Genomic DNA, 57,671 nt, shown 5'->3' on the forward strand with positions numbered 1-57,671 from the left:
TGGAATACCCTCTTCAGCGTAGCGCCAAAAAGCAGTATACAAATAGGGTAGAAGCTGATAACGTAATTCGATGAACTTTCGAACCACATTTGTAATATTTTCCCCAAAGGCCCAAGGCTCCTGATCACCGTGATCTCCGGAAGAATGGGTTCTACAAAAAGGATGGAATACACCTAATTGAATCCAACGGGCATAAAGTTCGCCATTAGGTTGTTCGGCAAAGCCACCAATATCAGACCCTATAAATGAAAACCCAGACATACACATGCGTTGTGCTTGCAGGTTGGCAATACTAAGGTGTTCCCAAGTTGCCACATTATCGCCAGTCCAGCTGGAGGTATAGCGTTGAGTTCCAGAATAAGCAGCGCGCGTAATAACGAAAGGTCGTTTTGGATATGAGAACTTTTTTAAGCCCTGATAAGTAGCGCGGGCCATTTGCATCCCGTAAATGTTATGGGCCTTTCGGTGACTACATGGGTTACCTTCATAATCGTGACGAACATCATTAGGAAAGGTCTTTCCGGGCACTTCCATTACGGCAGGCTCGTTCATGTCGTTCCAAACACCTTTAACACCAATTTCTTCCACTAATTCTCTGAAAAGATCGGACCACCAATCACGCACTTCCGGATTTGTAAAATCCGGGAAATAACATTCTCCGGGCCAAACTTTACCTTTCATGTAAGGGCCGTCAGCACGTTTGCAGAAATAATCGTTTTCTAAAGCCTCTTTGAACACCTCGTAATCGTGATCAATTTTGATTCCGGGATCAATAATAACAATGGTTTTAAAGCCATCTTCTCTAAGCTCTTTTACCATGCGTTTAGGATCCGGAAAGTATTCCTTGTTCCAGGTAAAACAACGGAACCCTTCCATATAATCAATATCCAGATAAATAGCGTCACACGGGATTTTTAAGTCCCTAAATTTTTTGGCAATATCTTTAACCTTGGATTCTGGATAGTAACTCCATTTACACTGGTGGTATCCTAGCGTCCAAAGGGCCGGTAACTCATGTGGTTTTCCAGTTAAATCGGTATAATTTGCAACCACTTCAGACATTTCTGGACCGTAAATAAAATAGTAGTTCATTTCACCACCTTGCGCCCAAAAACTTGTGATATTCCGACGTTCCTGACAAAAGTCGAAAAAGCTTCTAAAAGTATTATCGAAAAATATACCGTAAGCTTTTTTGTGATGCAGCGCCGTGTAGAATGGGATGGCTTTATAGATCGGGTCGGTATCTTTTCCGTAGGCATAGGAATCTGTTACCCAGTTTTCAAAACGTTTGCCCTTAAGGTTGTTATCAACGGGTTTATCGCCAAGGCCATAATAACTTTCGCCCTCCTGAGCAACCTTAGACATTTTCACAATATCGCCACCAAACTCATAACTTTCTTCCCAGTGAAAACCTAATTCATCTTGGCAAATAAGTGAATTGTCTTTAGCATCGTATATGGCGTTTCGAAGATCAGCCTTAAAAACGTGACAAATTAATTTTGAGGTGGTAATAACATATTTATCTTCTTCTTCGGCTACTTCAAGGTGGTTATAACCTCTACTCGCATATTTTGTAATGGCATAGGAAAAATCATTTTCAAAAATCCCTGTAGTTGTATATCTAAAACGTAGTACGCTGTCTCGGATAATGGTAATGTGAAGAATCACACCATTTTCTGTGGTAAAGGAAAGAACATCCAAATCTTTTTGATAAGAGGAGACTTGGGATGGAAACATGTTTCCTTTGTATTCTAACTCCGTGTTTATAATCATAATTCTAGCAATTAAATAATTTACGAAAGTACTAAAACAATTAAATTTTAAACGTAGTTATTTTACAAAAAAAGCATGATTTCGTTACATAAAATCAAAATATTAAGGGGGTTAGTTAAATTTAATGCAAGGGTGTTATTTATTGTACTTAAAAATTGTAACCGAAAGAGGCGGAATGGTTATTTTTGCCGAAAATGGTTTTCCATTCCAATCTTTTTTTGATGCCGAGATCATTTTTTTGTTGGAAACACCGCTACCACCGTATTTTTTAAGATCACTATTAAAGATCTCTTTGAGTTTTCCGTCTTGCGGAAGTCCTATAGCGTATTTCTCGTGCATAGAAGGCGTAAAGTTACAAACCACAACCACGTCATTTTCGGGGTCATTTCCTTTACGGATGTAGGCCATCACTGAATTTTCCTGATCGCCAAAGCTGATCCACTCAAAACCTTCATTAGTAAAGCCTTTTTCAAACAAGGCAGGGTGTGAGGTATAGAATTTGTTGAGGTCTTTAAAAAAGGTTTGCAGGTCTTTATGTGGCTTAAAGTCGAGGAGGTTCCAATCTAAACTACCCTGAAAGTTCCATTCATTATATTGCCCGATTTCACCACCCATGAATAGTAATTTTGTTCCGGGATGGGTAAACATATAGGCGTATAGTGCTCTGGCGTTGGCAAAGCGTTGCCAATCGTCGCCTGGCATTCGTCCTAAAATAGAATTTTTCCCGTATACGACTTCGTCATGAGACAGTGGCAGCATAAAGTTTTCTGAGAAGGCATAGGCCAAACTAAACGTAATATCGTTTTGATGGTATTTGCGGTATACAGGATCTTTCTGAAAATATTCCAATGTATCGTGCATCCAACCCATCATCCATTTCATTCCAAAACCTAAACCACCTAAAAACACGGGCTTAGAAACACCTGGAAAAGCTGTAGATTCTTCAGCAATGGTTTGCACATCTGGATATTCTCCGTAAACCGCTTCGTTCATTTCTTTTAAAAAGGCAATGGCATCCAGATTTTCGCGACCCCCATATTCATTAGGCTCCCATTGGCCGTCTTCGCGGGAATAATCAAGGAATAGCATGGAGGCTACGGCATCTACCCGAAGTCCGTCAGCATGATATTGATCCAACCAGAACAAAGCGTTACTAATGAGAAAAGATTTTACTTCATTTCTACCGTAATTAAAGATCAAACTTTTCCAATCTTGATGATACCCTTTTCTTGGGTCGGGGTGCTCGTATAAATTCGATCCGTCAAAAAACCCTAAACCATGGGCATCTTCAGGAAAATGGGAGGGAACCCAATCTAAAATAATCCCAATATCATTTTGGTGTAATTTATCAACAAGTTCTTTAAATTCTTCCGGATAACCGAAGCGTGAGGTTGGTGCAAAATAGCCCGTTATTTGATAACCCCATGAAGGATCATATGGAAACTCCATAATGGGCATTAATTCCACGTGAGTGAAATTCATTTCTTTAAGATAACTCACCAATTCATCAGCTAATTCATGATAGGATAGAAAGCGGTTTTCCTCTACCTGTTTCTTCCAGGATCCTAAATGTACTTCGTAAACGGAATAAGGTGCATCCAGTGCATTATGTTTTTTTCGTTTTTTCATCCAAGCACTATCTTCCCATTTATAAGTATCATCCCAAACAATAGAAGCTGTACTTGGTGGGTGTTCACAACGACGCGCATAAGGATCGGCCTTTTCGGTTTTGATATCATTATTATGACTCTGGATCTTATACTTATAGAGGTTTCCTTTCCCAACACCCGGAATAAAACCTTCCCAGATCCCGCTGGCATCCCAACGCACCATGAGCTGATGTTCTCCTTCAATCCAGTAATTGAAATCCCCAACAACAGAAACCGACTTCGCACTAGGCGCCCAAACGGCAAAATAGGTGCCTTTTTCCCCGTCTAGGGTCGTAATATGCGACCCAAACTTTTCGTAAAGCCGGTAATGTTTACCACTTTTGAAAAGGTTGATATCGAAATCTGTGAATAAGCTATGAGGTTTAACTTGTGCCATACTAATGATTTAAAATGTTAGAAATTCCTTTTAAAGGAATAATAGCCCATTTCGGGCGTGAATTAAGCTCGTAACCTAATTCGTAAACTGCTTTTTCAAGCAAACAATATTTTAATAAAAACAATCGCTCCTGGTTATAACCAATATTTAAATTGGCATTCTGTGTCTCGGTAACATAGGTTCCTAAAAATAGACCTGTAATATAGCTATATAAAATTTCACCGGCATCAAATAACTCATCTAATGGATAAGGATAAGAATCTTGGTTATTGAAAATAGTGGCGTAAATAGCATAATGAAATGAGCGAAACAAACCGGCAACATCCTTTAGTGGAGGTTGTTTTACCTTACGATCTCTAATGGTGCTTTCGGGCTCCCCTTCAAAATCTAAAATAAAGAAATCGTTGTCCTTCACCAGAATTTGGCCTAAGTGATAATCGCCGTGAATACGAAGGCGCTCGCCCTTCAATTTGGTCCAGTCAAAATCCACAAAGCGCTCACGAATGGTATTCTTCTTATTCAAAAACTCCTTGGCTAGATCTAAGGCCATGCCCTCCAGTTTGTGCAAATTATTCTCGATTAAGTTGAGTCGGTTTTGAAACTGATAAAGCATTTTATTTTTTAACCATACTGTATAATCACCATTGTAATGTGTTGGGGTGAACGCGGTTTCCTCAAATTCTGAGCCTAAAGCGATATGCATCTCTGCCGTGCGTTTTGCCAGGGTTTGAACTTGTAGAAATAAATGCAGCCCTACCCAATCAATGATCTGCGGCGGGATATCAGCAATATTAAGCTGCTGGTATAGCGCTGTGCGCGGCAATTGGGCAACATTTAAATTCTTGTATTCTAAATTACTGAACACCTTGTGTAATTCTTTGAGCATGTAATCCCAGGCGTCACCTTCATTTGGGATCATTTCCTGCATTAAAGCAATGGTAATGGTCACTTGTTTAGCATCCACAAGGTTGATACTTCCCAAATACGATGGGGTATTTTTAAACTCCTTTTTCTCGGACAAAAACCGGCTCATTTCATAGTCGGGATTCTTATCGGCAAAAATGCGTCTAAAGAATTTCAGAACGTATTTATCATTATAAATGATAGACGTATTACTTTGTTCCAGACCCATAAAACGCGAACTTTCATAGGCTTTTGCTTTTAAGGCTAAACTTTTATGATAGCGCACCTTGGTTGTATCTTTTGGTAAAGCGGTTAAAATACGCTCAAAGACGAGCTGACGGAACGCTTCTAAATTGATAGCGTCAATGATAAAGCCATCTTGGTTCTTTATACTTATGGGTAAAATCCGATCCTTTTGAGCAAAATCTTCGTCGGTTACAAATGCAATAGGTAAAAAATAATGCTGGTAAAAGGCTTCTTCAAAATTTACCTCCAGGATCAAACCAAAATACACTTCTCCGTTCTGTTGAATTTTAAAATATTCAGCTAGCTCGATGTATTTTAATTTGCTGGCTTTTCCGCCATACCAGCGTTGTTTGGTAATATAATCGCTAAGGACATCCGACAAGAAACTTTTAACAAACCCTGTATTTTCCAACAAGAGTTCCCAATCATCATCAAAATGAAGATCGGTTTTAAGTGTTATTTTCTCATCGCTTTTCGACATCTTATTTAATTATTTTAAAGATATGAAATGGCAGTGTAGGATGTAATTCTACGAAATTCCATTCGCCCCTCCAACTGTAGCGATTATTTGTTATAAGGTCTTGTACCTCAAAGGTCTGGTCGTGCTTGATGCCCATTTGATTTAGAGGTACTTGAACAGTTCCCTGTTGCATACTGAAATCATCTAAACTAATCACAATTAAAAGCTGATTGCTTTTACTGTCATTCCACTTGTAAAAGGCTAAGAGGTTGTTATTTTCAACATAACAAAAGTTGATATTATTGGTTTGCTGTAGGGCTTCATTGTCCCTGCGGATGTGATTGACCTTAGTGATCACAGTGCTCACTTTATTTTCTTTGGACCAGTCGTATTTGGTGAATTGAAATTTTTCTGAATTCATATATTCTTCACGACCCAATAAGGCCTCCGAGATCATGTATTCGTATACCGGACCATAGATACCGATCGAAGAACTGAGCGTTGCTGCTAGAACGTAACGCTGAATATGTTTAGCCTCATTAGCGCCTTGCAAATGAAACGGATTAATATCGGGCGTATTGGGCCAGAAATTAGGTTGCATATATTCGCGTAATTCTGTTTTGGTCAGTTCCTCAACATATTCTGTAAGCTCATGTTTATTATTTCGCCAGGTAAAATAGGTGTACGATTGGGTATAACCCTGTTTAGCGAGTTGCTGCATCACTTTTGGTGCTGTAAATGCTTCCGCGAGAAAGATCACATCGGGATGTTTTGCTTTTACTTGTGTTATGATCCAATTCCAAAAATAGAAGGGTTTGGTGTGTGGATTATCGACGCGGAATATTTTAATACCACAATCGATCCAGAACATAAGAATGTCTAGACATTCCTTCCATAGATTTTCGTAATCGGTACTTTCCCAGTAAATGGGTAAAATATCCTGGTATTTTTTCGGTGGGTTTTCGGCGTATTGTACTGTACCATCGGGGCGCCATTTAAACCAAGCCGGATGGTCTTTTACCCACGGATGATCGGGCGCGGCCTGTAAGGCATAATCCATAGCGATCTCCATACCGTGTTCCTTGGTTTTTTCTATGAGGTTTTTGAAATCTTCCAATGACCCCAATTGCGGGTGTATGGCCTTATGACCACCGTATTGTGAACCAATGCCCCAGGGCGAACCTACATCGCCTTCTTTGGCCTCAGTAGTATTATTTTTACCTTTCCGATTAACTTCTCCGATAGGGTGAACTGGGGGCAAATATACCGTATCAAATCCCATTTTTTGTATCCGTGGCAATAAGCGTTCACAATCTTTAAAGGTGCCATGCACGCCTTCTTGTTCTCCCGCTGAACGCGGAAAAAACTCATACCAGGTACTAAACCTTGCTTTCTTTCGATCTACATAAACCTGGTATTCGATAGAGTTGTTGGCCAGGTCCTTCTCAGGAAACTCAAAGAACAAATGATGTAAACGAGTGCTCATAGCTTCTTTAACAGCCTCATCGTAATGCTGTTCATCCTGAAAAATATTGATCAAATGGTCGAGATAGAACCCGTCGTTTTCCTGACACTGTGTTTTTATAGCCTGTAAAAAGGCAACCCCTTCCAAAAGCTCTGATTTAACATACTGACCGTCTTCAATTTTACGTTCTATACCATGCTGCCAATTCAGGGCATGGTCTACCCAGGCTTCTACTTTATAGTTATAATAACCTTGCTTTTCCACGGTAAAGGCAGCGATCCATTCGTCATTAACATCCAGTGTCATTCGCGTTTCTCGCCATTTTTTTTCTTTTTCGTGTTTGAATAATACCGACGCGCCCAGAACATCATGGCCATCGGCCAAAATAAAAGCACGAACATTAACGATTTCATTAACAACACGCTTAATAAAGAATAAGCCATTGTTAACACTGGGAGATACGTAATCTATAACAACCCTTTTTTGATTCATTTTTGGTTTAGTTAGTAAGAGGTAATAAAATGAGTTTAATCGTTTGCAGTTTCCTTATTCAATAACAAATCCTTTAGGGATCACCGCATCCTTTTTGATCACGACGATACCATCCTTAACAAAATAAGTATCTGTTTCGGTGTTTTCCAAATGCGGACCGCCATTAATGCGCACATCGTCGCCAATGCGAACATTCTTATCAATGATCGCATTTTTAATAAAGCAGCGTTCGCCAATACCAATAAGAATTTCGATGTGGTTACTATTAATTTCCTCTAAAGACTCGTAATAATCGCTACCCATCACATAGGTGTTTATAATGGTGCTTTCCGCTCCAATACGTGAGCGTATACCAATAACGGAACGTTCAATTTTAGCAGCACTGATGATACAACCTTCAGCAATTACGGCATGATCCAGATTGGTGCCCGCCATCTTTGTGGTTGGCAGGATACGCGCTCTGGTATAGATGCGTTTCTTTTTATCGTAGAGATCAAAACGCGGCATGTTTTCAGTAAGCTCTATATTGGCCTCAAAGAAAGAATCAATATTTCCGATATCGGTCCAGTAGCCTTCGTACTGGTAGCTTAAGGTTTTGTGTTTTGAAATACTTTGTGGTATAATTTCCTTACCAAAATCATTGGTATCCTTATTCTCCATAAGACTAATTAGCAGGTCGCGGTTGAAGATATAAATTCCCATCGATGCCAGATAATGACGTTCCTGACTTTTCATTTCGTCACTCACCTCTGAGGTCCAGTCTGGCAATAAACTTGCGTCCGGTTTTTCAATAAAAGAGGTCACAACATTATTCTCATCCGATTTCATAATTCCAAACTCTGTAGCTTCTTTAGCACTCACAGGAATGGTAGCGATGGAAATCTCAGCATTACTCGCTTCGTGAGCCTTGATCATTTCTTCATAATCCATCTGATACAATTGATCTCCTGATAGAATCAAGGCGTATTTAAATTCATGGCGTAAAAAGTGATGCATGCTCTGACGCACCGCATCAGCAGTTCCCTGAAACCAGGTTTTATTTTCCGGGGTTTGTTCAGCAGCTAATACATCAACAAAAGCAGAACTAAAGAAACTAAAATGATAGGTGTTTTTGATATGTCGGTTCAGTGATGCTGAATTAAACTGGGTTAATACATACATCCTTTTTATATCGGAATTAATACAATTTGAAATAGGAATATCCACCAAGCGGTATTTCCCCGCAATAGGAACAGCGGGTTTTGAACGGTCTTTAGTTAGGGGATATAATCTGGAACCTTGTCCACCACCAAGTATGATGGCTAAAACGTTATCATTTATCATTTGTAGTTAGTTTTAGTTATTTTATATTGTTCTTAGGGTTAAATAATCGATTTGTAAAGATCGGCAGTTTGTTTGGCAATCGCAACCCAATCAAAGTAGTCTTCAACGCGTTTTCGACTGTTCTCCGCCATAGTGTCACGGAGGTCTTTATCACGAATGATGCGATTTATTCCGGCAGCCAGATCTTGCGAAAAATTATCCGGATTAATTGGTTCAAAAGGTGCTTCCTTTTGCTGTTCTAAGGGGACCAGAATCCCGGTTTCGTTGGGTACAACCACTTCCTTGATGCCACCAACAGCACTGGCCACTACAGGTGTTTTGCAGGCCATGGCTTCAATATTTATAATACCAAAAGGTTCATAAATAGACGGGCAGCAAAACACATCGGCGTGTGAATAAAGCTGGATCACCTGTTCTTTTTCAAGCATTTTATCTATCCAGATCACATTGTTACGGGTTTTCTTTACTTCGTTTACGCTATCCTCCATTTCCTTAGCGATCTCTTTGGTGTCCGGAGCTCCCGCACAAAGTACAATTTGAGTGTCCGGATCGATATATTTTATAGCGTTTACCAGATGAATGATTCCTTTTTGCCGCGTAATCCGTCCAACAAACAATACATAAGGTTTGTTTTTATCAATACCATAGGCGTCTAGAGTATCTGTTTTATCCGTAATATTATATTGTTGAAGATTGATCCCATTATAAATCACGCTCACTTTATTTGGGTCAACATTGAAATGCTTAAGGACATCTTCTTTGGTTTCTTCAGAAACTGCGATCACGGCATCCGCCATTTCAATAGCTGTTTTTTCTACCCAGGAAGAAGCATCATAACCACGCCCCAGCTGTTCACGTTTCCATGGGCGTAAGGGTTCTAGTGAATGGGTTGTGATCACTAATGGCGTACCATAGCACAATTTTGTGAGAATCCCGGCAAACTGCGCATACCAGGTGTGGCAATGTACCACATCGGCATCCACCGGGTCAGCATTCATTTGTATGCAGGTACTCAAGGTTTGAAAAACCGATTTAAGTTTGTCATCAGCATGGTTCAGCGCCGGATTTTCGAATGGAAATCCTTTAACGGTCAGGTTACCATCTTTAAGATCCTGATCGCCAAAACTCCTCACGTCAACATCCATAAGCTTTGCCAGTTCATCAGCAAGGTATTCAACATGAACTCCGGCTCCACCATAAACATAGGGTGGAAATTCTCTTGTATAAAACAATGTTTTCATCTACTGTAAGTTAGTTTTATTTCAATTGTTAGATCAGCCTCTCGGCAGTTATCTGTCACACCCAATATCATCTTCGGCTGGCATAATCCAAACTGAATTGATGGGAATTTCATAAATAACAATTGCTTTAAAAGCGCATCAAAATTGGAAAAAGCAGAACTTTAAAAAGGATGATCTTGCGCTGCGAAATGTTAATAACCCTAGAGGGGTGCAGCAAAACCTTTGGCCTGTGCCTTTTTAATCAAAACGGCGTATTCATCAGTGTTTTGTTGCGGTTTTAAATATTTTAGTACTTCGTTGTTATAAACATACGAAATATTTATAAACATTTTAGGGCCTATGACATTTTTCCATAAAATGTGGTAAATAAGGACAAAACCCTTTAATTTTCTAATAAAAGTGATGAAATTAAGGAAGGCGTTTAAAACCTTTTAATCATTTAGCTTTAAAACAGCCATGAAGGCTTGCTGTGGGATTTCAACATTACCCACTTGACGCATGCGTTTTTTACCTTTTTTCTGTTTTTCGAGAAGTTTACGCTTACGCGAAATATCGCCGCCATAACATTTGGCCGTAACATCTTTACGAAGTGCTTTGATGGTTTCTCTTGAAATGATCTTGGCTCCAACAGCTGCCTGAATAGGAATATCGAACTGTTGGCGCGGGATTAATTCTTTGAGTTTTTCGCACATTTTGCGTCCTATGGACTGCGCATTATCAGCATGGATCAAGGCAGACAAGGCGTCTACCGGTTGCGCATTCAATAAAATATCCAAGCGAACCAATTTTGAAGGTTTCAAACCAATAGGGTGGTAGTCAAAGGAGGCATAGCCTTTCGATACCGTTTTTAATCGATCGTAAAAATCGAAAACAATTTCCGCCAAAGGCATTTCAAAAGTAAGTTCCACACGCTCGGTGGTTAAATAGGTTTGATTTTTAATGATCCCACGTTTTTCAATACACAAGGACATCACGTTCCCTACAAAATCCGCTTTGGTAATAATCGTAGCTTTGATATAAGGTTCCTCAACGCGATTTAAAGTCGATGGATCGGGTAGGTCTGAAGGGTTATTTACGATTACAGGAACATCCACGTCTTTATTGGTGTAGGCCAGATACGATACGTTAGGCACGGTGGTAATTACCGTCATATCAAATTCGCGCTCCAAACGCTCCTGGATGATCTCCATATGCAGCATGCCTAGAAAACCACAACGGAAACCAAAGCCTAAAGCAGCAGAACTTTCCGGTTGAAACACTAAGGAGGCGTCATTCAATTGTAATTTTTCCATGGAGGCACGAAGGTCTTCGTAGTCTTCTGTGTCTACAGGATAGATTCCGGCGAAAACCATAGGTTTCACATCTTCAAAACCTTCTACAATATTCGTGGTTGGTTTTTCAAAATCGGTAATCGTATCACCTACCTTAACTTCCTTGGCGGTTTTAATACCGGTGATCAAATAACCAACATCTCCAGCCTTTACTGATTGTTTGGCCATTTGGCGAAGTTTTAAAGTACCCACTTCATCGGCATAATAATCTTTGCCTGTCGCAACAAACTTAATGTGTTGTCCTTTTTTGATCTCCCCGTTAATCACACGGAAATAGGTTTCTATTCCACGAAAAGTATTGTAAACCGAATCAAAGATGAGAGCTTGTAACGGGGCATTCGGGTCGCCTTTAGGTGCCGGAACACGCTCGATAATAGCCTTTAGAATATTATCAACACCAAAGCCCGTTTTCCCTGAGGCATGAATCACTTCTTCAGGATCACAGCCTAAAAGGTCTACAATATCATCGGTCACTTCCTCGGGATTCGCGCTAGGCAGATCCACTTTGTTCAGTACAGGAATAATTTCCAGATCATTTTCCAGAGCGAGGTATAAATTTGAAATGGTTTGCGCCTGAATACTTTGTGCTGCATCTACGATCAATAATGCACCTTCACAGGCGGCGATGGAACGGGATACTTCATAAGAAAAGTCAACGTGACCCGGTGTGTCGATGAGGTTAAGCACATAGGGCTGGCCTTCATAGACATAATCCATTTGAATGGCGTGCGATTTAATGGTAATACCACGCTCGCGCTCCAAATCCATATTATCCAATAGCTGGTCCTGCTTTTCGCGGTCGGTTACCGAACCGGTAAAATCCAACAGGCGATCGGCCAGGGTACTCTTACCGTGGTCAATATGCGCAATAATACAAAAGTTTCTTATGTACTTCATAAAGTAATCACAACCTCAAATTAGTTTGCAAATATAGCTGTTTTTATCTGGAATAATTTATTGATTTTATCTTAGCTTTCATGAATATTTTTGAATAATAATGTTGTAATCTTATCTGCGTCGAAATTGTAGTACTTTTAAGAGGAATCAAGAATCATTGCCATGCTAAAATCGAAAGAAGATATTCGTACCAAAATTCACCTGCTTATCTCTGTTTTTGTGGTCATTCCCGTGTCAATGGTTTATGGTTTTTTCCCAGAGGTGATGTTTCAGATTCCGGTAACGGAAATTAACGAGTTGAATAGCCTGAAAGCTTTAATGGGCGTGTATCTCGGTTTTTCATATTTATGGTTGTTAGGTGTTTTTAGGCCCCGGTTTTTAAAAGCGGCCTTAATTAGCAATGTGGCGTTTATGTTGGGTTTGGGAAGTGGTCGTTTACTGAGTCTTTTTCTTGATGGTTTCCCATCACCTCTGTTCACGGTTGGGACGGCTGGAGAGCTTATTTTAGGATTTTACGGACTTTCAGTGCTTTACAACGAAAAAAAGTAAGTGAATTTCAAAAATGCAGTACTTTTAAATGGCTATTAACCCTTTAACCACCTTTATGAGAACAACTTTACTTACTCTTCTTCTGTTTTTTAGCTTTTATTTCGGTCAGGCTCAAGTAACTACTGCGGTTGCAAAATATCTCTTAGATACTTCGGTATCTGAATCTTCTGGCCTGATCTATTATAATGGTAAGATCATAACGCATAACGATTCCGATGGAGCTGCTGCCTTGTACGAAATGGACCCCTCCGACCCAACCATTACCAGAACGGTAACTATAAATGGCGCTAATAATGTAGACTGGGAAGACATCACCCATGACGCCGATTATATTTATATTGGCGACATGGGTAATAACAGCGGTGATCGTGTCGATCTAAAAATATATAAGATCAGCAAGACCGATTACAATGCCTCGGATAGTGTCACCGCCGAAATCATTAATTTTAGCTATGCGAATCAATCGGATTTTACGTCTAACCCACAGGCGACACCTTGGGATGCTGAAACACTGATGGCTATAGATGCTAATAATTTACTAATCATCAGCAAGAACTGGGAAACGTTTGTGGCGCAAGCTTATCTAGTTTCCAAAACACCCGGAACCTATAGCGTATCGCCTTTAGCTTCCACCTTGTATGACACTAGTTTTCCAAACGATATCATTACGGGAGGTACGTATAATCCATTTACCAATAAGGTCTTTTTAATCGGTTACACCTGGAACACAAGTTCGTTAAATGTCTTACAGCCGTTTATTTATGACTGTAGCGGTTTTTCTGGAACAGATGTCTTTTCAGGAACCAATACCCGTTATGATATTTCGGGTTCTTCTTTAGGAAATTTTAGTTACGAACAAACAGAAGGTATTACTTATGTTGATGCTGATACCTATTTTGTAACTTCGGAATATTTTAGTGAATCGTATAGTATCTATACGCTTGAAGACACGGGGAAACTTATAGAAGTAACTACCAATGATGTTGCACTTTCGGTGGAGGATGTTAATTCCGAAATCTTTGAAATGTATCCTAATCCAACCAGAGGTATGGTGCTGATTAATACATCAAATGCCATGCAGGTAGAGGTATACAATATGCAAGCGCAACGCCTCATGAAAACTTATAGTAATACGGTTGATCTCAGTGCATTTCGCTCCGGGATGTATCTTTTCAAGATCACAGTAAATGACGGTCAGCCCGTTCTTAAAAAAGTATTAAAATACTAGGGCGCAAGCATCTGCTGCAATTTTAAATTAAAAAGCTTAATTTTGCGGCAAATTACAAACGCTTGGTAAAAATAGATCACATAGAACTGCCTGACTTCCCGTTGCTACTTGCACCGATGGAAGATGTGAGCGATCCACCGTTTCGCGCACTTTGTAAAGAGCAGGGTGCCGATGTGGTGTATACCGAGTTCGTGTCCAGTGAGGGCCTGATCCGCAATGCGGCCAAGAGCGTCATGAAGCTGGATATTTATGAAAAAGAACGTCCGGTAGGCATCCAGATCTTTGGAGCTAATTTGGAAAGTATGTTGCAAACCATTGATATCGTAGAGAAATCAAACCCTGATATTATCGATATTAATTTTGGATGCCCCGTTAAAAAAGTAGTGAGCAAAGGTGCCGGTGCCGGAATCTTAAAGGACGTCTGCCTGATGGAAAAACTCACGGCAGAAATGGTAAAGCGTACCAACCTGCCCATTACCGTAAAAACACGTTTGGGCTGGGATCATAATTCCATAAAAATTGTAGAAGTCGCCGAACGTTTGCAGGATGTAGGCTGTAAGGCCATATCCATTCACGGGCGCACTCGCGCGCAGATGTACAAAGGTGAGGCCGATTGGAAACCCATTGCTGCGGTAAAAAATAATCCACGCATGCATATTCCGGTATTTGGAAATGGCGATGTGGACAGCCCAGAAAAAGCGGCAGAGATGCGCGACAGTTACGGACTTGATGGCGCCATGATCGGGCGCGCCAGTATAGGTAATCCCTGGTTTTTTAAGCAGGTAAAACACTATTTTGAAACTGGCGAACATCTTCCGCCTATCCCTATGTATGAACGGGTGGAAGCCGCGCGCCGCCACCTACAAATGGCGATCGATTGGAAGGGTGAGATTCTAGGTGTGTTTGAAACCCGCCGCCACTATACCAACTATTTTAAAGGCATCCCGCACTTCAAGGAATACCGCACCAAAATGGTCACCAGCGACCACTCCGAAGACGTTTTTGCGGCCTTCGATGAGGTGCTTGAGAAGTTTGGGGATTATCAGTTTTCGGAATAATTTTTTGGGATCATTTTTGAGTTGTGATTCAGAGTGAAATTAAGAATCTTAGAGGTTGTGTTTCTTTAGATTCTTCCTTCGCTGATCTCCGTCTGAATGACAATAGTGGTTGTTTTGTAGTACTGTCATTCAGAGCGAAATACAATGAAGCGAAGAATCTCGCAGGAAATGTTTTTTAGATTCTTCCCTCGCTGCGCTTCGTCTGAATGACAGTGGTGGATTTTTTATTGTAGTGTCATTCAGAGCGTAATGCAATGAAGCGAAGAATCTCTAGTATTAAATTTCATCATTCAAAAACTTCCAAGATGGATTGAAACTAGTAATAAGATTATTCTTTTTTTCACGACTCCAGCCTTTTATTTCCTTTTCTCTTTTGATAGCATCTTCAATATCAAAATGGAGTTCATAGTAAACTAAATAATATACCTTGTACTTAGCCGAAAAAGCCTTGGAATCCGCTGTTGGATTTTGGTGAAAATAAAGGCGCTCTTTTAGGTTGTTTGTCACTCCGGTGTAAAGAACCGTTTTTGTTTTATTCGTAAGTAGGTAAACGTAATAGTTATGGGTTCCTTTAGGTTTCATTTTTTGAAGATAGTGAAAAAGAGAGATTCTTCCCTCGCTGCGCTCCGTCTGAATGACAAAGGTGCTCTGGTTTTTGTATTGTCATTCAGAGTGAAATGCAATGAAATGAAGAATCTTTCTGCTTCTATTTTTTAGATTCTTCAGTCGCGTTGCTCCTTCTGAATGACAATAATGGTTGTTTTGTAGTGCTGTCATTCAGAGTGAAATGCAATGAAGCGAATAATCTAAACCTTACAATTCCCTCTGATACAAATTGTAACTGGAAATCGTTAATTCTTTTTGCCCCACGTGTTCGAATCCAAGGGCTTCATAATACCGGCAAAGCCTCGGATTTCGGGCGTCCGCATCCAGTCGTAAATACCGACAGCCCTGAGCTTTGGCCTGTGTGGCAATAGCCTCAAGAATTTTAGCACCTAAACCTTGTCCGTTATAGGCGTCTTCCACAACCAGGGAATGCACATATTTTGCTTTTTCAGATTGTTGGCCCCAATACAACAGGTCCTCATCCAAAATACGAACCATCCCTATTCTGGTACCGGTTTCATTTTCAATAAAAAAATATTCCTTATTGCGAAGGCCCTCTTCAAGCCAGTCCAATTTTTCTTGTGGTGGGTTATGCCAGTACTGCCAATGATCTACATTTTTTTTGTGGATCTTTACGGCGGCGCGTTTGAAGACAGCCATAACTTCGGGTTGGTCTTTAGGGAATATTTGCCGGAAGGTGAATTGCATCTGGACTTGTTTTTTACGGATTTGTTGGATGGCAATATAGTTTAATTTTGAGATTTCTTAGTTCCTTTATTCATTCTGAATGACAAGAAGAGATTCTTCAGTCGCGATGTTCCTTCTGAATGACAGTGGTGGATTTTTTGTTGTAGTGTCATTCAGAGCGGAATGCAATGGAGCGAAGAATCTCAATGGGATTGTTTTATAGATTCTTCAGTCGCGATGCTCCCTCTGAATGACAGTAGTGGATTGTTTTTTAGATTCTTCCTGCGCTGCGCTTCGTCTGAATGACAGTGGTGGATTTTTTGTTGTATTGTCATTCAGAGTGAAATGTAATGGAGCGAAGAATCTTTCTACTTTTATTTTCTAGATTCTTCAGTCGCGATGCTCCTTCTGAATGACAGTAGTGGATTGTGTTTTTAAATTCTATTTCGCATTGATCCTCCCAATGACGGGGTTAAGCACGATGCCCGCAAGAGGGATTGCAGCGGCAGCTTTTGTAAAATTTCAACTTATGATTTTACAAAACTATAGCGGAAAGCCTGGTGACGGCTCGAGCGGGCACTTGCCCAAAACCTTATTGTCCGGAACTTACCAACCTTTTGGAAATACGTGCTGATGCGATCTTGGAGGCTATGATACCGAGCGCGACGATGGTGCCGAATACGATTAAAATATTTTCGGGTTTGATATTGACCGGGTAGGGCAGGCTGGGGGTGATCATGACAAGGCTGAAACGTTGCTGCAGCAGGATGAGGGTAAGGGCCAGAAGGAGGCCGAGGGCGCCACCAATGATGCTCATGAGGCTGCCTTGTAAAAAGAATATACGCCTGATGCTTTTTACGGTGGCGCCCAGATTGAATAGGGTGTTGAGGCTTTTCTTTTTGTCGAGCATCATCATGATAAGCGACCCGATGATATTGAAAAATGCAATGATTAGCACGAGCGTAAAAATGAGATATACGGCCAGGTTTTCGGTGTTGAGCATTTTGTACAGGGCATCGTTGAGCTGAGCGCGATTCTTTATAACAACCTGATTTCCGAGAATGGTTTGCAGTTCTTGCTTTACCAGATCTTCATCGGCTTCCGGGGTGAGTTGGAATTCAATGCCACTGATCTGATCGGGCTTATAGTTGAGTAATTTTTGGGTAAGCGACAGTGAGGCGAATACGTGGGAGTCGTCGAACTTATCATTAATAGTAAAGATACCTACGTTAAGGGTACGCACGGTATTAAAAGCATTTCGGGTGGAGGTGATTTGCCCCGTGCCGGGTTTTGGCACGTAAATATCGACAGGTTTGGCATAGTCGAGCACGCCGATGGACATATTGTTGGAGATGCCCCAGCCTACCATAATTTCGTTGCTTTCTGGTTCGATCCAATTGCCGTATTCAATAACGGAATCGATGGCTACCACATTTTGGAAATTCGCATCGACACCTTTTATTTGAGCCAAATAGTTTTTTTGATCGTAGTTTAATACAACGCGCTCTTCGATGATCTTGCTGTATTGGGCCACATCTTTCAGGCTATCCAGTTGTTGCAGTTGCTGGTTGGTAATAAAAAAAGATTTACCCGTTGCGGTTTCGGCTTTCAGATCGGGGTCGATGATACTGGTGAATTTTAGAGTGAAATCCTTGAGTCCGGCGAATCCGGAAAGAACGATAAACAGCGAGGCAGCACCCAGAATAATACCTGTAATGGCAATGTAGGTCATGACATTAATAGCATTATTACTGCTTTTGGAGCGCAGGTAGCGTTTGGCAATGTAATAGGATACATTCATGGGATAAAGATAACAAAAGCGCACCTATTGTTGGTGGGTGTTTTGGCTATTTTACCGCCTTAGGATTTTTTGCGTTTGTCGAGCAGGTTGGGATCTTTTAAAGGATCTTCTTTTCCTTTTAGGGATTGATCGATACGATCGATATACTCAAGGGAATCATCGATAAAAAATTCGAGTTGTGGCATACGGCGCAACTGATGTTTGGTGCGCTGTGCTAATTCATGGCGAATAAGCGGCGCGTTGGAGCGGATGCCTTTAAGGAGCTCTTTGGCTTTATCGTTGGGGAAGATGCTTACGTAAACTTTGGCAATAGACAGGTCGACGGTAACATGTACTTTGCTTACCGAAATAAGAACGCCGCGCATCCCGCCTTGTGTGGCGGCATTTTGAAGGACCTCAGCGAGATCCTGCTGCAGGACGCCTGCTATCTTTTTTTGTCTTTGACTTTCTTCCACGGGTGTGTTTGGTTTTTATGGTGGGGTTTATCACCGCTGCAAAAGTACGGATATTTAAAGATTATCTTACTTTTGAGCTACAAATTTTATATCTTTCTTGAAACGGAAACCAATGAAAAAAATTGAACATATCGGGATCGCCGTAAAAAACATGGATACCTCCAACAGCTTGTTTACCACATTGTTTGGAGCACCGGAATACAAAACCGAAACGGTGGAAAGCGAAGGTGTGAAAACGGCATTTTTTAAATGTGGGCCAAACAAAATTGAACTTTTGGAAGCCACAGATCCGGATAGCCCGATTGCGAAATTTATTGAAAAGAAAGGCGAAGGCATTCACCATATTGCTTTTGATGTTGAGGATATAAACATGGAGATCGCGCGACTAAAAGCTGAAGGTTTTGTGGTGTTGAACGACACGCCCAAGCCCGGTGCCGATAATAAACTAGTAGCTTTTTTACATCCGAAAAGCACCAATGGTGTTTTGATTGAACTATGCCAGGAGCGACCAGCCTAGAGCGGGGTAGCAATAAGCATAAAAAGGTTTGCAGTATTTTAAAAATAGTAGTAATATTGCAGTCCAATTTCGGGTCCTATAACTCAGTTGGTTAGAGTATCTGACTCATAATCAGAAAGTCCCTGGTTCGAGCCCAGGTGGGACCACCTGAAAAATCCGTAATTCATTAATAATAAAATGATTACGGATTTTTGCTTTAATTATTTGTACGATTTATGTACGACACGATAAGTTTTTACTTGAAAACACCATATATCAAACTTTATGTACAACCATATTTAAAATGTTGCTAAATAAGTCCTCTTATAAAGGTAAAGGACTAAAACAAGAGTTTAGCTATGTTCAGATTCTAACATTGAATGATCTTAATGGCTATATCAACTATTTCGAACCTATATTTGACGATACTGAACTCAGTCAAATAAAGGATTATCTTTGTACTAAGAGTAGAAGTTTTTATTAAAGTTTATTTACAGTAACAAATTCAAACCCTTGCTCTTTTCCATAGCTAATCATTTTTTTTAGAGATTTCAATTGAGCCTCTGCATTTCCAAAATCAAAATCATGCATAAGCACTATAGCACCATTAAATAAATACCATTTGAACCGCTCAAATATTTCCTCCACACTATTTTTGGTATTATCCCAATCCAAAGTAGTGATCGACCAGAGCACTGTAATAACACCTTTATTTTTAAGAAAATCTATTTGATCTTCGGTAATACCTCCGAAAGGGGGTCTATAATAGGGCGTGTCAATACCCAAAACATGTAATGCATTAAAAGTGTTTGAAACCTCTGTATCCCATAATGTTTCATTACTAAACTCGGTTCCGTTAGCATGATCCCAACCATGATTAGCAATTAAATGGCCTTGATTTCGTGCTTTTTCTACCAGAATTGGATTTTCAATAATATTCGGTCCTTGCCAGAAAAAAGTAGCTTTAATATCTTGATTATGGAGTATGTCTAAAATTCTGTTCGTCAAAGGTGTTGGGCCATCATCGAAGGTGAGGGCTACCAATTTTTTCTCGGCGTTTCCCCGCACTAAACAGTATCCTGAACCGGAATTTTCTAATTCTAAAAAACGTTTAGGGATTAATGGGAGGCTGTCAACCAGATTTATACCATTTTGTACTTGCCCCCTTTTTTTTATGTGTCCGGGAGGTTTATTCGTATGGTTCACAAAGCCTTTTATATAATTAGTCCATAGTTCATAACCAGCTTCAGAGGGGTGTACACCATCAATAGCGTATTCTTCTATCATTAAATCATTTTGGTCAGCAAAAATGGAATAAAGGTCTATTAGGGTACAAAATCCCGGGAGCGATGCTTTTAAAATAGCATTCGTCTCTTTGATTTTATTCACCAAATATTGATTTATGGTAGGTAAAATGGTTTGAACGTAAATTTGTGTTTCGGGAGATTTTGCATGAACTGTATTTACTATTTCAAAAATGTTATCTGATATGTTTTTTGGAGATAAATCCGCGCGAAACATATCATTTATGCCAATCAACAAAAACAACTTCTCAGGTTTATAATAATAGATTTCTGCTAATCTATTTATAACACCCTCGGTAACGTCGCCCGCTATTCCTCTATTTCTAACTTTTGAATTATTAAATCTTTTACTCCAATCATTTCCTTTTTCCGTAATGCTATTTCCTAAGAAAACGATGTCACCAAAATTGAGCGGATTTGCCTTGAATTCACTAATCTTTTCATTATAATGCAACCTATCCCATTCCAGATGATGCTGAATAACGATGTCAGGTGATGGATAGAGGTAGTCTAAATTTTCAATGTCTTCATTAACCCTGTTCTGGCCAGAGCAAGAGTTGAAAGAAAGAACTCCAAAGAATAAAAAAATCAATTTATACATTTCTCGATGACATTTTCATTTTCCAAATTTAATGTAGCTGAAGTTAATCCATTGCTAGTAGCAAAAACACGTATTGGTTTATCAAAATTATTAGTTCTAACAATGATAGTAGCTATTCCTGCTTCAGCTAAAACAGAAGTGTTTCCTATTAATTGCGCATTTTCTCCTTCCATTGAAAAATGAATTTCGGCTTTGGATGAAGGAACCAAAGTGCCATCCTGATCAGTAATTTTTGCGTAAACAAAAACCATATCTGGAAAATCAGGGTTTATGTTCTTTGAAGACTGGTCATAACTCAAAAGGATCTTCGTTGCAGTTTGGGGTGTTTTAATCAAGTCTTCCGCTACTTTTTCGTTATTTATATACGCTACGGCTCGCAAGGTCCCCGGGAGAAAATTATTTAAATGAAAAACATATGGTGGATGCTTTAAGGCATCATTATAAATGGTTTTTTCAGGACGTTTTCGAGCAATCAATGAATCATTCAAAAACAAGGCAACTTCTTCACAATTACTATAAACGCGGAGGTCTAATGGTGAGTTTTCGGTCCAGTAACTGGCAATCTTAACCATAGGTCCTGAGGATAGTTTAGGATCTAATTTCATATCTGCATCGCGCTGGCTTTGATATAAGTAGTAGGAAAATTTAGGAATTCTAAATATATCACTGATGCCTGAGCTTTCAATATCATCACTATACCCGCGATTATAATCGAACATCAACCAGTTCGCATCACCTATAATATTTTGCCCTTTTCGATTTGAATTTGCTGCTTCCTGAAAATTAAATGCCTGTTGTAACAAACGTTCCTCTCCATGTGCCCGCAATTGCCGGGAAGATCGTTCTTCTTTTTTTAAATTTGAAAATTGCGTTTGATTGAATCCTGCATTCTGGGCATAATATTCCCAATCACCATATTCAGCAACAAATATTTTTTTACCCTCATTTCGGTAGTTATTCCAGTAATCGGGTGATTTAGCATGTTGCCTTGCAGGTATAAACAGATCATAATTCGGGTCATCAATCCAGCATGCACTATAAAAATTCCCGAACTTAAGTTCTTCCTTTAAGGCCGCTGCCGCTTTACTCATGAAAGCTTTACTCATGCCGGTTTCATTTAATGAGGCCTCCCAAAAAATCACAGATGGATGGTTTCTGTCTCTCCTTGCCATATCGCGAATATCCTTAATAGCATTTCCTTGGAATTTTTCATCACCAAAGAATTGCCATCCTGTAAGGCTGTTCATAACCAATAAGCCAAGTTCATCACAGGCCTTCATAAATGCTTCAGCATGTGGATAATGCGACATGCGAACAAAATCAAATCCTGCGTTTTTAATTTTAACAGCATCCCTGTATTGGGCTTCATCTGAAATCGCATAGCCCAAATAAGGATATTCCTGATGTTGGTTTGTGCCTCGAATAAATAATTTTTTATTATTCAAATAATAGCCGTCTGCACGTATTTCTGATTTCCGAATGCCTATAGCCTCAGAATAGGAATCAACAACTTGATTATCTGAAATGATTTGAACATCCAATTGGTACAGATTAGGTTCGGAAATAGACCATAGCTTCGGGTTTTTAACTTGAATTTTTTGAGTTATTTCTTTATCCGAATTTGAACCTATGGTAAAGGGTTTGGAATTAAATACAATTTTTTTGCCTTCACTGTCCGTTAAAATATATTTTAAAGCGGCAGATTTATTTCTGGAATAATCATTTTGAATATGTGTTTGGATTATACCCGAAGCACTATTGTTAGAAATAGTTTCAAAATTAACATATAACCCGCCACTCCCTACTTTATTAGCTTCAAGGGGATTTGTGATGTGTAATTTATCCGTAGTAATAAGGTAGGCATTTCTATATATGCCCCCATAATAATTGAAATCCAGTTCTTTTAATGGTTTTCCCGGCGGGAAATCCGGGTTATCTTCATTATTTCCTTTAACCCTAATCAGGTTTTGACCTTCGTTTTTAAGAAAAGGAGTGATGTCAACATTAAAGGGCAAATAACCTCCATGATGGATAGCGACTTTTTGGTTGTTTATCCAAATTTCAGCAACCGCCATAATACCTTCGAAATACAAGAAGATTTTTTGATTTTTTGAAATTGATGTATCAAATGTTTTTTGATACCAAAATGTACCTTGGAACTGATCATTAACCACCAGAGGTTCAATTTTAGCGGTATGCGGAAGCGTTACCTTCTCCCAATCAATTGGCAAACTTTCAGAAATTTTAAACTCCCAATCGGCACCAAAATTCATTTTGGTTCGGTTTTGAGCTGGAATATAAAGAATTGAAAAGCAAATTATCCAAACCGGTAAGTAACTAAGAAATGATTTCATCAAAAACGATTAATTTTTAAAAGCATCTAAGGCTGGTGAAGGTTTTCCGTTATCTTGCCAGGCATTTAGTTGGTAACCACTCCAACTTTTGGCTCCCTCAGGCTCCCAGTACACCACGCCTAAGCCTTTATTGTCAGGTACACTTTTAACCGCTTTTATAACAGCCTTTAGCATATCGAATGTGGTTTGTTCCTGTCTATAATCTTCCCCGACTTCAACGACCATAACCTCTTTACCATATCGGGATACCATATCTTTCAGGTTATACTCTAGATCAGCAATATTCTGCGTATAATGTGTTTGTAACCAATAGGGATAGTAGGATAAGCCTATCACGTCGTATTTCACATAATTAGCAGTTGCCAAATCAAAAAACCATCTAAACCTTGGGTTATTATTACCCTGGTCTATGTGTACAATAACTTTGATATTATTATCTATGGCTTTGGTAGCGTCATAGCCTTTATTAAGTAATTGGGCTAACTGACCAAAATTATCAGTACTTCCGTCGGGCCAGAGCATACCTCCGGGGATTTCATTTCCAACTTGAACCCATTCAGGAGTTACACCAGCATTTTTTAAGGCAGACAACACGTCAAAAGTGTGATCGTAAACATCTTGCTTTAATTCCTCAAAGGAATGATCTACCCAGGCTGCAGGTTTATATTGTTTACCGGGGTCAGCCCAGGAATCGCTGTAATGAAAATCTATCATGATCCGCATGCCAAGATTTTGTGCTCGTACAGCCATAGCTACAGTTTCTTCCTTACTGCAGTGCCCCGTTAATTTATCATCAGAGGGATTTACAAATACTCTAAGGCGAATTGTATTGATGCCTCGATCCTTTAAAAGTTGTAAACAATCTTTTGGCGTACCGTCGGTATCGTAAAAAATATATCCTGTAGCTTCCATCTGAGAAAGCCATCCCACATCAGCCCCTTTCGCAAAGTTGTTATTTACTGGTTGAGATTCTTCAGGTAATCTTTGGCTTTCCTCTTGAGCACTACATGAAATCGAAAGAACTAGAACTAAAATATATCTTATAAAAAGTTGTAAACTCATTTGATTAATCATTTATGGTTTGTAATTCTGACTTATAAAGAAAGTACATATGTTCCAGATTTAAAGTTAACTGTGATGGTGTAAGTTCCAGGCGCCGGTGCAGTGATATCGGAACCACCCCAGGCTGGAACCGTATTAGAACCTGATTCTATAAAGTTACCACCCATCAAGGGTTCAGACCCTGTTTTTGCTTTATAAGCCGGATCACTCCAAGTTAATGCTGAAATGAAATCGTATTTTCCTTCTGTTAATGCAATGGTTATCGCAAAGGTAAAATCATCAACCTTTGTGAATTTTTGAGATGGCCCAGTAGACCAACCAAGCGGCGTGGCATCACCAATGATATAGAGCTCATCAGGAACCGCCATAATCGATGGTTCTGGTTCAACAGAATAGGTGCCTTCCACAAAATCAATTATAATTTTGTAGGTACCAGAATCTGCAGGAGATCGCATCGGGGTACCTCCCCATGCTGGGGTTGTATTGGAGCCGGATGGAATGAATTCTCCACCTTCGGCTGGCACTGTGCTGTCAGGAGCTACATAGGCCGGGTCTGACCAACCTGATGAACTGGTTATAAAAGCGAAGTTTTTACCTCCTACAAGGTTCAATATTAATCCAAATCTATGATCATCAATTTGAACCATTGTTTGTTCGTCCGGTATAGGGTAACTCCAGTTTGTTGCAACAGCATCACCCTGAATATACAATGCGCCTGGCATGGCGTATTTGAGGTTTAATGTACTAAAGGGTGTAACTGAAATAACCTTAGTGTCGGAATACACTGGCATAACACCATATTTAAGATTTGCCTTTAAGCGGACTTTTAATTGCCCTTCTACATCAGGATCGAGTTCAAATTTCAATGCGATATAATTTAGTTCAGCATGTGTGTATGATTTCTCATTGTCAATAAGTTCTGAAACTACTGGTTCTGAAAAGTCGCCCCCAATAGAATCAATTTGAACAGTAAAATTCGTTGGTGTATCAATGCCGTACCAGGATTTATCCCAATGAAATGTAATGGCTGTTTGACTATCTGCATTTTCCTTCTCTAAAGTAACATTGTCTGCACTTGACATGAGTTTAAAAACGCCATCTTCAGGCTTAGTAACAGTTGCCATTTCTAAGTCGTTACTGCAAGAATGTAGTCCAAGCAGAGAAACTATGATTGCTATTATTTTAAGAAACTTCTTCATAATTATGTGTTTAATATTTTCATGCCTCTTTTAGAAGCCATCGATTTGCACTAAGTTTGGATTTGCCAGTAAATCGGCTGTTGGGATAGGGAATAGATTATATTTGTCATCAACCGATCGCCCTTCTTTAACTCCGCCTTTCCAGGCCCATAGGTAGTTACCTGAAGTCAGTTTGTCGAAGCGAATAAGGTCTGTCCGGCGCTGTGCTTCCCAATAGAATTCTCGGGCTTTCTCATCTAAAATAAAATCAAGTGTTAGGTCAGATGTAGTAATATTTCCCTCGGAACTACTTGGATCATCCGCATAAGCACGGCCTCTAATTTCATTAATAAAATTTAACGCAGTGGAAGTATCTCCGCCGGTTCCACCTCTTAAAACAGCCTCTGCATAGGTGAGGTAAATTTCTGCAAGACGGAATACAGGAAAATCAATGTCGGCTATATTACCATAATTATTGTTTTGAGTAATTGGGGTACCCTCACGAGTAACATTTCTGTATTTGTAAGCAGAATAACCATCTGTGCTGGTCGAAATATTATCGACTTCCAGATTTTGTCCATTAGTATAAAACTGAGCTCTTTTATCTACAGAAGTATCCGAAGTTGGAAAAAGTGCCGGAATTTGTTGTGTAAACCGGAAAGCATTCCAACTACCGGACATCCCATTTATAGATGCGGGAACTCCAGCAGCACCAAGAGATAAAAAGTTAGTGCCATACCAAGTAATATTAGTATTATTGAAATTAATCGTCCAAATAAACTCGTTAGTATTTAAATAGTTATCACCAAGCATTAACCATGAATAATTGGTTTCTAGTTGATAACCTGCATCAATTATTTTTTTACTGTAGGTTATAGCATCCGTATAGTGTTCTTGCCCAGTGTAAACTTTCGCGTTTAAGTACATTCTGGATAACAAAGCCCAATCGGCAGCTTTATCCGGTCTACCACGTTCATTAGTTCTGGGATCAGCAAGCATGGGTTCAATGGCCTTTAATTCACTTTCGATAAAAGCAAATAAATCGGCACGTTGGATTTGCTCAGGTGATGAGGTTCCTAAATTATTCTCCGTTGGAAAGGGTGGGTTTCCATAAGCATCCATTAGAATCCAAAAACAATAGGCTCTTAAATATCTTATTTCTGCTTGATATTGCTTTATTTTATCAATATCACTACCGCTAAAGCCTCGATCTGAAAGTGCTTGATCCGAAGATTCGTTAATAAAATTGTTGCATAGTGTTATAATGGAAAGGGAGGCATTATAAACGTTGGTAATCGCTGGTGAATCTGCACTCCAGGCTAATTCATGATAGATGCCATCACCGCCGTCATTCCAAGTGCTCACCGCCATATCTGTGGAATACTCTTGCATACTCCAGTAAAATCGAAGAAAAGTGTTGTAAACCAGGTTGGAATACACTGAAGCCAAGCCTTGTTTATAACCATCTACACTGTTAAACTGCTTATCGTTAGTTAAAGTGTTTAGTGGTTCTTTATTTAGGTCGTCTGTACATGAGTTAAAATTGACTGCAATAACTAAAAGTATTACTGTAAAAACCCATTTATTAAATATTTTGTTCGAAGTTTTCATGTTTTATTAGTTATTTAGGTTAAAAGTTAATGTTTAATCCCAGGGCGTAAACTCGGGGCACAGGATAGGAGTTCTCGTAACCTCCCAATGACTCCGGATCTAATCCATCGTAGTTGGTAATTATAAAAACGTTTTGCACAGAAGCATTTATACTTAGTCCAACCTTGGAATTAACTAAGGTTTGACCAAAATTATACCCTAATGTGATATTGTCCATTTTAAGAAATGAAGCATTTTGCAAATAAAAATCACTAAACCCTTGTGCCGGATCATTATTGCTAAAAAGGGTATCATAGTAAAGTGTATTGAGATTTTGTGATACTTGATAATTCGTAATTGCTATAGTATTATCATAGGGGCGGAAAAACATATAGTGATCCAAATTAGCATGCAGTGAGGTACTTAAACTCCACTTATTCCAAGCGAAATTAGTGCTAAAGCCCAAGAGGTATCTAGGAGCGGTAGACTTATTGGTAATGTAACGGTCATCAGCATTTAAAATACCATCATTGTTCAAATCACGCATCTGACCTTCTATTGGCATACCATCTTCATTATATACCTGGTGATACAGATAAAATGTATTACGTTGGTAACCCACTGTATTTACCAAGGTACTGCTACTAAATAAGCCAACCCCGCTATCATCTGTGTTACTCAGTTTTGTTATTTTACCTTCATTATAAGTAACATTGAAATTGATGTCCCAACTCATATTTTCTTTTTGAATTGGAATGGTATTTAGTGAGAATTCTACGCCTTCATTTTCCATATTACCAATATTCAGCAATAAGGAATTTCCGAAATTAACCCCAAGTGGTATTATCGTATTGTTTAATAAATCTTTCGTCCTTTTTTTGTAAAAATCAATACTTCCATTAATTCTATTATTCAAAAACCCAAAGTCCAATCCAATATTAGCGGATTCAGTTTGTTCCCATCTAAGATCTGGGTTATAAGTTCCCGGGGAAACCGTTGTATATGGTGTATTACCAAAAGTATATTGATTGTTAAAATTTCCAACCGAGTAACCAGGTATGTAAACATAATTTCCAATACCGTCCTGCTGACCGGTTATCCCGTAACTTAAACGCAGTTTTAAATTTGAGACAACGTCACTGTTTTTAAGGAAATTTTCTTGATTTATTTTCCAGGCCAGAGCTACAGAAGGAAATAATCCCCATCTGTTTTTTTCCGGAAACCTAGAGGATCCATCATCACGTAAAGAAGCCGTAAGTAAATATTTATCATTCAAAGTATAATTAAGTCTTCCATAGAACGAAATTATGGAATGACTTGGCTTATCGAATGGGAATGTAGGATCGCTATTCGGTTGCTTTGTCCCATCGGCTCTATAGGTTGGATAAAAATAATTTGTTGTTAAAAAATCATTATAAGAGTACCCAACGGTGATATCAAATTTACTTTTGATTGATTCAAGATCCTTACTATAAAATAAATAGGACTCCAGTAATGTGTTTTTAACCTCTGTAGAAGGGTTTGCGTCATAGATATAGCCTCCTGAAATATTTGAAGGAAAATAATTCGCTGGTGCTGAAGACCTATAGGTTCCGCGAGAGATATCATAACCAGCATTAACGTTTATATGAAGGTCCGGTAAAAAATGTAATGAATAATCGAGTTGTATGTTTCCAACACTTCGTTTGTTTTCACTTTTATTAGTAACCTGATAAAGCATACTAACAGGGTTAATTAGAGCTAATGCCGGATTTGAAGCGAATTGGGTATACTGAAAATAGCCTCCATACGTTTGATCGTCAACATAAACTGGTTGGGTTGGATCAAACGCAGTGGATGTCCATAAGGCGCTCTCATTGGCAATACGTTGATCCTCCAAAGAACCTTTTAAATTTAAATTAACCTTTAGATGGTTGTCAAAAAACTTGGGATTTAAGTTAACCAAAGCGGTTAACCTTTTGTAATTTCCTGTTTTTAAAATCCCGTCTTGGTCTAGATAGCCTACCGATGCACGGTACGGCAAAGATTTGATAGATCCAGAAACACTAATATTATTTTCTGTGGCTAATGCAATTTGATAAACTTCATCTTGCCAATCTGTGTTCGCGTTACCTGGTGGTGTGTTGCTAAAACCAATGTCATTTACCAAGTTTCTATACTGATCCGCTGACAGTACCGAGGCTTTATTTATAATTTTTGAAACACGCGTAGTAGAGGAAATATTGACTTTGGTTTCGCCACTTAAATTTCCTTTTTTAGTAGTTATTATAATGACCCCGTTTGATGCACGTGATCCGTAAATAGCAGAGGCAGATGCATCCTTAAGTACGGTAAAACTTTCAATGTCATTAGGATTCAATTGGCTTAATATTCCAGGGCCACCATTCCAACCTTCCAAAGGAACACCGTCTACCACAAATAATGGGTCATTACTCGCATTTAAAGATGAGCCTCCTCGAATCAATATGTTGCTACCTGCTCCAGGTTTACCACTAAATGGTGTTATTTGAATCCCTGGTAATTTATTGGCGATCAGTCCTTCGACATTAGTAACTGGAGCTTTTTGAAAATCCTCTGTACTTATTGACGCTACAGAGCCCGTTAAATCCTTCTTTTTCTGTGTTCCATAACCAATAATGACCACTTGATCAAGCGCCTCGGTATCCTCTTCTAAAGTTATAGTCAGTGTATTTTGATCACCTATATTAACTTCTTGCGTAACGTATCCGAGATACGACACAATTAACGTACTTACATTATCATTAATAGTTAGAGAGAATTGACCGTCAAAATCCGTAACTGTTCCAGTATTGGTTCCTTTGGCTAATACTGAAGCTCCAATCAATGGATTATATGAATTGTCGAAGACCTTTCCAGAAATTGTTTTGGTTTGGCCCATGGCCAAAGCACAAAATAAAAATAAAAGGATTGAGAAAAAGGTTTTTGGCTGCAAAACCTTTAATGGTACATTTTGTTCCATACAAAATTAGTTTAGTTAGTAATTGGTATTCAAATTTAATTACTACTGTAGTTTAGCAGGGGTAAAGATTCATTGAATTGAGGGGTAAAAACTAGTTTAAATTGTATTATAGACTTAAATACTAAATTGATGACTTCTAAAATCAATTTTTTATAAATTCCGATGGGTTCTTGCCAAAATGTTGTTTGAAAATTTTGCTAAAATATTTTCGATCAGAATACCCTACATGGTAACAAGCATCCTTTACTGAAAAATTTTGCTCTGAAATCAAACGTTTTGCTGTCTTTAATTTAAAATCTTTAACAAATTCAATATAACTCATGTTAGTCAGAGCCTTGATTTTTTTATAAATGACAGAGTGACTCATCCCCATTTCATCGCAAATAACATTGATATTTAATTCGGGATCAGAAATATTGTCCTCAATGATTTTAATTAGTTTACTCATGAATTTTTCATCAATTTTGGAAAGGTTTAATTCACTAATTGGGATCAATTCGTTTTTCCAAAATTTGTCATGTAAAAGCGACCTGGTTTTTAATAGATTTCTAATTCTGCTTTTTAAAAGTTTTTCATGGAAAGGTTTAGTCACATAATCATCAGCTCCAACATCAAAACCTTCTATTTTATGTGTAAAGGAAGCTCTTGCTGTTAAAAGTATTACAGGAATGTGGGAGGTTCGAGAATTTGTTTTTAGCTTTTTGGTAAGTGTTACCCCATCCATTATAGGCATCATAATATCACTTATAATAATATCCGGCAATGTTTCCTTAGCTACCTCAAAGGCTTCTTTGCCATTTTTCGCCTCTAGAACCGTATAGTCCTGCGATAACAATTGAACAACGTATTCGCGTATTTCGTCATTATCTTCAACAATGAGCAGGTTTGCAGCGTCTTGAATTTTGTCTTTGGATTCTTTTTCTTCGCTTAGTTCATCATATAAATGAGACTCCTCAGCATCCAAAAAATAATTTTCCAATAACTTTTCCTCATATTCGCCTGAAATATGCTCTTCTTTGAAATGTTCTTTCCCTTTCCTTAAAATAATTTTAAATGTACTGCCAAGGCCTTTTTCACTTTCCACAATAATATCACCTTGATGTAATTCAATGATGTATTTTGAAATGGACAGACCTAAACCAAAACCACCTTCTTCAGAAGTCGTGTTGACCTCTGTTTGATAAAATCGGTTAAAAATTTTGGCTAATTGGCCTTTGGTTAATCCAACACCTTTATCTTCAATTTCAATGATCACCTGATCTGATTTTTCTAAAACTGAAATTTGAATCGATCCTTTTTGTTGGGTGAATTTAAAAGCATTGGAAAGAATATTATAAAACACTTTTTCCAATTGATTTTTATCAATCCAAACGGCAATATTAGGCGTTGATGATTTAAATGTGAAGTCTATATTTTTTTGAATCGCCATTTCCTTAAATGACAAATAAATTTCCTCACAATAATCAACAATATTTGTTTTTGAAACTTTTAATTGAATTTCTTTTTGCTCTAATTTTCTGAAATCAAGGAGCTCATTTATAAGCTTTAATAATTTATTTCCATTCTTTTTAATGGTATTTACTGGATTTGAAAGATCTTCATTCAATGTCTCACTTTTGGATATGAGTCGATTAATTGAAGCTAAAATCAAAGTGATAGGCGTTCGAATATCATGCGAAATATTAGTGAAAAATTGTTGTTTCAAGTTGTACAGCTCAATATCTTTTTCATGGGTCAATTTTTCTAATTTCAGATTAGTTTTCATTTGTTCCCAAGCCAAAATATATTTTCTGAATAAATAAAAGCTTAAAACGACTAAAAAGGCATAAAAAACATAAGCGTACCATTCCAACCAAAATGGTTTTAGAATAGTGATGTTGACAGAGGCATAATCATCTCCCCAATCACTTCCTGTTTCCCTGCTCTTTACCTTAAACGTGTAATCTCCAGGAGAAAGGTTAGTGTAGGTCACAGTGCGATCGTTTCCTATTTCTCGCCATGTCTTGTCAAAGCCTTCCATTTGAATGGTATATTCACATTTCGAGGAAAATGGAATTTTTAAAGCTGCAAACTCAAAAGTTAGAACATTTAAATTGTGCTTTAGTGTGATGTGGTTGGTAAGCGTGATGTTCTTTTCCAAAATTCCATCGTCGCCAATTGCTACTTTCTTATTAAAAAGCTTGAAATCCGTGATTTTAACTGGAGGATGACTATTTTCTTTTTTAATATTATCCGGATTAAATCGCACGGCACCATCAGATCGCCCAAAGTATAGAAGTCCTTCGGAATCCTTAAAAACCGAGTTAATATGATATTCCCCTGCCAGATCGGAGTAATCGGTAAAGCTGTTTGATTGATAATCATATTTGTAAATTCCTTTTTTTGTGCTGAACCAAATATTCCCAAGTTTATCTTCAACAAGGGCTACTTCTGATTGATTATTCAATTCTTTATCACTGTCGAAATGTGCGAAGTTTTTTGTCTTAGAATTGAATCGATTTATGCCTCCCTCGGAAGTTCCTATCCAAACATTATTTTTTGAATCTTTAAGAAGACTTAAGATGTTATCCGACGTCATAACCTCGGATAAATCACCTTTGAGTTTTATCCGCGTATTTTTAAGTGTTTTGGTATTGAAAATATTGAGGCCACCGCCAAAAGTTCCCAGCCAGAGACTATCTCCTGTTTTTTCCATCGCAACAATATTATCATTACTAAGAGATGTGCTGTCTTTTTTATTTTCGCGATAAGCTGTAAAGGTTTCATTTTTAGTATCAAAATAATTGAGTCCGCCTCCCCAGGACGCTATCCATAAATTATGTTTTTCATCTTCAATTATAGCTCTAATATCATTAAAACTCAAAGATTCCTGGTTGTTAGCCTCATGTTTAAACTGTTGCGAGATCTTAGTTTTTAGGTTAAATTTAATGAGTCCGTTGGCATAGGTTCCTATCCAAAGAATTTGGTCTTTACTTTTGTGAAAACATTGGATGTAATCACCTCCCAAAGAATTTCCGTTGTCCTTATTGTATTCCTTAATACTTTTTTGTTTGGAATTGAAAATGGTTAATCCTCTACCATCCGTTCCCAAAAACAGATTTTCTTTGTCTTTGTAAATTGATAAAACAGTGATAGGATTTAATCCCCTAATATCACTTGGGATGAGGTCAAAATCATCCTTTTGAGTCAAAATATTGATACCATTCCAAGCTGTTCCAATCCAAATGTTAGACAAATCATCCTCAGCAATGGCATATATAGCATTTCCAGATAGAGAGGAATTGATTTGCGGGTTATGATTGAAATTATGAAAAACAGGTGAAGGGCTTTCAGGGTTTTTAACTTGAATAATCCCATTTCCATCGGTCCCAACCCAAAGATTACCCATTTCATCTTTGAATAGAACACGAACTATGGCATTTTCTTTTTCTTGGTTTGAATTCGAAAAATAATTAGAAAACCTTTGCTGTTCTATGTCGTATTTTAAAAGGCCGCCACCACTGGTTCCAATCAAAATGATATGATCACTTAGAGGTAAAACCGTATGTATGAAATCACTGAAAACCGATTCGTCTGCAGTTATATGGGTAAACTCTTTAAGCTCTGTAGAAAATTTATTTAATCCGCCACCAAATGTTCCAATCCACAAATTTCCATTAATATCCTCGCAGATACTTGAAACATTGTTTTCAAAAACAAGGTTGAAGTCTTTGTTTTGGTTATTGTAAGTTTCAAATGAATTTGTTCGTTCGTTAAAAAAACACAGGCCATTTTCAGTTCCTATCCAAATATGATGATTTGAGTCCTCGTACAAACAATAAATTTGATTTGAAGAAATCGATTCGGGATTATTGGCATCATACTTATAGACTTTAAAATTATCATGTAATTTATCGTATAAATTTAATCCTCCACCTAAAGTAGCAACCCAAATTCTTCCTTTACTATCCAAAAGAATATTGCTTATGTTGTTTGAGCCAATGTTGCTGCTTTGATTATCGTAAACCTTAAATTCTTTACCATCGTAGCGGTTTAGGCCTGTTTCAGTACCAACCCAAACAAAACCATTTTTCTCTTTTATGATTCCCGTAATTCTATTGCTAGATAAGCCGTTAGATTGGTTAATTTTTTGAAAGTTAACAGGTGTTTGTGAAAACGAAGAAAAAATTGATACAACAGAAAAACCTAACAAAAGCTTGTATCTGAGTATTTCAATGACATTATGTTGCAAAAGCCTCATATAAATACTATATATTTTTTCCGTTTGCTTTCCTTTTTACAGTTAAATATAAAAGTAATCAAATTTAAAACAGTGGTTTTTAGCAAATCTCTTGATTCAAATGAAAATTCAATTTACAAAGTTAAATTTGTAAAAAAGGGCACAAATTTCAATTGCACCCTTATTAACTAAGTAAACTCAAATAAAAACAAACATTTTAATTATGTAATTTTCTTTCTCGTAAATATTCTAATAGCATTTCTGGCCTATCGGTTTGAATCATGTTAACGCCATTATTTACAAACCAACCATAAATACTGTCTTTGTTTTTAACCGCCTCATTGTCATCATGACCTGCGTTTAACGAAGCCCAAAGGGAATTCACCCAAACACGGCTCCCATTATCTTTAATTTTTGAAAATTGTGTTAGGACCCCAGAAGAGTCATTGGAAAATACGATTTCGAAAGCTTTCACCTGTAGTTGAGATTGGTAATCGCTAATTGTTTGTATGGGGTCGTTGTCTGTGTCTAAATTTATGATAGGCATGAAAATGATGGTGTCTAATTTTTCACCAAAATCAGAAAGAACTTCACTTGCTTTTTTATTATAGCCCTTTAATACAATTTGATTGGTGGTCCCTGATATTTTTGCTATTTCGAACGCCTCATTAAAATAATCATAAGCGCCATCCAAATTGACAAGAATTTTTCCTTTACAAGTGTTCAAAGCTTCCTCTAATGTTGGAATCCTATATTTTGTGTAAATACCGGCACCATTTTTAAGGTAAAGTTTTTTAATAGAATCTAAAGTCCATTCGGAAACCAAACCTTTCCCTGTAGTTGTTCTGTCCAGGGTTGCATCATGCATAATAATAAGGTGGTTGTCCTTGGTCTTTTTTACATCCAATTCCACCATGTCCACACCCATGTTTATAGCACTCTCAATAGCTTCTACGGAGTTTTCAGGAAAATTACGCCAATCACCACGATGAGCGATAACTAAGACATCCTTGCCCTGAGAATCATTTAATTTTTTTAATAATGAATCTGTATTATTTGAAAATTCATTTTCAGATTCTTTGTTTTGTTTGCATGAATGTACAGACAAAATCAAGATAAGACTGAATAATAATAATTTAAAAAAATTGAAATTCATCTATAGTTTATTGATCGTATAAAAGTTTAGTGCATTCAATATTAGAGAGAATTAAATAATTTACAGGGGTGGAAATTCATCAAAAAGCGGGTGGTTTTTTAATAAGGATCTTGACTTTATTAGATTTTCCAGATTTTTTTTATGGGAAATGCTCCAATGCTTACCCCCCCCTCTAAAAATTCTCTCGAGTAAAATTTAGACTAAACAGCGATGTAGGACAAAAAATATTTCTAATTATTTTACCACATATGCCTGAATAACTTAAAAGTCAATTTTAAAATCGTCAAAAGGTTGTATACAATGTATTTTTTCTTTTTATCATTTACAAACTCATTGGTTATATATATTCTTGGTGAATTTACTTACAAAGGAAGCATGCATTTATTTAGAGTGAAACTAACCTACATGAATATCAATTAGAACAAAAACTAGGATTAAGAAATTGACAAATTGGAGTGTTTTTTTAAAGATATTCAATTGAAAAAAGCCTAACCTTTTTTAGTTAAATAACTTTTTTAATTATACGGTTAGGCTTAATATTCAAAGGTTATCTAGAATAAAAATTTCCTTAGTGGCTTAATTATTATAGAGCCAAAAGATATAGTATAACGCCCTCTTTAACTTATTTTGTTAAAATGTCAAAATGATGTGTGAAGTAGTTTTGGCCATCTATACAGAATACAATTCTGCCCTCGTTAGTGATTTTTAATTCTTCACAGTAAAGAATTTGATGTTTCCTTAAAAAACCTATTTTCTGTATAACCTTTAACTTAAAGGGTGTCTGCAGTTTTATAATTCTATTTTGATCATTAACCACATAAATGATGTGTGGTGAGCAATATTTCAAAAGCTCAATCAGTTCTTTATTGCTCATTTTTAATAAAATAAATTATGTTTAATGCACTACATCGTTATTCTGCAGAAAGTAGTTATCCTCGTTGTTTTTGATTGCTCCACCTAAATGGTTTACAAACTCATACGTGTTACAGTTCCGGCTCAGAAAGTTATCTATGTAATTGCTTTTAGAGCTTTCGGTAAATAGGTTGTACAAATTCCAGAGAGTGATATAACCGTTATGGTCTGCACTAAAATGAGGGTCATCAACATAGTTTTTAATAATATTATTGATTTGCGAATCTGTTGTTTTAAGTTCAAATAAGCCCTGCTTTTGGTTGTTATCTAAGCAATTGTGGAGTTTCATTTTACCTACCAAATGGGCAAACTGCTCTTGGTTTATGGTATAATCTTGCAATTGCCTCATGACATCCACCTGCTGTTCTTGATTATAGGTCAGAAATAAATCATGTGTCTTAGCTTTAAGCTCATCAACACTACTCACTCTTAAATCATCCTTTAATCCATCTGTGGCGATACATAGATTGCAACACACCATATTTTTGAAACCAATAAAGATTTTAAACTTTTCGATGCTTTTCTTCGAAAATAGATTTTGTTCGGAATAGCTACGTACACCACCAACGGTGAGATTTAACTTTTGATTATTGATATACGCGTGCACATGAGGTATCTCTACCATAAAAGCCATGCGCTCATAATATATCGTCTTTTCATGTTCCAACAGTTCTTTGGCCGGTTTACCTATTGCAGAAGGAATACGCCCTTTAATAACATGGCTGGTTCTAATATTAGGCATCATTACCGTTCCTTCTGGAAATAGATGTTGAGCTGTTTCTCTCACCGCACTAATAAACTCAAAATGTGGTATTGTGGTTTCGTTATCTTTAGCGAAAACAGGAATGACACAATCCTGTTTTAGGTGTGAAAGTGTTACTTCTTGTGTATTGGCTTCTATAAATTTATTGTTATTTGAAATAGATGATGAAACTACTTCGTGGCTATTTACCACTTGTTGGGTTGCTGTTGTTAATTCCATTTTGTTGTATAGATTTTGTGTTAATGATTTGTTTGTTGTCCGCTATCTGAGCTGTTTTCTCTATTTCAGATTTTCTCTCCAGAATAAGTGGTAATATTTGCTGTTTTAAAGCACCGTGTTTATGAAACAAATGCCTCAAGCCTTCTACTGTTGTGGTGGCTTTTATTTCTTGCTTCACATCCTCCAGTGAAATACCTTGATGGCACCAAGCCTTTAATTGTTTACCTATATCAGCATTTATTATAAATTCAGGGTTTCCCTGGAATAAATTGGTCCGGTCTTTACTCACCTTACACAAATGATTCTCGTTTATGAGCTCAAAGTTTACTGATAGCTCATATTCAAAACCTTCAGAAGTAATTTCTTTAGTACCGTGCTTAACCACTTTAGATTTACCATTAGAACCAACATCTAATGAATAATCTGTTTTACGTCTGGAGGTAGTAATAATGTGGCATTTAGATCTTAGTATGGCGTCTATGAATTTCTGGTGCCTTGGTTTAACCCTAGCCCAATCCTGAAATCTACCGCCAAGTTGCTCATGGATTTGTAAACAGCCACCATCACCCTGCCACTCATGGCTTACGGAATCGATTATTATCACTTCCATATTGGATTTTTCACATATGCTTATGGCTTCTATATACCGTTCTGGGCTATAAGATGGGTTTAGGTTCAATACGTTAAAGTTGCCTAAATCTGAATATAGACTGGCTGATGCATTCTCTGTATCTATCACAGCGATTTTTGACCAATCACTAGTCATACCATAGGCTAATTGTAGGGCTGAGTAGGTTTTACCAAAGCCACTAGCTCCAGATATCCCTAAACGTAGTTTTACGTTGTGCCGTTTTGTTTGTTGTAATTGCATAATGTATTTTCTTTGTTTAAACATATATTTTGTTGTTTTTAGGAATAAAAAAAGAGCTTACCACGAATTAGCGGTAAACTCTTTCAAAGTGTTGAAAATGTCGAAAGTGCAGTTAATAGACACTGATTTCTTCTACCACCTGTTCCTCCATGTCCAAGGCTGGATCCACATATTCATACCGATGAGAAAGCGTTATAATCTCCCCGGTTTCCTCGATAGTGTATTCATAAGGATCTGTCTCCACTTTTCTAATGGTGCCTTCAAATTCACTACCTATGAGTGATGATGCTGTTTCTTCATCAAAGGTGGTGGCAACAAAGGCCGTTTTGGCTGTGATGTAAACTCTACCTGATCGTTTACTCTTAACAGGAACAGCACCCGATTGAACGATTAAGCCATAAAATTCTTCACCTTTTGAATTTTCAGCCTTCTTAATTTCTTTTACAGTTACCATAATTTAAATGATTTTAGTTACTGCAGTTTTATTAAAGGGGGGACAACCCCCACCTGCTAAAAATTGGGTGGGGTTGTTGTTGGAAGGCGACTCCTATTTTTAATATAACAAGTTAGAAAAAAATCAAAAAATAATTTTTTTTGATTAGTCCCGGTAACTTCTTAATTCAGATGCCAAGGATTAATTAAATCTGGCATATATCTTAAGAACCGGAATACAGATAAGAGGGTCTAAAGTTCCTGTTATCCGGAGAATAAGTCCCAAAAAGGTGTATATTTACCTACATATAACGAGTTGCCTGTAATGCGAAAATGAACAAATCAATAGCATATATATTAATTATTTTGACTTTTGGTTGCGGAACCAAAAATCTTCATCAGAATCGGATTTACATTCAAGACGACAAACTTTATGGCGAACTTGAAAATGGACTTCCAGACAAGGATACTCTAATTGAACTTAAAAACAAAAACGGAACTGTAAGCGGAATTGGAAAAATGGCAGTTTCAAAAGACTATGTTAGTGATATAAAATGCGGACTTTGGAAAGAATATGACTCGGATGGAATTTTATCATCAGAAGGAAATTATAAAATAAGCTCTTTTATCGACTGTGGAATGGGCGGAGCTTTCCGAGCTTTCTATTATTACAGAATTGGAGAATGGAAATACTTTAAGAAAAACGGAGAATTGGATTTTGCACTCGATTTTGTTCCCAAAATGCACCACGTAAATACAAGATGTGAAGGCGGGGACAATATGATTTTCGGAATTATAGATATCATTCCATTAAACTATTACGACAAAGTAGATGCAAACAAAATTTTTGAATTACAAAAAATATCTTTTACAGATTCATATGCAACAACGACAATAATTCCCCTGAATGGGAAAATATATTACGAAACAGAAATTGACTTATAAAAAATAAAGCACTACAGGCAACAACGGCTATAGTTCATTACGGCTGAAATTCATAATCGGAATTTCGAGCCTTTTTGCTAAATTTATGGTTACGGCGGAATGATACTCGCGTACCATTCCGTAACGAAACCATAGCCAAAACCGTTACAAACCATACCTCCTTTTCCAATCTAAACGCAAAGCATTACGGCAGTTCGCAAGGTTTATGCAATCGTTATGGCTGTCTGGAAAACTCGGGCGGTTGGGTAGCATAGCTTTACGGCGTTTCGTAAGCGTTCGGAGTGGTACGGCGAAACGGAGTAAAACGTGTTTACTCAAACGTGTCGGTACAGTGTGTAACAACGCGTATCGTTCATTGCTTTGGTTCTCGCTTATCGGAAAATCCTGCGGATTTTCCTACGGTTCGTTTTTATTTGCTAAATTGGTTACCTAAAATCGCAACAAACCATACACGAGACCGTTAGGTACAATTACAGAAATGAAAGGAAAATTAATAGAATTCATACGAACAAAAGATTATAAGTTCATAGACGAAATTGGTCAAGGAGGAACTGGCAGAACTGTTTTATTAGAAGATGAAATCATTAATGAACGTTTTGTATGTAAAAAGTACTCTCCATTCCACGAAGAACACCAACTTCAATTTTTCAAGAATTTCAAAGAAGAAATCAAGCTTCTTCACTTAGTTTATCATAAAAATATTGTCCGAGTATTTAACTATTATTTATATCCTGAGAAACACACAGGATTTATTTTAATGGAATACATAAAAGGCAGTACCATATACGATTTTATTAAAAGTAACCCTGATCGCCTAAATGATGTATTTACTCAAACAATAGAGGGGTTTATAAACTTGGAAGAAGTTAAAATTCTTCATAGAGATATAAGACCAGAAAACATTTTAGTTTCGGAACAAGGGGTTGTTAAAATTATTGATTTTGGATTCGGAAAGAAAGTAGACTTTGACGAGAATTACGATAAAAGCATATCGCTGAATTGGCGTTATACTCCTCCGGTTGATTTTGAAAATAAAATTTATAACTTTAAAACAGAGATATATTTTTTAGGAAAACTCTTTGAAGAAATAATCACTGAAAACAATCTTCAAAACTTTTCATATAAGAGTTTATTAAAAAGAATGACCGATAATGATTACAACAAAAGGATTGACTCTTTTTTTGATATTCAAAGGGAAATAACAACTGACGAATCACTTGGGGTCGACTTTTCTGAAAACGACAAGAATACATATTTACGGTTTGCTTCTTGCTTATCAGATATTTATTCAAAAATCAACATTGAATCAAAGTACATTTCAGATATAAGTAAAATAATAATTGACCTAGAGAATGTATATAGAAACTCTATGCTTGAAACCTATGTTCAAAATCATAATTCTATCGCAAAATGTTTTGTAAAAGGAGACTATCGTTATTATCGCAATAGGGAAATTGAAGTAGAATTGATTAAGGACTTTTTGACTTTCATTAAATCAGTTACTGTAGACAAACAGAAAATAATACTAAATAATTTATGGCAAAGATTGGATAATGTTGAACGTGAAATACCAATTGAAGAAAATGATTTGCCATTTTAAAAACAAGATAAATGACTCTTTGTATTGCAAGAAAAATTAACGGTGTTCCGCACTTCGCTTCAGATTCAAGATTTTCTTTCGGAGATGACGAGTATATCGATTTTGGAATAAAAGTATTTTCTGTGCCTGTCAAAATATATGCTCCATCACTTGAATCAGGAATCACAGAACTTTATAAAAGTTTTACTATCGGGATGTGTGTTGCTGGAAGCACAACAAATGCATATTTAGTCAAGGAAGCTATCAATGAAATTTTGCAGTATCTGCAATTCGCCCCAGGATACACTGATTGTTCAATGATAGGTATCTGTGAGGTTATTAAAAAAGTATTTCAAAAAACATCTCGAGATATCTGCGCGATTTTAAGAAATCACGGAATTTCAGGAATAATGATTACTGGTAATTGTCCTGAAACAAACACCTTTAGGACATTTAAATTTACCCTTGACACAACTGACTATCCTATTCAAGCGGAATATGAAGAAATTCTAATTGTAGATGGGATTGAATTTATGGGTAGTGGAGAAGACATTGCACAAGAATTACATGAAGCAAATCCAAGTTGGAACTCTCTCAAAATAATTAAAGAGGCAATTAATTCAAACAGAGACTCCAGTATTGGTGGTGGATTACAGTACGGAGAATATAACGTCAATAGGGATTTTATTATCCGTGGTGTTCAGGACTATGAACTTGATGAAAATGGTTATCCTCAATATAAAATGATGTTAAGAGGAGTAGAATTATACAAGGATGAATTTGAAGCTGGAGATTCCGATTTCCATATTGCTTATTCGTTCTTAACACCGTTTCAATCTGAAATAGATGAGATTTGGAAACAAAAAGGAATAGAATAAAAAAAGCACCTAACAAAACCTATAAGCAATAGCGCCCTGCGGGACGCTACTGCTCATATCCAAACCGTTGTGGTGCATTTAGTGGAGGAACATAAATCGAAAAAACTAACTAAAAATTGAACTAAAATTTTAATGAATTTAGCGAGACATTGTGATTTATGTGAAAACGAAATGAATAGCCTTGAAAAAGGTTTGACCTGCAAATTGACCAATAGAAAACCTGATTTTAATAATACGTGTACTAAAATTAAACTTGATAGTAAATTTCAAGAAAAATTAGAAATTGCTAATCTCGAATTGGAAATCATACGCAGAAATAAAAAATCAACATATTTTACTTTTTACACTACCATGATTATTGGTTTTTCAATAATAATTGGTGGATTTTTATTTTCTAGTTGGACTATATACAGCCTTTTTCTTTGGTCTGTGAAAATTGGAATAATTGTAACTGGATTTACATTTCTCGGAATTGCATACTCAAGACTGAATAGATTTAGGAAAAAGGATCAAAAAGCACAATTGAACAAAATAAAAATAGATGAAGTACTAAATAAATACGGAATTCAATACTTACCAACTTTTGATTTTAAAGAAAAAATTCACGGAATTCAAGAAGTGATTGTGAATATTGAATTCAAAAATTGGACAAAAAGACAAACAACAAATGCTTATAAATTTGATTATTAATAAAATAAAAACGACATCACAACAACGCGTATTATTCAATGCTTGTTCTCGCCAACTTCTGAAAACCCAATGGGTTTTCTTACGGTTCGAATTTATTTACTAATCATGCTTTACGCCTTTTTCCATTTTACCAAAACTATCCTCTGGATGTAACCACTTATTTTTTGTTTTTATTTCCGTTTGGTTTAGTTTCTGAGTGGGTATATCTTTTTTGCAAAAAAAATAACCTACCATTATTATAATAACACCGGCAACTATAAAACACAAAATAATCATACTGAGAAAATAACATTTAAAGTTAATGGGTTTAATTGTGAATTAATTACACAATCCGGTTAAATTTACTCCAGAGAAGAAGTTAATGCTATATTATTATAATGTTTATGAAAATTTAAATGCTGTAAAAATGTCGAAAATGGTGCTATTTGCACACCCCTCGTTTATCACTTATAAAGTGAATTTTAGATTATAATTTCAAATATTATGTTTCGCACCTAAGATTGGTTCCATAATTTATCTGGTATCCCTGCAGAATACTATAAAAATTAAAAAAGGCATCATTAAGACACCTTTTTTAAAATCATATTTAAATAACATGCTATGCCATGGCCATATGTTTATCGTAATAAACTGCCGGGAAATCACGCACCTGAAATCCTTCTGGAAATTCTTCCAAATTGCCACCATGTCTATCTTTAAGATTTAATTGCTTATACTGATATGTCCCAAGTTGCTTCACAAAACAGGGTACACCACTGGATTTAGCACCATCAACAAGATGGAGTGCCCAATCCAATTCCATTTTGCGGTATTGGTATTTGCCTGTATCATTGCCACTCTCACCTCCAATGATGCACCACTTTAAACCGTCCATCCTGGTGTCCCAATTAATAGGGCCTATCAGGGGTTCAAAACTGGCAAAGGTAATACATGGGAGGTCTTTAAGGTGCTCAAGCCGACCCATTTGTTCTTCACTTTCAATAGAAACCCCTAGCCAAACATTGTTTAATGAGTCGAAATATTTTGGTAATTGCTCCTTAATCCGTTCAGGACGCTTTGTTAATATTTGGTATGTGTGCTGGGGTGTCTGCCTGATGATATCCCAAGCTTCTTCGCGCCAAACATCTGCTTCATCAATAAACCAATCCGACCAGGAGCATGTGAATATCAACTCACCTTTTTTCAATTTTAAAGGTGCATAAAACATCGACTTGCTCCTCAAAACCGTTGTTGGGCTTTGCCCATATCGTTCTTTGTCACGATACATATAACAGTATTTACAACCTGGGGACACTTTCTTACACCCATGCCATGGGTTCCATGTGGACTTTGTCCACTGGATTTTAGATTTTTTCATAATTATTAATTTTAAAATTCAAATATTTTTCATTTTTATTGGTTTAAAGGTTTAAACTAGTTTAGTAAACCCATATTACCGGTTTATTAGTTTATGCGTGTATATATACACGCTAAACTAAACCGATAAACTAACCTAACTACGGAGGTTCCAGAGAAGATGTTAAAGTGTATTTGCCTTTGGGTTTTTTCTGAGCTAACCAATTTCTGGATTTACATTCAGTGATAAAATCCTTCGCTTGATTGTCACCTACCTGTTCTTTGAATAATCTGCTATAAGAGCTTTTTATTTGATTTTTAAGCCCACCATACATAAACCCCTTATCATCGCTAAAAACGTCCTTTAACAGCTTTAGTTTATCTTCATCCGTAAGGTCTTTCAGTTTTTTTTGACGATGGGTGTTTGCTGTATTTTCCACAAAATCATCTACAGCCGTTGGTAGTCCGTCAATTATTGTAAAAGCAAAGGATTCTGGCTGTATGTCCCTGGAGTATTCCGGCTTAACAACTGATATTTCCTCATTGCTATTTTCCTTTGTTACGGATAATACGAGTTCAGCTTTGTTGATTAATTCTGTGCCTAAATGTCCTCTAGCGAAAGCATTACCCTTGTTTTGATGCAACACGACAATAATATGTATGTTTCGCTCCTCCGACCATTTCAAAAGCTCATTACAAATTATTGTGGCCTGTTGTTCGTCATTTATGGATGTGACCAGGTCCCTAATCCCATCTATGATGACAAATCCAATTTTTGCATTCGCATAAATGACTGCTTCGATAACTTTTAAACGATCGTCAGGCTTTAATGCTCGTAAATGGTACAGGTAAAGATCATCAAGCTTTTCTCTCTGGGTAAGTCTCCCAATACGTTTTTGGACTAATTGCACATGATACTTGCCTTGTTCTGTATCAAAATACACTACATCCGATTGCTCTTCGGGTAATAGGCCTTCATATTTACCAAGTATTAAATCATTACTTAATACAGCTGATGCAATCGCACCTACATAAAAAGATTTTCGACTTTTAGCTTTACCAATTACTACACTGAAGTTACCTAGGGTTCCTAAGGTTGTATAGGCATCAGATTTTAAGCTCTTTTGCTTTAAGGCAACTTGAGGCTCGTTGAACTCCTGATCTTTGGTAATTCGATGCTTTTCCGCTATTTGCAGATATTTTTTATTGCCAGATGTGTCCATAACCCTATTTTTTTAATAAGGTTAAACACTCTAACAATTCACTACGCTTGTAGTACCGACGAGCTCCAATCCCATAGGCTTTTAATTTCCCCTTCACAGTGTACGACCAAAGTGTGCTAGAATTAATTTTTAAAAAATCGCAGGTTTGTTCTCTCGTGAGTAACTCCTCGGTAAATTTTTTGGATTCAAGTTCCTTTTGAAGTTCGGCAACGCTTTTTTTAACAGTTGTGCCTATCAGTTCTTGTAGTTCTTCTACCGATAGGTCTTGAAGTATTATACTATTTTTCATGATTTATGATTTTTAAATTCATAAACCAAAATTCTAAATAAAGCTTCGGTACGCCCTGCAGTACTGGTACTACTTCAGTACTATTTTTTGGATGGGTTCTATTCGGGTGGTAAACGATCTGTAAAATGGGATATTACAGGAATTCCCTTTTCTTTACAATAATCTATTATTTTTATCATTTTATCACGTGAATTGAAAATGTTTTTATTCGCATTTGAGCTTTCTGGGCCATAATTTTTCAAAGTTGCTAATACATCCTTTTCCCATTTCTTATCTCCTAATTCCTCAGCAACTCTTGGTGCGGTATAGCTATACTTTAAGTGCATTATACCTTTAGAATCAACAGTATAGTATTTTGCCATCTGACCAGATGCTAACTTAACCCCAACTTTAAACCACAATTCATCTTTGAACGTTTTAGTTGGTTGTTTGAACTTATACTCGTTTAGCTTTTCCAGATGCCTCATTACTTTTTCGCGCTCCAGATTTAATAAGTAACGATAATATTTGCGGTGAAGATTTCTGAATTTAGCTAAATCCTTGGGTAGTGTTATTTCTTTAAAACTGAGATTAAGTGCATCATGAAGTTCTTTATTATGTTCAATATTTAATGAATCAATACTTACGTTAATTGTTTTGAGCAAATCTTTCAATTCCTCATCGTCTTGAAGCATAGTTTCATTTTCAATTCTATTTTTAAGGTATTCAAGATACAAATCACGATTTTCTGGAGGTAGGGATAGTAGGTTCTCAGATATTTCCACTTTTAAAGGACTGTGCCAACCGATAACTAATTTGCTGTAATCTGTAAAGGGTTTGTCGAGAGAACTGTAGTTATTGACCAAGGCATCTTCATAATTCGTAAATGGAATATTTTCGGCTTTGCTCCATAAAAACAAAAATTCCTCTAAAACATCTTTTTTAAACATCATGTGCCGGTTAAAAGTATTTAGTTAATTCTAATGCAATGTCCTTGTTGCTTTTGCCGATATAGTTTAGGAACATTTGCTCAGTTTTATGGCCTGTTACGTAGATTAGGAACGACGTGGGTATCTGCCCGTAGAAATTAGTGGCAAATGAGCGACGCCCGATATGGGAACTGATTAATTCGTGCTTTTTAAATTTTTTTGTGACTTTTCGGTATATGCCGCTTCCAGGCTCTGTTTCTAATTTTTTGCTTCCAAGTACTTTTTCGTTCAATTTTGCAATAGCTCCTACCTCCTTTATATATAAATTATATTTTTGATCTGAAATGCGTGGAGGAAAATCCCCTCCTCTTTTATCCAGTATATCAAGTACATCTTGTTTTAATGGAATAGTCATCTCCTTACCTGTCTTTTGCTGCGCAAATTCAATAAACGTTACTAATTTTCCGTCTTTGTTAGTTTCTTGGCGTAGCATTTTTTTATTAAAACGCATAAAGTCAGAGACACGTTGGCCCGTAAAGCAGCTTATGACAAGCCAATCTCTAGCATTCTCCAATTGGTCTGCCAGCTTTTCTTTTTGGATGTTTTTTAATTTCTCAATGTCTTCTAAGGTTAAATAGATGTTTTCTGTTTTAGTGTACTTAGTTTTCAATTTTTCTAATTGATAACTAGTTTCAATGCCATTGTATCGAGCGTGGTTACAAGCGGTTTTGATAGCTCGTATTGCTCTTGTTATCGTGTTTGGAGCATAACCTTTACTAAAGCAGTAATCTTCAAATGATTTTTTAAAACTTAGGTCAACATCCTTCAGAAGCAGTTTCTTTTTAGCGCTTGTTTCATAACGTTCTAATAAGCTGTAGACAACGTTATATTTTTTAACTGTGGATTTGGCTAAGTCGTTTGTTTTTTCTTTAATGAAATACTTAAAATATTTTAGTAATTCGTTAGGCAGGGTAGGAGTTTCTTTTGGCGGATTATGAAAGGCATCTATTTGAGTTTTTAGCCAATCTTTATCGATATCTTCTGGATTAGTCTCTTTAAACTTAGTAAGAATATAAGATTTTAGTTTATTTAAAACGCCGTTAACCTCGGCTTGTCTATCTAATATATCTATGTCTCTAGGATTCTTTTTCTTGTGTTCCTTTGTCCAATAGTACTTTGAGACCTCTATGCCAGATTTTGCACCAACAACATAATCTATGTCATTGCTTCTGAAGAGAAGCCTTAAAATAAGTTCGGCACTATCCTTTGTGGAGCGATATAAGAAGTTGACTGAAGCCATAGAATTTAGTTACAGTACAAAATTAAAAAAATTGTACGGTAGTTGTACGGCTGTATTCAATATTATCGAAAATTATCCAAACTTAAACAATACTGGAACCCTCTTGAGCTCCCGGTTATATTTGGTTTTAAAGGTATTTATCTAAGTTTTTTAGTAAACAGGCTAATGTGTAATTTTGGATAAAAGTGGTTCAGGTGGGACCACTTTTAGAGATTGTAAAGCCTTGTAAATGTTAAGTTTGCGAGGCTTTTTTCGTTTCAAGGCATGAATTAGAGGGCGAATAAAAAGGTTTTAATTCAAAACAGGAACCTTAAACCCTATACCTGTTTGAAAATCCGGAGCATTATTTACAAGGAAATCTTGTTTAGCATATAACTGCAATTGAAGTTTGGGCGTGCCATAAGTATAAATAAACGACCAATTTGAAAGGGCTTTGTAAAGTGTCTCCACCCCGTGTTGCCAACCGCCGTTAATTTCACGCCACTTGCCTAAAAGTTTGTAATAATCGGCTTCTTCTTTATTATTGTACCGGGATTGAATTTGATAATTAACCCCAAAAGCGTTGTAGTTTTTTCGTTTCGTGTATTTTACAATTTCAAGATTCCCTTCTAGAGTCGCTAAAAAAGGATTATTTCCTAAATCGATAACCTCTTTAAAATTGATGAAGTTTTTACGCAAAACATTAGCACCAACCGCAACATTAAATTCAAAGTTGTTTTTCAAGGGTATTGTTTTAACGGCATTGGCCGAAACGCCGATATCCATAGACGGATTAAATTTTGAAGTATTCAAACCCAGGTGCGTACCGAAATTCAAAAATAAACAGTCGCTTTTATTCATATTCAGGGTAGGATAATAGAAATGATTAAGCTCAACCCCACCTATAAAAAAATCATTATTGTTGAGCTTTAGGGTATTGCCATGTCTATCAAAATATTCAAAATTAACTTGATTCAATCCGTAATATCGTCTACCGTAAGGGTCTTCGCCTCCTGCAATATTACTATGAACCCACTCAATCGATTCATCACTGGTAAAAAACGAAAACGGGTGTTTTCCTTTGGTTATTAAATAAGATCTTAAATGAATGCCAAGCTCATGCTTCTTTGAAAGCGGCATGTTTACGCCTATTCGAAATTCTTTAATAACAGCATCAATGACGATGTTCATATAATCTGCCGGCGTCGTTTCTTGATCTATGAAATTAAACGGGCGATCATGCCAAATAATATGACTCAATTCTGCTCTTACGTCAGGGTCTTTAGGGAAATACGCTTCAACGTAAGGGTGAAAGTTATTACCACTAGCATGATTGAAGGTTAACCTTGTTTTTTGTGGCGCTTGAATTTTAAAGTTTGTATTTATTCTAGAACTAAAAATACCAAAATGATGCGTGCTTAACAGGCTCGGGTTATCAATACCGTTTTTAAACGCTATACTATCTTTTACTTGAGGGAAGCAAACCAGGCTTGTGAGAACCATAGGAATGCAAAGTAATTTTTTACGCATAACGTAAAAATAGCTAATGTTTAAATTAAAAAAAACACTTTTTTTTTATGTTATAACACACTGGTTTTAAAATTTTTTCGCGTTTTTGGAAATTTTGAATTTTTGAAAGGAAGACATGAAAAAAGCTCGAATCATTATCAGATCCGAGCGTTATGATTAAAATTTTGCGTAATGAATTAAGCGGTTTTGTTATTTAGCTTACCAAGGATGTTTAGAATTAAAATAATAAGCCCAAGAATAAGTTCAACGATAAAAACCCATGAAATCGTGTCTTTTTCCATTAGATTAACCACCCCGCTCAGTATCAAAACAATACCATAAAAGTACCAAAAGACGGTTTGGTATTTTGCTTTTTTGGCTTGCGGTATTTTCATTAGTTTCATGGAAACCACATGAATTACTCCCAACGGAAATGAAGGAATTTTCAGTAAATTACGATTTAAAGGTGTTGACTAGACTATCTTTTATTATATTTATTTTTTCTAAGAATATTATTAGCAAATTTATTTAGATCAATTAATTTATGCCTTATAGGGTATTGAAAAATTATGTCCAAAACCAAATTAACTTTATCTCAACTAGAACAATATTTATCAAAAGCGGCTTGGATTTTAAAAGGGCCTGTGGATGCTTCTGATTTTAAAGTATATATATTTCCACTTTTGTTTTTTAAACGCCTTTCTGATGTTTACGACGAAGAATATAAATTAGCATTAGAGGAATCCGAAGGAGATGAGGAATATGCCTCGTTACCAGAGTTTCACCGTTTTGAAATACCAAAAGATTGTCATTGGAAAGATGTAAGAGAAAAAACTACTAATGTTGGGCAAGCGATTGAAAAAGCTTTACGTGGAATTGAACAAGCCAACCAAGAATTACTTTACGGTATTTTTGGTGATGCACAATGGAGCAACAAAAACAAATTATCAGACCGGTTATTAAATGACTTAATAGAGCACTTCTCACAATACAGTTTGTCAAATTCTTTAGTGGAACCAGATATTTTAGGAAATGCTTACGAATATTTAATCAAGCATTTTGCGGATCTAACTAACAAGAAAGCAGGTGAGTTTTACACACCTCGTTCTGTTGTGCATTTATTAGGTTTAATATTGGATCCCCATGAAGGCGAAACTATTTATGATCCGGCCTGCGGTACAGGAGGCATGTTATTAGAGTGTGTTGATCATTTAAAGCACAAACATGAAGATTACCGAACTCTAAAATTATTCGGACAAGAAAAAAATCTTACCTCCAGTTCTATTGCCAGAATGAATATGTTTTTACACGGTATTGAGGACTTTGAAATCGCTCGTGGTGACACCTTAAGACAACCTGCGTTTTTTGCTGCTGATGGCTTAAAAACCTTTGATTGCGTTATTGCAAACCCCCCGTTTTCATTAAAGGAATGGGGTGCAGAAAATTGGGCCAACGATCCTTATGGACGCAATATTGCAGGCGTGCCGCCAAAAGGCAATGGAGATATGGCTTGGGTGCAACACATGATTAAATCCATCAATAGTACTGGTCGAATGACTGTTGTATTACCGCATGGAGCATTATTCAGAAAAGGAGCAGAGGGTAAAATACGGAAGAAATTATTAGAAGAAGATTTGTTAGAAGCTGTTATCGGTTTAGGACCAAATATTTTCTATGGAACACAATTGGCAGCTTGTGTTATGGTGTTTAAACAAAATAAAGAAGCTTCAAAAAAGAATAAAGTTTTATTTATTGATGGCTCTGACCAAGTTCGTGTAGGACGAGCACAGAATTATTTAGAAACGGAACATATAAGTCAACTGTTTGCATGGTATAACAGTTATGAGGATGTTGAAAATTATGTAAAAGTAGCTTCTATTAACACTATTAAAGAAAACGATTTTAACCTTAATATTCCTTTATACGTTGAAAAAATTATTGAAGACAATTTACCAAGTGTTGAAGAGGCACTGTCAGATTTAAAGAAGGCTTGGGAAGAAAGTCAAAAAGTAGAAGAGAAGTTTAGAAGAATTTTAAATGAATTTATTAAATGACCCAACAAAACCTAGAAAAATACCTGTGGGGAGCAGCAACCGCATTACGTGGCACCATAGACGCAGGCGATTATAAACAATACATTTTCCCCTTATTGTTTTTTAAACGTATTTGCGATGTGTATGACGAAGAGTTTGAAAAAGCCTTAGAAGAAAGCGATGGCGATTTAGAATACGCAGCCTTTGCAGAAAACCATCATTTTATAGTACCAGAAGATGCCCATTGGAATAAAGTTCGTGAAACCACAACAAATGTTGGTATTGCCATACAAGATGCCATGCGTGCTATAGAAAAAGCAAATCCAGAAACCTTATACGGTATTTTTGGTGATGCTTCTTGGACCAATAAAAATAGGTTAAGCGATGAAACCTTAACCAACCTTATAGAGCATTACTCACAGCATAAATTAAATCTTGAAAACGTTCCAGATGACCAATTAGGAAACGCCTACGAATATCTCATAAAGGAGTTTGCAGACGATTCTGGACACACCGCAGCAGAGTTTTATACCAACCGTACCGTTGTAAAACTCATGACCATGATTATGGACCCACAACCAGGAGAATCTGTGTACGACCCCACCTGTGGCTCTGGTGGTTTACTATTAAATTGCGCTTTGCATTTACGTGATGAAGGTAAGGAATACAGAACCCTAAAATTATACGGCCAGGAAATAAACCTTATTACCTCGGCCATAGCACGGATGAACATGTTTATGCACGGCATTGAGGAGTTTAGTATAGTACGTGGCGATACCCTGGCGCAACCTGCCTTTTTAGAAAACGACACCCTAAAAACCTTTAATGTGATTCTGGCAAACCCACCTTACTCTATTAAGGCTTGGGACCAAAAGGCATTTACAAACGACCCCTTTGGACGAAATATTTGGGGAACACCGCCGCAAGGTTGTGCTGATTATGCTTTTGAGCAACATATTCATAAAAGTTTGGATGCCAAAAATGGAAGATGTGTTCAATTATGGCCACATGGTATACTTTTTAGAGATAATGAAAAGAAGATGAGAAAGAAAATGATTGAAACGGATACTATTGATTGTGTTATTGCTCTTGGAAAAAACCTGTTTTACAATTCTTCGATGGAATCTGCTCTGTTAATTAGAAGAACAAATAAAGAACAAAATAAGAAAGGGAAAATCTTATTCATAAATGCTTTTGAAGAAGTAAAAGGGGAGAAAACAATTTCTTACTTATTAGATAGCCATATAAACAAAATCTTCAAAGCATATTCTGATTACAAAGATATTGACGGATTTGCACGAGTTATTGATATTGAGAAAATAATAAAGAATGATGCGTCATTATTAGTTACTAATTATGTTAAATCTTCTAGAATTATAAAAAATAACACTTTACCATTAGAAGAATCTTATAAAAACTGGGATAAAAGCTCTAAAGAATTAAGTGAAAGTATGGAGAATCTATTTAAAACTTTGGCTGAATGGAAATGAAGATTAACAAATCTAATTGGACAAAAGTCAAGCTGATTGATTTAGTCACTAAAAAGGAGGAAAATGATAAAGAAAATGCGGCAAATAGATTTGATAAATTTCTGAAAGTTGAACATTTAGACGCTGAATCACTCCATATTAAAAGGTGGGCAAGTCAAAAAAATGGAGACGAGTTAAATCCAACTTTTTATAAAGTATTTAGAAAAGGGCAGATTTTGTTTCCAACTCGAAATCCACATTTAAGAAGGTCAGCATTGGCTTCTTTCGATGGTATTTGTGGTGAAAAAACATTGACTTTAGAACCAAATGAAGAATTATTAATTTCAGAGTTTATTCCCTTCTTATTTCATAGTGAATCTTTTTATGCCCATACTGCCGCTGCCATCGTAGGTTCTACTAATCCACATGTACGATGGAGGGACGTAGCCAACTACGAATTTCTACTACCGCCAAAAGACCAACAGGCCAAACTTGCTGAATTACTTTGGGCTATGGATGAGGTGATTGAAAGTGATGTTAGTGTATTAGAAAAACTAAAAACGGCATACCAAGTAAAAATTGAAGAATCTGTTCCTAGAGAATTTGAGGAATATTGGATGTTTGGTGATGTTATTAAAACTAGAAAAGGTATCACATATAAAAGTTCAGATTATTCTGATGAAGAAAATGGAACACCTCTATTGAATTTAAAATCGATAGAGAGAGGCGGAGGATTCAATACAGAGGGTATAAAGTATTATAATGGAGCCTTTAAAGAAGAACATTTTGCGAAAAATGAAGATTTAATTGTTGCTTGCACAGATATAACCAGAGAAGGAAGAGTTGTTGGTTATCCATTGCATCCATCAGTTTATCAGGATAAAAGAATGTTGTTTACAATGGATTTAATTGCTATAAGTATTATAGAAGATATGCTATTACGTAATTATTTGTATTATGTTTTAAAAGCAGGTTGGGTACATTGGTTTTTATTTGCTTATTCTCCAGGAACTACTGTTTTACATCTTGATTTATCGGGAATGAAAAAATTAAAAATACCAAAATATGACATTTCTATTCAAAAAGAAATTGTTTCTAAGTTAAGGCAATTTGAAAATTCAATATTTGAATTAGAATCCAAAATCTCAAGCTCCAAGGCCTTACAAAAGAGTTTAATTAATCAGGTGTTTTAAACCGTTAGGTCATGAAAACAAAAAAAGAAATAATAGATTATATAAATGCCACAAAAGGTGCTTATTTAAATAATGCTAATACCAGTTATTCCAAAATTAATAAATCTAAAGCCGTGTGGTGGTTTAATGTGCCTACAGACAAATTTAATGCCGATGTACATTTATTATTAAATACAGAAAGTAAAGTCATTTGGATTAAATTACCTAAAGGCTTTGTAAATAACCTTCAAGCAAATTTTAAAATAAGGGAAGACAAAGATGCGGTAGATTTAGAAATTTCATCTGATAAAAATCATAGGTATTTACATGATGTGAAATCTGGTGGTACTGGGTTTGATTTTAAGCCTTTTATAAAGGAAAAGATTAGTTTTTAAATAATATTCTATATTCGAATAAGGAATATATAATTGCAATAACTTGATAATTAGGTAATAAAATTGTAATATCGCATATTCGAATATGGAATATTAGGTATTATGAAAACAAAACAGCAAGTCATGAGCCCACAAGATATTGTGGTTTTATTAAAAATTATAACCTATGCTAACCAGCCTTGGTATCAAGACCAATTGGCACAAGCATTGCAAATAAGTCAGTCAGAGATCAGTAAATCTTTGGCACGTTCAAAATTCGCAGGTTTAATTGATAATTCTGGGAAAAAAGTATTTAAAATGGCATTGTTTGAGTTTTTACAATATGGTATTAGGTACGTGTTTCCAGAACAACCAGGTGCCCTTGTTAGAGGTGTTCCAACGGCACATTCGGCATTGCCTTTATCTCAAAGAATCGTTAGCGAAGAGCATTACGTGTGGCCCTATGGGAAAGGTAAAATAAGAGGACAGGCTATAACACCGTTGTACCCTTCGGTGGTCGATGCAGTACAGAATGATGAAAAATTACACGAGTTATTGGCACTTGTTGATGCCCTAAGAGTAGGTAAGGCAAGAGAAAAAGAAATAGCCGTGCAAGCCTTAAAGGATAGAATATTAGATGAGGATTTAAAATAGCTGAAAAACTTTTGATAGAGAATACAATGAAATGAATAACAAGCTTATAAATATTGCAACCGTAGCAGAAATTGCAAAAGCCTTAAAGGAATTTAAGGATCAAATGATTTTTGTAGGTGGCGCTGTTGTAAGTTTATATTTTGATGATGGCCCTATAGAAGAGACAAGGCAAACCGATGATATAGATGTTACTATAAACCTGGTAAATTATGCGTCATGGGTAAAAATGCAGGAAAGACTTTTGGATCTTGGGTTTAGTCCAAATCCAGAGGGACATGCTATATGTAGTTATTTATATAACGGCATCTCTGTGGATGTTATGCCATCAGAAGATGGGCCCATAGGTCCGGCAAACAAATGGTATAAAGAGGGGTTTGGCAATTTATGGGATGTAGAAGTTGAAGGGCAGCGGATAAAGATACTTTCAGCACCATGTTTTCTGGCTACAAAGTTTGAAGCTTTTAATGATAGAGGAAAAGATTATAGAACTAGCCACGATTTTGAAGATATTATTAATGTTCTGGACAATAGAACAACTATAGCAGAAGAAATAAAAAAGGAGCCAGAAATAATACAGCATTTTTTAAAAGAAGAATTTATAAAGGTTTTTAATAAATCAAATTTTGAAGAAATTATGTCTTGCCATCTTCATCCAATGATTTACGATGACAGACTACCTATTATATTAGAAAAGATTAAAAAAATAATCATGGATTAATATGGGATTTAACGAACTAAATAGTGTAGAAAACTACATTATAAAACAACTTACAGGTGTTAATTTAAACAGTTATGGAGTCTCTGAAGATGCTGCTAAGTATAACGGTTTATGGGAATTTAAATCACCAAAAGATTTATCACGAAGTGTTAATGAAGTTCTTTTGGAGGCCGAATTAAAGGCGGCTCTAATCAAATTAAATCCTGAGATCAACAATAATCCAGATCTAGCAGATGAAGTTATTTATAGACTAAGAGCTATTTTAATTTCTGTACATCAGGTGGGCTTGGTTCGTGCCAATGAAGAGTTTTTTAAATGGCTACAAGGAGATAAAACCATGCCTTTTGGAGAAAATAACAGACACGTTCCAGTCCGTTTACTCGATTTTGAAAACTTAGAGAATAACAGCTATGTGGCTACAACGCAACTTCGGATTCACCATCGTGAAACGAAAATTCCAGATGTAGTGTTATTTATTAATGGTATTCCAGTAGTTGTAGGCGAAGCTAAAACACCTATTAGGCCATCGGTAAGTTGGTTAGACGGTGCTCATGAAATACATGATATTTATGAAAATGCTGTATCACAATTATTTGTGCCAAATATTTTATCCTTTGCAACAGAAGGCAAAGAACTTTATTATGGAGGTGTAAGAACACCATTAGAGTTTTGGGCGCCTTGGCGATTAGAAAATGATGAAGATGCCATTGCAAGGCGTTTAGGGTTGGGTGAAGTAGGCAAAGAGCTATCAGATTTATTACATCCCAAAAGGTTATTAGATATTCTGCAAAACTTCTCATTATTTACTACTAATAAAAAGAAGCAACGCATAAAAGTGATACCTCGTTTTCAGCAATATGAAGGCGCAAATAAAATCGTTGAACGTGTAAAAGAAGGTCGTATTAAAAAAGGCTTGATTTGGCATTTTCAAGGTTCAGGAAAATCTTTGTTAATGGTTTTTGCAGCTCAAAAATTAAGGCGAGAAAAAGATTTAAAAAGTCCAACAGTTATTGTTCTGGTAGACAGAACTGATTTAGATACACAAATCACAGGAACCTTTAATGCAGCAGACATTTCTAATGTAGAAACTACAGATAGTATAAATGAGTTACAATCCCTTTTAGAGAGAGATACTAGAAAAATAATCATTTCTACCATTTTTAAGTTTAGAGATGCCAAAGCTAATATGAACGCTAGAGACAATATAATTGTATTAGTGGATGAGGCCCATAGAACTCAAGAGGGAGATTTAGGTAGACAAATGAGAGCGGCTTTACCTAATGCATTTTTATTTGGTCTGACAGGGACACCAGTTAATAAAGCCGATAAAAATACCTTTTGGGCTTTTGGTTCAGAAGAGGATGAAGGTGGGTACATGTCACGTTATACATTTCATGATTCTATTCGAGATAATGCTACGCTTCCCCTACACTTTGAACCCCGATTGGTAGATGTTCATGTGGATAAAGAGACTATAGACAAAGCTTTCGCTGAATTTAAAGAAAGTGCTGCGCTTACAGACGAGGAAGCTGATGCTTTGAATAAGAAGTCAGCTAAAATGTCTGCCTTTTTAAAGTCACCTGAACGTGTTGCGAAAATAGTCGAAGATATTGCTACTCATTTCAAAGAAAAAGTAAGGCCTCATGGTTTTAAAGCTATGATTGTTACACCAGACAGATATGCTTGCGTGCTATACAAAGAAGAGTTGGATAAATATTTTCCAGAAGAGGCAAGTAGCGTGGTGATTTCTACTTCTGCAAATGACCCCTTAGAGTTTAAACAAAAATGGGGAGTGGATAAAAGTCAGCAGGAAAAAATTGTTGATGAATTTAATGATGGACTTTCTGACCTACAGTTTATAATAGTGACCGCTAAATTACTAACGGGGTTTGACGCACCGATTTTGCAAACCATGTAC

At 36.6% G+C, this 57,671-nt stretch carries 45 protein-coding genes and 1 tRNA gene (2 of these 46 only partly in view); 17 read left to right on the forward strand and 29 right to left on the reverse strand.

Features of this window, described 5'->3' with window-relative positions; translation table 11 throughout:
- The 7 genes from V8G61_RS13910 to lepA form a co-directional block, all read right to left on the reverse strand.
- On the reverse strand, positions 1–1,773 hold the 5' portion of the coding sequence (locus tag V8G61_RS13910; protein ID WP_394876483.1) for a glycoside hydrolase family 31 protein. Its footprint begins 627 nt before the window's first position; the window shows 1,773 of its 2,400 coding nt (coding positions 1–1,773); its start codon is at positions 1,771–1,773; its stop codon lies beyond the left edge, outside the window.
- 135 nt (positions 1,774–1,908) lie between these two features.
- On the reverse strand, positions 1,909–3,819 hold the full coding sequence (gene glgB / locus V8G61_RS13915; protein WP_394876484.1) for a 1,4-alpha-glucan branching protein GlgB: 1,911 nt from the start codon (positions 3,817–3,819) through the stop codon (positions 1,909–1,911).
- Between the two features lies 1 nt (position 3,820).
- A complete protein-coding gene (locus V8G61_RS13920; protein ID WP_394876485.1) occupies positions 3,821–5,449 on the reverse strand; it encodes a trehalose synthase in 1,629 nt (542 codons plus the stop codon).
- Position 5,450: 1 nt separating this feature from the next.
- Complete coding sequence (locus tag V8G61_RS13925) at positions 5,451–7,385, reverse strand: alpha-1,4-glucan--maltose-1-phosphate maltosyltransferase (RefSeq protein WP_394876486.1); 1,935 nt, start codon at positions 7,383–7,385, stop codon at positions 5,451–5,453.
- Between the two features lie 54 nt (positions 7,386–7,439).
- The gene (locus V8G61_RS13930) at positions 7,440–8,708 is read right to left on the reverse strand and encodes a glucose-1-phosphate adenylyltransferase (protein WP_394876487.1); all 1,269 of its coding nucleotides are present in this window, start codon (positions 8,706–8,708) and stop codon (positions 7,440–7,442) included.
- Between the two features lie 38 nt (positions 8,709–8,746).
- The gene (glgA, locus tag V8G61_RS13935; RefSeq protein WP_394876488.1) at positions 8,747–9,949 is read right to left on the reverse strand and encodes a glycogen synthase; all 1,203 of its coding nucleotides are present in this window, start codon (positions 9,947–9,949) and stop codon (positions 8,747–8,749) included.
- Between the two features lie 431 nt (positions 9,950–10,380).
- The gene (gene lepA, locus V8G61_RS13940; protein WP_394876489.1) at positions 10,381–12,177 is read right to left on the reverse strand and encodes a translation elongation factor 4; all 1,797 of its coding nucleotides are present in this window, start codon (positions 12,175–12,177) and stop codon (positions 10,381–10,383) included.
- 162 nt (positions 12,178–12,339) lie between these two features.
- Between lepA and V8G61_RS13945 the strand changes: the two genes are divergently transcribed.
- From V8G61_RS13945 to dusB, 3 genes are all read left to right on the forward strand, one after another.
- A complete protein-coding gene (locus tag V8G61_RS13945; protein ID WP_394876490.1) occupies positions 12,340–12,726 on the forward strand; it encodes a DUF4345 domain-containing protein in 387 nt (128 codons plus the stop codon).
- Between the two features lie 55 nt (positions 12,727–12,781).
- Positions 12,782–13,954, forward strand: coding sequence for a T9SS type A sorting domain-containing protein (locus tag V8G61_RS13950; RefSeq protein WP_394876491.1), 1,173 nt, complete (start codon positions 12,782–12,784; stop codon positions 13,952–13,954).
- A gap of 62 nt (positions 13,955–14,016) precedes the next feature.
- Positions 14,017–15,012 carry a tRNA dihydrouridine synthase DusB gene (gene dusB, locus V8G61_RS13955; protein ID WP_394876492.1) on the forward strand — a complete coding sequence of 332 codons (996 nt, stop codon included), beginning with the start codon at positions 14,017–14,019 and terminating at the stop codon, positions 15,010–15,012.
- 276 nt (positions 15,013–15,288) lie between these two features.
- Here the strand turns inward: dusB and V8G61_RS13960 are convergent, their stop codons facing one another.
- Together V8G61_RS13960 and V8G61_RS13965 are read right to left on the reverse strand one after the other, a co-directional pair.
- Positions 15,289–15,594 (reverse strand): GIY-YIG nuclease family protein, encoded by a 306-nt coding sequence (locus V8G61_RS13960; protein ID WP_394876493.1) that lies wholly within the window; start codon positions 15,592–15,594, stop codon positions 15,289–15,291.
- A gap of 231 nt (positions 15,595–15,825) precedes the next feature.
- Positions 15,826–16,326, reverse strand: a complete 501-nt coding sequence (locus V8G61_RS13965) for a GNAT family N-acetyltransferase (RefSeq protein WP_394876494.1) — start codon at positions 16,324–16,326, stop codon at positions 15,826–15,828.
- 79 nt (positions 16,327–16,405) lie between these two features.
- On the opposite strand from V8G61_RS13965, the gene V8G61_RS13970 reads away from it, so the two are divergent.
- A complete protein-coding gene (locus tag V8G61_RS13970; RefSeq protein WP_394876495.1) occupies positions 16,406–16,528 on the forward strand; it encodes a hypothetical protein in 123 nt (40 codons plus the stop codon).
- A gap of 369 nt (positions 16,529–16,897) precedes the next feature.
- Here the strand turns inward: V8G61_RS13970 and V8G61_RS13975 are convergent, their stop codons facing one another.
- Together V8G61_RS13975 and rbfA are read right to left on the reverse strand one after the other, a co-directional pair.
- The gene (locus V8G61_RS13975) at positions 16,898–18,106 is read right to left on the reverse strand and encodes an ABC transporter permease (RefSeq protein ID WP_394876496.1); all 1,209 of its coding nucleotides are present in this window, start codon (positions 18,104–18,106) and stop codon (positions 16,898–16,900) included.
- Positions 18,107–18,165: 59 nt separating this feature from the next.
- Complete coding sequence (rbfA, locus tag V8G61_RS13980; protein ID WP_394876497.1) at positions 18,166–18,561, reverse strand: 30S ribosome-binding factor RbfA; 396 nt, start codon at positions 18,559–18,561, stop codon at positions 18,166–18,168.
- Between the two features lie 112 nt (positions 18,562–18,673).
- Here rbfA and mce point away from each other — a divergent pair, with 112 nt between their 5' ends.
- Positions 18,674–19,078 (forward strand): methylmalonyl-CoA epimerase, encoded by a 405-nt coding sequence (mce, locus tag V8G61_RS13985; protein WP_394876498.1) that lies wholly within the window; start codon positions 18,674–18,676, stop codon positions 19,076–19,078.
- Positions 19,079–19,150: 72 nt separating this feature from the next.
- A tRNA-Ile gene (locus tag V8G61_RS13990) sits at positions 19,151–19,224 on the forward strand.
- Between the two features lie 313 nt (positions 19,225–19,537).
- On the opposite strand, the gene V8G61_RS13995 is transcribed toward V8G61_RS13990, so the two are convergent.
- The 11 genes from V8G61_RS13995 to V8G61_RS14045 all read right to left on the reverse strand — a co-directional run bounded on the left by V8G61_RS13995 (position 19,538) and on the right by V8G61_RS14045 (position 38,720).
- The gene (locus V8G61_RS13995; RefSeq protein WP_394876500.1) at positions 19,538–20,962 is read right to left on the reverse strand and encodes a polysaccharide deacetylase family protein; all 1,425 of its coding nucleotides are present in this window, start codon (positions 20,960–20,962) and stop codon (positions 19,538–19,540) included.
- On the reverse strand, positions 20,950–23,235 hold the full coding sequence (locus tag V8G61_RS14000) for a glycoside hydrolase family 2 TIM barrel-domain containing protein (protein WP_394876501.1): 2,286 nt from the start codon (positions 23,233–23,235) through the stop codon (positions 20,950–20,952). Before V8G61_RS14000 ends, V8G61_RS13995 begins: the two co-directional genes overlap by 13 nt.
- A 90-nt stretch (positions 23,236–23,325) precedes the next feature.
- Positions 23,326–24,378 (reverse strand): arabinogalactan endo-beta-1,4-galactanase, encoded by a 1,053-nt coding sequence (locus V8G61_RS14005; protein WP_394876502.1) that lies wholly within the window; start codon positions 24,376–24,378, stop codon positions 23,326–23,328.
- 32 nt (positions 24,379–24,410) lie between these two features.
- Entirely contained in the window at positions 24,411–25,577 is a 1,167-nt protein-coding gene (locus V8G61_RS14010) for a SusE domain-containing protein (protein WP_394876503.1), read from the reverse strand.
- A 30-nt stretch (positions 25,578–25,607) separates the two neighbouring features.
- On the reverse strand, positions 25,608–27,167 hold the full coding sequence (locus tag V8G61_RS14015) for a RagB/SusD family nutrient uptake outer membrane protein (RefSeq protein WP_394876504.1): 1,560 nt from the start codon (positions 27,165–27,167) through the stop codon (positions 25,608–25,610).
- 19 nt (positions 27,168–27,186) lie between these two features.
- The gene (locus tag V8G61_RS14020) at positions 27,187–30,126 is read right to left on the reverse strand and encodes a SusC/RagA family TonB-linked outer membrane protein (RefSeq protein ID WP_394876505.1); all 2,940 of its coding nucleotides are present in this window, start codon (positions 30,124–30,126) and stop codon (positions 27,187–27,189) included.
- Between the two features lie 142 nt (positions 30,127–30,268).
- Positions 30,269–34,366 (reverse strand): two-component regulator propeller domain-containing protein, encoded by a 4,098-nt coding sequence (locus V8G61_RS14025; RefSeq protein WP_394876506.1) that lies wholly within the window; start codon positions 34,364–34,366, stop codon positions 30,269–30,271.
- Positions 34,367–34,562: 196 nt separating this feature from the next.
- Complete coding sequence (locus tag V8G61_RS14030) at positions 34,563–35,501, reverse strand: glycerophosphodiester phosphodiesterase family protein (protein WP_394876507.1); 939 nt, start codon at positions 35,499–35,501, stop codon at positions 34,563–34,565.
- 895 nt (positions 35,502–36,396) lie between these two features.
- Positions 36,397–37,395, reverse strand: a complete 999-nt coding sequence (locus V8G61_RS14035) for a DUF3871 family protein (protein ID WP_394876509.1) — start codon at positions 37,393–37,395, stop codon at positions 36,397–36,399.
- Positions 37,358–38,290, reverse strand: a complete 933-nt coding sequence (locus tag V8G61_RS14040; RefSeq protein ID WP_394876510.1) for an AAA family ATPase — start codon at positions 38,288–38,290, stop codon at positions 37,358–37,360. The genes V8G61_RS14035 and V8G61_RS14040 overlap by 38 nt, the downstream gene beginning before the upstream one ends.
- Positions 38,291–38,378: 88 nt before the next feature.
- A complete protein-coding gene (locus tag V8G61_RS14045; RefSeq protein ID WP_394876511.1) occupies positions 38,379–38,720 on the reverse strand; it encodes a hypothetical protein in 342 nt (113 codons plus the stop codon).
- A gap of 311 nt (positions 38,721–39,031) precedes the next feature.
- Between V8G61_RS14045 and V8G61_RS14050 the strand changes: the two genes are divergently transcribed.
- From V8G61_RS14050 to V8G61_RS14065, 4 genes are all read left to right on the forward strand, one after another.
- A complete protein-coding gene (locus tag V8G61_RS14050) occupies positions 39,032–39,643 on the forward strand; it encodes a hypothetical protein (RefSeq protein WP_394876513.1) in 612 nt (203 codons plus the stop codon).
- A gap of 478 nt (positions 39,644–40,121) precedes the next feature.
- A complete protein-coding gene (locus V8G61_RS14055; RefSeq protein WP_394876514.1) occupies positions 40,122–41,243 on the forward strand; it encodes a protein kinase family protein in 1,122 nt (373 codons plus the stop codon).
- A gap of 11 nt (positions 41,244–41,254) precedes the next feature.
- Positions 41,255–42,100 (forward strand): hypothetical protein, encoded by an 846-nt coding sequence (locus V8G61_RS14060; RefSeq protein WP_394876515.1) that lies wholly within the window; start codon positions 41,255–41,257, stop codon positions 42,098–42,100.
- 132 nt (positions 42,101–42,232) lie between these two features.
- The gene (locus tag V8G61_RS14065; protein ID WP_394876516.1) at positions 42,233–42,790 is read left to right on the forward strand and encodes a hypothetical protein; all 558 of its coding nucleotides are present in this window, start codon (positions 42,233–42,235) and stop codon (positions 42,788–42,790) included.
- Between the two features lie 598 nt (positions 42,791–43,388).
- On the opposite strand, the gene V8G61_RS14070 is transcribed toward V8G61_RS14065, so the two are convergent.
- From V8G61_RS14070 to V8G61_RS14100, 7 genes are all read right to left on the reverse strand, one after another.
- Positions 43,389–44,147 carry a DUF5131 family protein gene (locus tag V8G61_RS14070; RefSeq protein WP_394876517.1) on the reverse strand — a complete coding sequence of 253 codons (759 nt, stop codon included), beginning with the start codon at positions 44,145–44,147 and terminating at the stop codon, positions 43,389–43,391.
- A 139-nt stretch (positions 44,148–44,286) separates the two neighbouring features.
- Positions 44,287–45,348 carry an AAA family ATPase gene (locus V8G61_RS14075; RefSeq protein ID WP_394876518.1) on the reverse strand — a complete coding sequence of 354 codons (1,062 nt, stop codon included), beginning with the start codon at positions 45,346–45,348 and terminating at the stop codon, positions 44,287–44,289.
- Between the two features lie 4 nt (positions 45,349–45,352).
- Positions 45,353–45,637: a helix-turn-helix domain-containing protein gene (locus V8G61_RS14080; RefSeq protein WP_394876520.1), complete on the reverse strand. Its 285-nt coding sequence runs from the start codon at positions 45,635–45,637 to the stop codon at positions 45,353–45,355.
- Between the two features lie 98 nt (positions 45,638–45,735).
- On the reverse strand, positions 45,736–46,569 hold the full coding sequence (locus V8G61_RS14085; protein ID WP_394876521.1) for a hypothetical protein: 834 nt from the start codon (positions 46,567–46,569) through the stop codon (positions 45,736–45,738).
- Between the two features lie 7 nt (positions 46,570–46,576).
- Positions 46,577–47,845, reverse strand: coding sequence for a tyrosine-type recombinase/integrase (locus V8G61_RS14090; protein WP_394876522.1), 1,269 nt, complete (start codon positions 47,843–47,845; stop codon positions 46,577–46,579).
- A gap of 291 nt (positions 47,846–48,136) precedes the next feature.
- Positions 48,137–49,327 carry a hypothetical protein gene (locus V8G61_RS14095; RefSeq protein WP_394876523.1) on the reverse strand — a complete coding sequence of 397 codons (1,191 nt, stop codon included), beginning with the start codon at positions 49,325–49,327 and terminating at the stop codon, positions 48,137–48,139.
- Positions 49,328–49,530: 203 nt separating this feature from the next.
- A complete protein-coding gene (locus tag V8G61_RS14100; protein ID WP_394876524.1) occupies positions 49,531–49,737 on the reverse strand; it encodes a hypothetical protein in 207 nt (68 codons plus the stop codon).
- 165 nt (positions 49,738–49,902) lie between these two features.
- Here V8G61_RS14100 and V8G61_RS14105 point away from each other — a divergent pair, with 165 nt between their 5' ends.
- From V8G61_RS14105 to V8G61_RS14135, 7 genes are all read left to right on the forward strand, one after another.
- On the forward strand, positions 49,903–51,387 hold the full coding sequence (locus V8G61_RS14105; RefSeq protein ID WP_394876525.1) for an N-6 DNA methylase: 1,485 nt from the start codon (positions 49,903–49,905) through the stop codon (positions 51,385–51,387).
- Entirely contained in the window at positions 51,384–52,856 is a 1,473-nt protein-coding gene (locus tag V8G61_RS14110) for an N-6 DNA methylase (protein ID WP_394876526.1), read from the forward strand. The genes V8G61_RS14105 and V8G61_RS14110 overlap by 4 nt, the downstream gene beginning before the upstream one ends.
- Positions 52,847–54,028, forward strand: a complete 1,182-nt coding sequence (locus V8G61_RS14115) for a restriction endonuclease subunit S (protein ID WP_394876527.1) — start codon at positions 52,847–52,849, stop codon at positions 54,026–54,028. Before V8G61_RS14110 ends, V8G61_RS14115 begins: the two co-directional genes overlap by 10 nt.
- Positions 54,029–54,039: 11 nt before the next feature.
- The gene (locus V8G61_RS14120; RefSeq protein ID WP_394876528.1) at positions 54,040–54,402 is read left to right on the forward strand and encodes a hypothetical protein; all 363 of its coding nucleotides are present in this window, start codon (positions 54,040–54,042) and stop codon (positions 54,400–54,402) included.
- A 123-nt stretch (positions 54,403–54,525) separates the two neighbouring features.
- On the forward strand, positions 54,526–55,035 hold the full coding sequence (locus V8G61_RS14125) for a hypothetical protein (protein WP_394876529.1): 510 nt from the start codon (positions 54,526–54,528) through the stop codon (positions 55,033–55,035).
- Positions 55,036–55,066: 31 nt separating this feature from the next.
- Positions 55,067–55,753, forward strand: coding sequence for a hypothetical protein (locus V8G61_RS14130; protein WP_394876530.1), 687 nt, complete (start codon positions 55,067–55,069; stop codon positions 55,751–55,753).
- A gap of 1 nt (position 55,754) precedes the next feature.
- A protein-coding gene (locus V8G61_RS14135; RefSeq protein ID WP_394876531.1) for a type I restriction endonuclease subunit R crosses the window boundary here: on the forward strand, positions 55,755–57,671 show its 5' portion. The gene runs 1,050 nt beyond the window's last position; only the first 1,917 of its 2,967 coding nucleotides appear in the window; it begins with the start codon at positions 55,755–55,757; its stop codon lies beyond the right edge, outside the window.

The sequence above is a fragment of the Gaetbulibacter sp. M240 genome (assembly GCF_043876815.1).
In the GTDB taxonomy this organism is placed as follows: Bacteria; Bacteroidota; Bacteroidia; order Flavobacteriales; family Flavobacteriaceae; genus Gaetbulibacter_A.

Excerpts from the sequence above, each read along its gene's own strand:
- glgB (WP_394876484.1), bottom strand. The coding sequence starts at position 3,819 with ATGGCACAAGTTAAACCTCATAGCTTATTCACAGATTTCGATATCAAC.
- V8G61_RS13920 (WP_394876485.1), bottom strand. The coding sequence starts at position 5,449 with ATGTCGAAAAGCGATGAGAAAATAACACTTAAAACCGATCTTCATTTT.
- V8G61_RS13925 (WP_394876486.1), bottom strand. The coding sequence starts at position 7,385 with ATGAATCAAAAAAGGGTTGTTATAGATTACGTATCTCCCAGTGTTAAC.
- V8G61_RS13930 (WP_394876487.1), bottom strand. The coding sequence starts at position 8,708 with ATGATAAATGATAACGTTTTAGCCATCATACTTGGTGGTGGACAAGGT.
- glgA (WP_394876488.1), bottom strand. The coding sequence starts at position 9,949 with ATGAAAACATTGTTTTATACAAGAGAATTTCCACCCTATGTTTATGGT.
- lepA (WP_394876489.1), bottom strand. The coding sequence starts at position 12,177 with ATGAAGTACATAAGAAACTTTTGTATTATTGCGCATATTGACCACGGT.
- V8G61_RS13945 (WP_394876490.1), top strand. The coding sequence starts at position 12,340 with ATGCTAAAATCGAAAGAAGATATTCGTACCAAAATTCACCTGCTTATC.
- V8G61_RS13950 (WP_394876491.1), top strand. The coding sequence starts at position 12,782 with ATGAGAACAACTTTACTTACTCTTCTTCTGTTTTTTAGCTTTTATTTC.
- V8G61_RS13960 (WP_394876493.1), bottom strand. The coding sequence starts at position 15,594 with ATGAAACCTAAAGGAACCCATAACTATTACGTTTACCTACTTACGAAT.
- V8G61_RS13965 (WP_394876494.1), bottom strand. The coding sequence starts at position 16,326 with ATGCAATTCACCTTCCGGCAAATATTCCCTAAAGACCAACCCGAAGTT.
- V8G61_RS13970 (WP_394876495.1), top strand. The coding sequence starts at position 16,406 with ATGACAAGAAGAGATTCTTCAGTCGCGATGTTCCTTCTGAATGACAGT.
- V8G61_RS13975 (WP_394876496.1), bottom strand. The coding sequence starts at position 18,106 with ATGAATGTATCCTATTACATTGCCAAACGCTACCTGCGCTCCAAAAGC.
- mce (WP_394876498.1), top strand. The coding sequence starts at position 18,674 with ATGAAAAAAATTGAACATATCGGGATCGCCGTAAAAAACATGGATACC.
- V8G61_RS13995 (WP_394876500.1), bottom strand. The coding sequence starts at position 20,962 with ATGTATAAATTGATTTTTTTATTCTTTGGAGTTCTTTCTTTCAACTCT.
- V8G61_RS14000 (WP_394876501.1), bottom strand. The coding sequence starts at position 23,235 with ATGAATTTTGGTGCCGATTGGGAGTTTAAAATTTCTGAAAGTTTGCCA.
- V8G61_RS14005 (WP_394876502.1), bottom strand. The coding sequence starts at position 24,378 with ATGAGTTTACAACTTTTTATAAGATATATTTTAGTTCTAGTTCTTTCG.
- V8G61_RS14010 (WP_394876503.1), bottom strand. The coding sequence starts at position 25,577 with ATGAAGAAGTTTCTTAAAATAATAGCAATCATAGTTTCTCTGCTTGGA.
- V8G61_RS14015 (WP_394876504.1), bottom strand. The coding sequence starts at position 27,167 with ATGAAAACTTCGAACAAAATATTTAATAAATGGGTTTTTACAGTAATA.
- V8G61_RS14020 (WP_394876505.1), bottom strand. The coding sequence starts at position 30,126 with ATGGAACAAAATGTACCATTAAAGGTTTTGCAGCCAAAAACCTTTTTC.
- V8G61_RS14025 (WP_394876506.1), bottom strand. The coding sequence starts at position 34,366 with ATGAGGCTTTTGCAACATAATGTCATTGAAATACTCAGATACAAGCTT.
- V8G61_RS14030 (WP_394876507.1), bottom strand. The coding sequence starts at position 35,501 with ATGAATTTCAATTTTTTTAAATTATTATTATTCAGTCTTATCTTGATT.
- V8G61_RS14035 (WP_394876509.1), bottom strand. The coding sequence starts at position 37,395 with ATGGAATTAACAACAGCAACCCAACAAGTGGTAAATAGCCACGAAGTA.
- V8G61_RS14040 (WP_394876510.1), bottom strand. The coding sequence starts at position 38,290 with ATGTTTAAACAAAGAAAATACATTATGCAATTACAACAAACAAAACGG.
- V8G61_RS14045 (WP_394876511.1), bottom strand. The coding sequence starts at position 38,720 with ATGGTAACTGTAAAAGAAATTAAGAAGGCTGAAAATTCAAAAGGTGAA.
- V8G61_RS14050 (WP_394876513.1), top strand. The coding sequence starts at position 39,032 with ATGAACAAATCAATAGCATATATATTAATTATTTTGACTTTTGGTTGC.
- V8G61_RS14055 (WP_394876514.1), top strand. The coding sequence starts at position 40,122 with ATGAAAGGAAAATTAATAGAATTCATACGAACAAAAGATTATAAGTTC.
- V8G61_RS14060 (WP_394876515.1), top strand. The coding sequence starts at position 41,255 with ATGACTCTTTGTATTGCAAGAAAAATTAACGGTGTTCCGCACTTCGCT.
- V8G61_RS14065 (WP_394876516.1), top strand. The coding sequence starts at position 42,233 with ATGAATTTAGCGAGACATTGTGATTTATGTGAAAACGAAATGAATAGC.
- V8G61_RS14070 (WP_394876517.1), bottom strand. The coding sequence starts at position 44,147 with ATGAAAAAATCTAAAATCCAGTGGACAAAGTCCACATGGAACCCATGG.
- V8G61_RS14075 (WP_394876518.1), bottom strand. The coding sequence starts at position 45,348 with ATGGACACATCTGGCAATAAAAAATATCTGCAAATAGCGGAAAAGCAT.
- V8G61_RS14080 (WP_394876520.1), bottom strand. The coding sequence starts at position 45,637 with ATGAAAAATAGTATAATACTTCAAGACCTATCGGTAGAAGAACTACAA.
- V8G61_RS14085 (WP_394876521.1), bottom strand. The coding sequence starts at position 46,569 with ATGATGTTTAAAAAAGATGTTTTAGAGGAATTTTTGTTTTTATGGAGC.
- V8G61_RS14090 (WP_394876522.1), bottom strand. The coding sequence starts at position 47,845 with ATGGCTTCAGTCAACTTCTTATATCGCTCCACAAAGGATAGTGCCGAA.
- V8G61_RS14095 (WP_394876523.1), bottom strand. The coding sequence starts at position 49,327 with ATGGTTCTCACAAGCCTGGTTTGCTTCCCTCAAGTAAAAGATAGTATA.
- V8G61_RS14100 (WP_394876524.1), bottom strand. The coding sequence starts at position 49,737 with ATGAAACTAATGAAAATACCGCAAGCCAAAAAAGCAAAATACCAAACC.
- V8G61_RS14105 (WP_394876525.1), top strand. The coding sequence starts at position 49,903 with ATGTCCAAAACCAAATTAACTTTATCTCAACTAGAACAATATTTATCA.
- V8G61_RS14110 (WP_394876526.1), top strand. The coding sequence starts at position 51,384 with ATGACCCAACAAAACCTAGAAAAATACCTGTGGGGAGCAGCAACCGCA.
- V8G61_RS14115 (WP_394876527.1), top strand. The coding sequence starts at position 52,847 with ATGGAAATGAAGATTAACAAATCTAATTGGACAAAAGTCAAGCTGATT.
- V8G61_RS14120 (WP_394876528.1), top strand. The coding sequence starts at position 54,040 with ATGAAAACAAAAAAAGAAATAATAGATTATATAAATGCCACAAAAGGT.
- V8G61_RS14125 (WP_394876529.1), top strand. The coding sequence starts at position 54,526 with ATGAGCCCACAAGATATTGTGGTTTTATTAAAAATTATAACCTATGCT.
- V8G61_RS14130 (WP_394876530.1), top strand. The coding sequence starts at position 55,067 with ATGAATAACAAGCTTATAAATATTGCAACCGTAGCAGAAATTGCAAAA.